The organism is Paenibacillus sp. FSL P4-0338, from assembly GCF_038002365.1.
Taxonomy (GTDB): Bacteria; Bacillota; Bacilli; order Paenibacillales; family Paenibacillaceae; genus Paenibacillus_AQ.
The window spans coordinates 3986028-4043698 of sequence record NZ_JBBOCG010000001.1 but is presented as its reverse complement, the minus strand read 5'-3'; the positions used below and the strand labels follow the sequence as shown (position 1 = coordinate 4043698).

At 53.0% G+C, this 57671-nt stretch carries 48 protein-coding genes (2 of these 48 cut by a window edge); 29 read left to right on the top strand and 19 right to left on the bottom strand.

Annotated elements, in window-relative coordinates; all coding sequences use genetic code 11:
- The 7 genes from MKZ07_RS17770 to MKZ07_RS17740 form a co-directional block, all read left to right on the top strand.
- On the top strand, nucleotides 1-1685 hold the 3' portion of the coding sequence (locus tag MKZ07_RS17770) for an ABC transporter ATP-binding protein (protein WP_036701809.1). It extends 151 nt beyond the left edge of the window; 1685 of the gene's 1836 nt are visible here — the last part of the coding sequence; its start codon lies off the left edge, out of view; it ends in the stop codon at nucleotides 1683-1685.
- Entirely contained in the window at nucleotides 1657-2907 is a 1251-nt protein-coding gene (locus MKZ07_RS17765; RefSeq protein WP_036701807.1) for an insulinase family protein, read from the top strand. The genes MKZ07_RS17770 and MKZ07_RS17765 overlap by 29 nt, the downstream gene beginning before the upstream one ends.
- A 93-nt stretch (nucleotides 2908-3000) precedes the next feature.
- Nucleotides 3001-3696 carry a VanR-ABDEGLN family response regulator transcription factor gene (gene vanR, locus MKZ07_RS17760; protein ID WP_036701805.1) on the top strand — a complete coding sequence of 232 codons (696 nt, stop codon included), beginning with the start codon at nucleotides 3001-3003 and terminating at the stop codon, nucleotides 3694-3696.
- The gene (locus tag MKZ07_RS17755) at nucleotides 3686-4822 is read left to right on the top strand and encodes a sensor histidine kinase (protein ID WP_076160996.1); all 1137 of its coding nucleotides are present in this window, start codon (nucleotides 3686-3688) and stop codon (nucleotides 4820-4822) included. Before vanR ends, MKZ07_RS17755 begins: the two co-directional genes overlap by 11 nt.
- A gap of 1 nt (nucleotide 4823) precedes the next feature.
- Entirely contained in the window at nucleotides 4824-5378 is a 555-nt protein-coding gene (locus MKZ07_RS17750; RefSeq protein ID WP_051494088.1) for a VanZ family protein, read from the top strand.
- Between the two features lie 136 nt (nucleotides 5379-5514).
- Nucleotides 5515-6402, top strand: coding sequence for an ABC transporter ATP-binding protein (locus tag MKZ07_RS17745; RefSeq protein WP_036701803.1), 888 nt, complete (start codon nucleotides 5515-5517; stop codon nucleotides 6400-6402).
- Nucleotides 6402-7658, top strand: coding sequence for an ABC transporter permease (locus MKZ07_RS17740; protein WP_036701801.1), 1257 nt, complete (start codon nucleotides 6402-6404; stop codon nucleotides 7656-7658). The genes MKZ07_RS17745 and MKZ07_RS17740 overlap by 1 nt, the downstream gene beginning before the upstream one ends.
- A 50-nt stretch (nucleotides 7659-7708) precedes the next feature.
- On the opposite strand, the gene MKZ07_RS17735 is transcribed toward MKZ07_RS17740, so the two are convergent.
- The 3 genes from MKZ07_RS17735 to MKZ07_RS17725 are packed head-to-tail and all read right to left on the bottom strand — an operon-like array spanning nucleotide 7709 to nucleotide 9435.
- A complete protein-coding gene (locus tag MKZ07_RS17735) occupies nucleotides 7709-8347 on the bottom strand; it encodes a hypothetical protein (RefSeq protein WP_036701800.1) in 639 nt (212 codons plus the stop codon).
- Nucleotides 8344-8853: a flavoprotein gene (locus tag MKZ07_RS17730; RefSeq protein ID WP_036701798.1), complete on the bottom strand. Its 510-nt coding sequence runs from the start codon at nucleotides 8851-8853 to the stop codon at nucleotides 8344-8346. The genes MKZ07_RS17735 and MKZ07_RS17730 overlap by 4 nt, the downstream gene beginning before the upstream one ends.
- Nucleotides 8854-8865: 12 nt before the next feature.
- The gene (locus tag MKZ07_RS17725) at nucleotides 8866-9435 is read right to left on the bottom strand and encodes a TetR/AcrR family transcriptional regulator (protein WP_036701796.1); all 570 of its coding nucleotides are present in this window, start codon (nucleotides 9433-9435) and stop codon (nucleotides 8866-8868) included.
- A gap of 204 nt (nucleotides 9436-9639) precedes the next feature.
- Between MKZ07_RS17725 and MKZ07_RS17720 the strand changes: the two genes are divergently transcribed.
- Nucleotides 9640-10650, top strand: a complete 1011-nt coding sequence (locus tag MKZ07_RS17720; RefSeq protein ID WP_036701795.1) for a ketoacyl-ACP synthase III — start codon at nucleotides 9640-9642, stop codon at nucleotides 10648-10650.
- 240 nt (nucleotides 10651-10890) lie between these two features.
- On the opposite strand, the gene MKZ07_RS17715 is transcribed toward MKZ07_RS17720, so the two are convergent.
- Nucleotides 10891-11916 carry a LacI family DNA-binding transcriptional regulator gene (locus MKZ07_RS17715; RefSeq protein WP_036701881.1) on the bottom strand — a complete coding sequence of 342 codons (1026 nt, stop codon included), beginning with the start codon at nucleotides 11914-11916 and terminating at the stop codon, nucleotides 10891-10893.
- 293 nt (nucleotides 11917-12209) lie between these two features.
- On the opposite strand from MKZ07_RS17715, the gene MKZ07_RS17710 reads away from it, so the two are divergent.
- Entirely contained in the window at nucleotides 12210-17381 is a 5172-nt protein-coding gene (locus MKZ07_RS17710) for a carbohydrate binding domain-containing protein (protein ID WP_341026846.1), read from the top strand.
- A gap of 484 nt (nucleotides 17382-17865) precedes the next feature.
- Here MKZ07_RS17710 and MKZ07_RS17705 read toward each other — a convergent pair whose 3' ends face one another.
- A complete protein-coding gene (locus MKZ07_RS17705; protein WP_036701793.1) occupies nucleotides 17866-18420 on the bottom strand; it encodes a GbsR/MarR family transcriptional regulator in 555 nt (184 codons plus the stop codon).
- A gap of 257 nt (nucleotides 18421-18677) precedes the next feature.
- Between MKZ07_RS17705 and MKZ07_RS17700 the strand changes: the two genes are divergently transcribed.
- The 9 genes from MKZ07_RS17700 to MKZ07_RS17660 all read left to right on the top strand — a co-directional run bounded on the left by MKZ07_RS17700 (nucleotide 18678) and on the right by MKZ07_RS17660 (nucleotide 28142).
- Nucleotides 18678-19874: a quaternary amine ABC transporter ATP-binding protein gene (locus tag MKZ07_RS17700; protein WP_036701791.1), complete on the top strand. Its 1197-nt coding sequence runs from the start codon at nucleotides 18678-18680 to the stop codon at nucleotides 19872-19874.
- The gene (locus MKZ07_RS17695) at nucleotides 19874-20710 is read left to right on the top strand and encodes an ABC transporter permease (protein ID WP_036701789.1); all 837 of its coding nucleotides are present in this window, start codon (nucleotides 19874-19876) and stop codon (nucleotides 20708-20710) included. The genes MKZ07_RS17700 and MKZ07_RS17695 overlap by 1 nt, the downstream gene beginning before the upstream one ends.
- Before the next feature lie 15 nt (nucleotides 20711-20725).
- Complete coding sequence (locus tag MKZ07_RS17690) at nucleotides 20726-21610, top strand: glycine betaine ABC transporter substrate-binding protein (protein WP_235218591.1); 885 nt, start codon at nucleotides 20726-20728, stop codon at nucleotides 21608-21610.
- 258 nt (nucleotides 21611-21868) lie between these two features.
- Nucleotides 21869-22483 carry a TVP38/TMEM64 family protein gene (locus MKZ07_RS17685; protein WP_036701786.1) on the top strand — a complete coding sequence of 205 codons (615 nt, stop codon included), beginning with the start codon at nucleotides 21869-21871 and terminating at the stop codon, nucleotides 22481-22483.
- 615 nt (nucleotides 22484-23098) lie between these two features.
- The gene (gene yunB, locus MKZ07_RS17680) at nucleotides 23099-23929 is read left to right on the top strand and encodes a sporulation protein YunB (RefSeq protein WP_156949760.1); all 831 of its coding nucleotides are present in this window, start codon (nucleotides 23099-23101) and stop codon (nucleotides 23927-23929) included.
- An 82-nt stretch (nucleotides 23930-24011) separates the two neighbouring features.
- Entirely contained in the window at nucleotides 24012-25550 is a 1539-nt protein-coding gene (locus MKZ07_RS17675; RefSeq protein WP_341026839.1) for a glycosyltransferase family 2 protein, read from the top strand.
- A complete protein-coding gene (locus MKZ07_RS17670) occupies nucleotides 25547-26989 on the top strand; it encodes a hypothetical protein (protein ID WP_341026838.1) in 1443 nt (480 codons plus the stop codon). Before MKZ07_RS17675 ends, MKZ07_RS17670 begins: the two co-directional genes overlap by 4 nt.
- On the top strand, nucleotides 26982-27716 hold the full coding sequence (locus MKZ07_RS17665) for a glycosyltransferase (RefSeq protein WP_341026837.1): 735 nt from the start codon (nucleotides 26982-26984) through the stop codon (nucleotides 27714-27716). The genes MKZ07_RS17670 and MKZ07_RS17665 overlap by 8 nt, the downstream gene beginning before the upstream one ends.
- Nucleotides 27717-27815: 99 nt before the next feature.
- Nucleotides 27816-28142 (top strand): hypothetical protein, encoded by a 327-nt coding sequence (locus tag MKZ07_RS17660; RefSeq protein WP_076160982.1) that lies wholly within the window; start codon nucleotides 27816-27818, stop codon nucleotides 28140-28142.
- Between the two features lie 68 nt (nucleotides 28143-28210).
- On the opposite strand, the gene MKZ07_RS17655 is transcribed toward MKZ07_RS17660, so the two are convergent.
- From MKZ07_RS17655 to MKZ07_RS17640, 4 genes are all read right to left on the bottom strand, one after another.
- Nucleotides 28211-30298 (bottom strand): glycosyltransferase, encoded by a 2088-nt coding sequence (locus MKZ07_RS17655; RefSeq protein WP_341026836.1) that lies wholly within the window; start codon nucleotides 30296-30298, stop codon nucleotides 28211-28213.
- A gap of 523 nt (nucleotides 30299-30821) precedes the next feature.
- The gene (locus tag MKZ07_RS17650; protein WP_341026835.1) at nucleotides 30822-32543 is read right to left on the bottom strand and encodes a tetratricopeptide repeat-containing glycosyltransferase family 2 protein; all 1722 of its coding nucleotides are present in this window, start codon (nucleotides 32541-32543) and stop codon (nucleotides 30822-30824) included.
- Complete coding sequence (locus MKZ07_RS17645) at nucleotides 32540-34612, bottom strand: glycosyltransferase (RefSeq protein WP_341026834.1); 2073 nt, start codon at nucleotides 34610-34612, stop codon at nucleotides 32540-32542. Before MKZ07_RS17645 ends, MKZ07_RS17650 begins: the two co-directional genes overlap by 4 nt.
- A gap of 159 nt (nucleotides 34613-34771) precedes the next feature.
- Nucleotides 34772-36112 (bottom strand): DUF6385 domain-containing protein, encoded by a 1341-nt coding sequence (locus tag MKZ07_RS17640; protein ID WP_341026832.1) that lies wholly within the window; start codon nucleotides 36110-36112, stop codon nucleotides 34772-34774.
- A gap of 272 nt (nucleotides 36113-36384) precedes the next feature.
- Here MKZ07_RS17640 and MKZ07_RS17635 point away from each other — a divergent pair, with 272 nt between their 5' ends.
- From MKZ07_RS17635 to MKZ07_RS17625, 3 genes are all read left to right on the top strand, one after another.
- Nucleotides 36385-36921, top strand: a complete 537-nt coding sequence (locus MKZ07_RS17635; RefSeq protein WP_341026829.1) for a hypothetical protein — start codon at nucleotides 36385-36387, stop codon at nucleotides 36919-36921.
- A gap of 23 nt (nucleotides 36922-36944) precedes the next feature.
- Nucleotides 36945-37523 carry a hypothetical protein gene (locus MKZ07_RS17630; protein WP_341026827.1) on the top strand — a complete coding sequence of 193 codons (579 nt, stop codon included), beginning with the start codon at nucleotides 36945-36947 and terminating at the stop codon, nucleotides 37521-37523.
- A 175-nt stretch (nucleotides 37524-37698) separates the two neighbouring features.
- The gene (locus MKZ07_RS17625) at nucleotides 37699-38370 is read left to right on the top strand and encodes an alpha/beta hydrolase (protein WP_036701749.1); all 672 of its coding nucleotides are present in this window, start codon (nucleotides 37699-37701) and stop codon (nucleotides 38368-38370) included.
- A gap of 179 nt (nucleotides 38371-38549) precedes the next feature.
- On the opposite strand, the gene MKZ07_RS17620 is transcribed toward MKZ07_RS17625, so the two are convergent.
- Complete coding sequence (locus tag MKZ07_RS17620; protein ID WP_341026825.1) at nucleotides 38550-39578, bottom strand: LacI family DNA-binding transcriptional regulator; 1029 nt, start codon at nucleotides 39576-39578, stop codon at nucleotides 38550-38552.
- 116 nt (nucleotides 39579-39694) lie between these two features.
- Here MKZ07_RS17620 and MKZ07_RS17615 point away from each other — a divergent pair, with 116 nt between their 5' ends.
- The gene (locus tag MKZ07_RS17615; protein ID WP_341026823.1) at nucleotides 39695-41395 is read left to right on the top strand and encodes an alpha amylase N-terminal ig-like domain-containing protein; all 1701 of its coding nucleotides are present in this window, start codon (nucleotides 39695-39697) and stop codon (nucleotides 41393-41395) included.
- Nucleotides 41396-41454: 59 nt separating this feature from the next.
- Here MKZ07_RS17615 and MKZ07_RS17610 read toward each other — a convergent pair whose 3' ends face one another.
- The gene (locus MKZ07_RS17610; RefSeq protein WP_341026820.1) at nucleotides 41455-42564 is read right to left on the bottom strand and encodes a M23 family metallopeptidase; all 1110 of its coding nucleotides are present in this window, start codon (nucleotides 42562-42564) and stop codon (nucleotides 41455-41457) included.
- Between the two features lie 230 nt (nucleotides 42565-42794).
- Between MKZ07_RS17610 and lipA the strand changes: the two genes are divergently transcribed.
- Nucleotides 42795-43700 (top strand): lipoyl synthase, encoded by a 906-nt coding sequence (lipA, locus tag MKZ07_RS17605; protein ID WP_036701741.1) that lies wholly within the window; start codon nucleotides 42795-42797, stop codon nucleotides 43698-43700.
- A gap of 486 nt (nucleotides 43701-44186) precedes the next feature.
- Nucleotides 44187-44924, top strand: a complete 738-nt coding sequence (locus MKZ07_RS17600) for a YutD family protein (protein ID WP_084649106.1) — start codon at nucleotides 44187-44189, stop codon at nucleotides 44922-44924.
- Between the two features lie 235 nt (nucleotides 44925-45159).
- Here MKZ07_RS17600 and MKZ07_RS17595 read toward each other — a convergent pair whose 3' ends face one another.
- The 4 genes from MKZ07_RS17595 to ylbJ form a co-directional block, all read right to left on the bottom strand.
- Nucleotides 45160-46611, bottom strand: coding sequence for a S41 family peptidase (locus MKZ07_RS17595; protein ID WP_036701739.1), 1452 nt, complete (start codon nucleotides 46609-46611; stop codon nucleotides 45160-45162).
- Between the two features lie 34 nt (nucleotides 46612-46645).
- Nucleotides 46646-47824 carry a stalk domain-containing protein gene (locus MKZ07_RS17590; protein ID WP_051494082.1) on the bottom strand — a complete coding sequence of 393 codons (1179 nt, stop codon included), beginning with the start codon at nucleotides 47822-47824 and terminating at the stop codon, nucleotides 46646-46648.
- Between the two features lie 241 nt (nucleotides 47825-48065).
- Entirely contained in the window at nucleotides 48066-48863 is a 798-nt protein-coding gene (locus MKZ07_RS17585) for an NAD kinase (RefSeq protein WP_036701738.1), read from the bottom strand.
- Between the two features lie 132 nt (nucleotides 48864-48995).
- On the bottom strand, nucleotides 48996-50267 hold the full coding sequence (gene ylbJ / locus MKZ07_RS17580) for a sporulation integral membrane protein YlbJ (RefSeq protein WP_036701736.1): 1272 nt from the start codon (nucleotides 50265-50267) through the stop codon (nucleotides 48996-48998).
- Between the two features lie 483 nt (nucleotides 50268-50750).
- On the opposite strand from ylbJ, the gene MKZ07_RS17575 reads away from it, so the two are divergent.
- Both MKZ07_RS17575 and MKZ07_RS17570 read left to right on the top strand, forming a co-directional pair.
- Nucleotides 50751-51134, top strand: coding sequence for a globin domain-containing protein (locus tag MKZ07_RS17575; protein WP_036701735.1), 384 nt, complete (start codon nucleotides 50751-50753; stop codon nucleotides 51132-51134).
- A 29-nt stretch (nucleotides 51135-51163) separates the two neighbouring features.
- Nucleotides 51164-51868 (top strand): DUF2225 domain-containing protein, encoded by a 705-nt coding sequence (locus MKZ07_RS17570; protein ID WP_235218589.1) that lies wholly within the window; start codon nucleotides 51164-51166, stop codon nucleotides 51866-51868.
- Between the two features lie 121 nt (nucleotides 51869-51989).
- Here the strand turns inward: MKZ07_RS17570 and MKZ07_RS17565 are convergent, their stop codons facing one another.
- The gene (locus MKZ07_RS17565; RefSeq protein WP_036701733.1) at nucleotides 51990-52220 is read right to left on the bottom strand and encodes a hypothetical protein; all 231 of its coding nucleotides are present in this window, start codon (nucleotides 52218-52220) and stop codon (nucleotides 51990-51992) included.
- Complete coding sequence (locus MKZ07_RS17560) at nucleotides 52217-52408, bottom strand: YycC family protein (RefSeq protein ID WP_036701732.1); 192 nt, start codon at nucleotides 52406-52408, stop codon at nucleotides 52217-52219. The genes MKZ07_RS17565 and MKZ07_RS17560 overlap by 4 nt, the downstream gene beginning before the upstream one ends.
- A 105-nt stretch (nucleotides 52409-52513) precedes the next feature.
- Here MKZ07_RS17560 and MKZ07_RS17555 point away from each other — a divergent pair, with 105 nt between their 5' ends.
- Both MKZ07_RS17555 and MKZ07_RS17550 read left to right on the top strand, forming a co-directional pair.
- Nucleotides 52514-54313, top strand: coding sequence for a M3 family oligoendopeptidase (locus tag MKZ07_RS17555; RefSeq protein ID WP_036701731.1), 1800 nt, complete (start codon nucleotides 52514-52516; stop codon nucleotides 54311-54313).
- 360 nt (nucleotides 54314-54673) lie between these two features.
- Nucleotides 54674-55081, top strand: coding sequence for an O-methyltransferase (locus MKZ07_RS17550; RefSeq protein ID WP_235218588.1), 408 nt, complete (start codon nucleotides 54674-54676; stop codon nucleotides 55079-55081).
- Between the two features lie 115 nt (nucleotides 55082-55196).
- Here MKZ07_RS17550 and MKZ07_RS17545 read toward each other — a convergent pair whose 3' ends face one another.
- The gene (locus tag MKZ07_RS17545) at nucleotides 55197-55430 is read right to left on the bottom strand and encodes an alpha/beta-type small acid-soluble spore protein (RefSeq protein WP_036701727.1); all 234 of its coding nucleotides are present in this window, start codon (nucleotides 55428-55430) and stop codon (nucleotides 55197-55199) included.
- A gap of 101 nt (nucleotides 55431-55531) precedes the next feature.
- Nucleotides 55532-56503, bottom strand: coding sequence for an aldose 1-epimerase (locus tag MKZ07_RS17540; RefSeq protein ID WP_036701725.1), 972 nt, complete (start codon nucleotides 56501-56503; stop codon nucleotides 55532-55534).
- A gap of 448 nt (nucleotides 56504-56951) precedes the next feature.
- On the opposite strand from MKZ07_RS17540, the gene trpS reads away from it, so the two are divergent.
- Nucleotides 56952-57671 carry the 5' portion of a tryptophan--tRNA ligase gene (gene trpS, locus MKZ07_RS17535; RefSeq protein WP_036701724.1) on the top strand. Its footprint extends 270 nt past the window's final position, so the window shows 720 of its 990 coding nt (coding positions 1-720); the start codon lies at nucleotides 56952-56954; its stop codon lies beyond the right edge, outside the window.

The following is a 57671-nucleotide window of genomic DNA, read 5'->3' as shown; positions in this document are numbered from 1 at the left end:
GGGGGCGGTTTCTGAATACACTAGCTTACATAAACAGTGATTATGGATTAAGCGATGTGATATTGTGGCTTGCTTTAAATTGTGGGATTTGGGTGCTGAATGGCATCCTCCAAAAAATAAGCAAGTTTTATAAGGATATGCAAAGTGATTATCTGAATTTGTACATAACAAATATAATTCTTGATAAAATTAACGGTTTGGAAATCATACATTTTGATGATCCCATTTTGTATGACCAACTTAATAAGGTGAACAGTGAGGCATTAGGCCGATCTATCAGTGTACTTAATAATTTAGTGTCTATTCTTCAAAATGGTGTAGTTCTATTAGGAGTAATCGGAATCATTGTTTTATATAAGCCAGCTATCATTGGACTACTTTTGTTGACCTTCATTCCTGTGCTGGTTATCAATATTAAGATATCCTCAAGATTGCATACCATTTATAACAGCAGACTGGAGAATCTGCGCTTGGTCACGGCGATCAAGTCATTAATGATTAGATACGAAAATATTAAAGAGCTTAAAATTGCCCGTGCGGGGGAAGAGTTGATTCAAAGGGTTTCAACTACGTATAAAAAATATTTAACTGAAGACAGAGGTATCCGAAAACGGAATACAGCTATTCAGGCATTTGGAGATTCCCTCGAATTGCTCACTAAGTTCTGTTTTACCCTGTACATCATTATTGATGGTATAAAACGAAAACTCGGTGTAGGCCTTATTGTAATGTATATCAATTCCATTGAGAATCTTATGCAAGCCATTGGAAATATGATTGTGACCTTTGCTAATACTTACAATGATAACTTATATATGAATACTCTATTCGATTTGTTGGATAAAGAAACCACCTCCTCGTCATTAGGGAGTGAGGTATCGCTCAAGAATTTCCGAAGCATTATCCTGCATCATGTGTATTTTAAGTATCCGAAACTGGATACGTATGTTCTTGAAGATATTAATTTTGAGCTAAGGGCTGGACAATCCTATCTTATTGTGGGTTTGAACGGCTCCGGTAAAACCACCCTTATCAAAATACTAAGCGGATTGTATGAGCCTAGCTGTGGCGATATAACTGTTGATGGCGTTAATATCCGATCCTTCAGCAAAAATTCTTACAGGAACAACTTTTCGGTGGTATTCCAGGATTTCATTCACTATCCAATGAGTGTGGAGGATAATATCAGGTTCGGCAAATTTGAAGATAAAGAGCATACATTGAGAATGTATGATTCCGCACAGCGTACGGGAGCTGCGGAATTTATTAATAAGCTACCCCATAGCTATCAAACTCAATTGCAAAATGAATGGTCCGAAGGAACTGAAATTTCTGTCGGTCAGTGGCAAAAGCTTGCAATTACCCGGGCTTTTTTCGCGGATGCACCAATAACCATTATGGATGAGCCTACGGCATCCCTTGACCCTGTTGCTGAACATGAGTTTTACATGGGAATCAAAGAGATGATCAGAAGCAGAACCTGCATTTTAATTTCACACAGATTTACTACAGCCAAACTGGTGGATCAGATTATCGTGATTGACGATCATCGAATCAGCGAATGCGGTTCATTTGAAGAGCTTATGTGCAAAGACGGCAAATTCAAAGAATTATTCACACTTCAGGCCGAGAAATATAATTTAGGAGACGGTGTCAATGAAGGAAGGCTGTCTGTACTTGGATAATTATTTGAATTTGGATTATGTACACTTCAGGAAAGAAGCTAAGGCCCAAGATGCCATCATTACACTAGCTGTCAAAGTAGGTTCTGTTGATGATAGGGAATGCAAAGGGATAGCGCATTATCTGGAGCATATGCTCATTCTCTCTCTAGCGAATGCTTCGCAGATTGCTCCCGGTCCGTTCAGGATTAAAGGAACAACGGATTTTGATAAAACACTCTATGAAATAACTTGTTCTGATAATACGGATGATATCTGCCAGGCTATTAAACTGTTACTAGAAATTTACTCGGGGCGGTTGTTAAAAAAGAGCGATATGGAGGAGGCTTATAGAGATATCAATGAAGAATATGAGCGGTTAAATGAGAATAATCCACACAACCTTTTCAAGATCCTGATGGATAACTCTGAACTGATTGACTCGTTACCTCTGGGAACCAGAGATTGTCTGGATGATATTACTTATGAGGAAATGCAAGCGTTCCACCAAAGGACATACTGTAGAGCGTTAGCCCATATCTTAGTGGTAAGCTGGAGCAATGACGAGAAGCTGAGACAATGCTGCCGTGATAATATGGAAACTATCAGGACTGTCAAGCGATTTCAGCCATTAAATGAAGAGCGCCAAGCCCCTATGTACAGTGCTGTAGCTAATAAATATGTATTCAGAACAGTAGAAGCTACCAAGTGTAGCTTATTTGTGTACGAAGCACAGACAGGCTCTGAAGATCGTTCTCGTGGAAAAGTCGTTAAGGATATCGGCCTTGTAGTTTTGGATTATTGTCTGCGGATAATCTTTTCAACGGATGCTATCTATGTCGCTAAGCTTCGTTACAATGAATTCTATACATTTCTCTGTATTTATTTTCCCATGTCAATCAATCTTGAGAGTGGGTTATATACCAATCAGATTTTCCGATTTATTTATCGTGAAACGATTAGTTTGTTAGCCGCCAATGACTTGCTGCCGGAGATTATTAAAGCCTACAGAAATCAAATTATGGAAAACGAACTAACGCGAGAGCTGATTATGAAAGAATTAATATCTTCGGCTCTTTATCATGAACCCATATATGCAATGAAAGAATATTGTTCGATTCTTAATGAGGTATCTTGTGAACTGGTTTTAGAGCAAATATCAGCTTGGCTTAACCAGGGAGAAGAGATTGCGGTAGTAGTTGATGAAGCATGGCTGAATGGAAGCATGTACGCTATTTTAGGATAATCTTAAGAATTTAATAAGAAAAATACTACATTCTCTCCTGGGATTTTCTGCTACAATGGCTGTATTCATGCAATGAAGGCAGGTGATAACCAAATGATTGAAAATATTGTAGTGGTGGATGATGAGCAAGCCATCACCGATCTTATTGAAATTTATTTGAAAAATGAAAATTACAATGTTGCAAAATTTGATAATGGGCAAGATGCTCTAGACTATATTGAGCGCGAACAAGTTGATCTCGCTATTCTGGATATTATGCTCCCGGATCTTAACGGGTTTATGGTATGCCAGCGTATTCGGGAGAATCACCATTTTCCTGTCATTATGCTAACGGCCAAGGATGAAGAGACGGACAAAATTACTGGTCTTACTCTGGGAGCGGATGATTATATAACCAAGCCGTTCCGTCCGCTTGAAATGGTTGCACGTGTGAAAGCGCAGTTGCGCAGGTATACAAAGTACCGGTCCATATCTAAGTCGGACGAAGGCATCATATCCTATTCGGGCTTACGTATGAATGTGGACACGCACGAGTGCTGGCTGAACGAAGAGGCCTTGTCTCTTACACCCACTGAATTTTCGATTCTCAGAATGCTGTGTGAGCATAGGGGAAGAGTGGTTAGCTCCGAGCAGTTATTTCATGCGATATGGGGAAATGAATATTACAATAAAAACAACAATACGATCACTGTGCATATCCGGCATCTGCGTGAAAAAATGAAGGATTCCGTAGACCATCCGAAATGGATTCGGACAATCTGGGGAGTTGGATATAAAATTGAAGCGTAAAAAGCCATTGACCCTGAAATACTCAAAGCTGAGAGCGAAAGTATTTATTAGGATGCTTGTATTGATTGCTCTTGCTCTTGTGGCAGTGGATGGGCTGTATCTATTAGTGCGGGGAAGGCTGGGCGAGGAGGGTGTCCGGCTGTTGCAATTCTTTACAGGATATGAGTATGAACAGGCGCTTTCAATTTACAATAGTGCTCTTCGTGAACATTGGGAGATCATTATGCTGACTGTCATATCAGCATTTTTTTTACTGTTTTTTTATTTTTCACTATCTTGGTTTACTAAGTACTTTAATGAGGTCGATACAGGAGTCGATGCTTTAATCCAAGATGATGCGGAGATCAAGCTGTCGCCGGAGATGTCTTCAATGGAGCAGAAGCTGATATTTGTTAAGCAAACTCTGCAAAACCGTGCTCTGGAGGTACAGGTGACTGAGCAGAACAAAAGAGATCTTGTGATGTATCTGGCGCATGATATAAAAACACCGCTCACTTCTGTCCTTGGATATTTAAGCTTATTGAATGAAACTCCCAATTTGCCGTATGAGCAGCAGCAGCATTATATGAAAATAGCGTTGGATAAGGCGTATCACCTGGAGCGTTTAATCAATGATTTTTTTGAAGTTGAACGGTATAATCAGCAGACCTTCCAATTGAATCAGCAGCTTGTCGATATCTCTTATATGCTGGTCCAAATGCCGGATGAATTCTATCCTATACTATCACCCGCTGGGAAGAAGATGATTGTTGAGGTGGAGGATACGATAACGGTTCATGGTGATTCTGATAAATTGGCGCGGGCATTCAATAATATTCTCAAGAATGCCATCGCCTACAGTGATGATAACAGCACGATTGAGGTATCCGCGAAGACTCTTGAGGGTAGGGCAATTATTACCTTCATGAACATCGGAGCGATGATTCCGGATGATAAACAGGATAAAATATTTGAAAAGTTCTACCGTTTGAATGATGCGCGTTCTACGAAGACTGGAGGGTCAGGTCTTGGGCTTGCTATTACCAGAGAAATTATTACCCGGCACGGGGGAGAGATTGACCTGCAGAGCGGCCAAGGGACAACAGTATTCTGTGTCCGGCTGCCGCTTTTCTCACAAGGAGGTTAATATGGCTGATTTAATAGGCTATTTCATCATCGGAGGAATATTGATTGCCGCAGTTGCAGTGCTCTATCTGCCGGTGTTTTTCTTATTGAAGGAGAGAGTGAGTGTAGTCCGGCAACTGAGCATATTATTATTTGCCGGAGCTTGTCTTATTGTGCTGTATGCTACAATTTTCTCCGCATGGGGGGAAGACGCTTTCCATCCGAAGGTCTATCATTTGAATCTTATTCCCTTAAGCTGGCTCAGGGCTTCAGAAGGCATGTCTGAGGAGAAGATGCTTGTGCAGGCTGTTGCCAATATCATTATGTTTATTCCATTCGGCTGCTCTCTACCCTTGTTATTTTCAAGGCTGAGGTCTTTCGGGCGAAGCGCAATGATAGTCTTTACTGTAAGCTTCATGATTGAGTTTGTGCAATATTTTCTGGGGGCGTCTGCAGATATTGATGATATTCTCCTGAACCTGATAGGAGGAATGCTGGGCTATTGCTTGTTTAAGGTTAGCTTCAGCTACCTTCAGCGCTCTAAGCGTACTCCCGGACCAAGTAGAAATAAATCTTAATACTTTCTTAGGATTTTCTAAATAAAATAACGATGCAATATTAAAGTTCAATCTGCTTATCCGAGATAAAATTAATCTTGGGTAAGCAGATTTTTGTATGTATTCGGAATTTACAAGCTTCTGGGGAGGATGGAGTATGGAATTAGTATTGGATAAACTCACAAAGCAATTTGGCCGTAAAACTGCAGTCGATCAAATGTCAATTCAAATGCAGGCTGGAGTATACGGCATGCTGGGAGCGAATGGGGCTGGAAAGACAACTCTGATGCGTATGATCTGTGGTGTACTTAAGCCTACACAGGGCTCTGTTTATTTGGATGGAAGAACGCTTGAGGATTTAGGTGAGAATTACCGTAGCGCCCTTGGATATCTTCCGCAGGATTTCGGTTATTATCCGGATTTCACCGCCAAGGATTTCATGCTCTATGTTGCCGCACTGAAGGGAATATCCCCGCAGGATGCCAGAATCCGTAGTTCGGAATTACTGGCGATGGTTGGGCTAACTGAAGTTTCCGCTAAGAAAATACGTACATTCTCGGGTGGTATGAAGCAGCGGTTGGGAATTGCTCAAGCCGTTCTTAACGACCCGCGCATATTGGTGTTGGACGAACCTACTGCCGGACTTGATCCGAAAGAGCGGGTACATTTCCGAAATTTAATTGCAAACTTCGCCAAAGATAAAATCGTTATATTGTCTACGCATATTGTATCCGATCTCGAATACATCTCCGATACCATTTTAATGATTAAGGATGGCAAGCTGCTTATTAATCGTCCGGCTGACCGCATCGCACATGAAATGGATGGCAAGGTATGGAGGTGCGTATTGCAGAAGAAGGAGGCGGAAGCGGCCAGTCGTTCATTCTGTGTAGCCAACCTGCATCATGGAGAGGATGACAGGGTTGTCCTCCGTGTACTCAGTGATACGATTCCTATGGAGGGAGCCTTGAATGAGGCACCTACACTTGAGGATCTGTATTTGTACCATTTTCATAACAATATGAAGGAATACAGGGGGCTCTAATGAATAGCTTATTCAAATACGAATTCATGAAAATTGCCAAGAAGCGAATGAATTTAGTCGTAGTTCTGGTCAGCTTATCACTAACCTTGCTCTTATTTATTCTACCCGTCAAAAGCTATATTTCACTGGAGCGGGACGGTCACCAGGTCACTGGCATTGCCGCTATCCAGCTTGAGAAGGAGTATGCCCGAGAGCTTGCAGGCATGTTAACCGAAGAGCGGGTGGCAAAGGATATTGCCTCCTACCAGGCATTATTCTCTAAATCTGAGAATGTGGTCAAAGATGGAAGTCAGTTGAAATTGAAGGAAGATATGTTTACCCGTTACGTATTGCCATATTACTCCTACTACAAGATGATTGATGATGCTTTTTTGGAGCCTCAGGTTACAGATAACGGTCTTACAGTCCTCCGGGACCTGAAGTCCGAAGAAGCTGGTGAATTCTATAAGGCCCGCGAAGATAAGGTGACCAGTTATTTGAATATGGATTTTTCCGACTGGACATATTCAACTCAAGAGAAGGCCTTCTGGAATGCCAAGAACAGCCAGGTAGACGCTCCTTACGTATATGGTTACCATGCCGGCTGGAAAAGCCTATTTCAGTGCTTCGAACTGCTGATTGTATCTATTATAGCCATTTGCATTTGTGTTGCTCCTGTATTTGCAGGAGAGTATCAAACAGGCGCAGACAGCGTCATTCTATCTACCCGATATGGAAAATCCATGCTGATAAAAGCAAAGATTGCGGCAGCTTTCCTCTATGGCTTACTGATTTTTAGCATTCATCTGGGATTGGCTGCCGGTATTCAGCTTGTGGCGTTTGGAATGGATGGCTGGGACTTGCCATTGCAAATTCTGAATGTTACTATTCCCTACTCGTTCACCATGCTTGAAGCAGCATTGATATGGACGGGTATACTTTATTCGGTACTGTTCGGAATGATTTCAGTAACCCTCTTGTTGTCCGCCAAGATGAAAACAGCATTTGTAGTCCTTGTCATTGATGTGTTAATTGTTTTGCTGCCTGTCTTCTTAGGACTTAGCGGATCGAACGGCGTATTGAATCATATGCTTATGCTGCTTCCCTACATGGCAGTGCAACCAGTATTCCCAGCAGAGTATTCTTCATATTTTTCGTACCCTTTACCAGGTCTAACAATAAGTGTAATCACCATGAGGGTTGGGTTATATGTGATGGTCACTATAATATGTCTTCCATTTATCGGACGCGCTTTTAAGCGTCATCAAGTTCAGTAGCTTCGTCCGGGAATGGAGATTCCCACCTGCCACCGGAAATCATCGCCGGCCTACATCCGCCGCCGCAGGTCCTTCGGCTTCAGCCCGTTCTTCCGGGCCGTCCCGTGCCAGAAGAAGTGCGTGGCATTGAATTTCCAGGCGAAGCGCGGGAAGTTGGGGTTGATCAACAGAGATTCCCCGGAATTCCGGGACTGGATGTTCCCGGCCAGGCTGTGCATGGCGCGGCCCAGATTCTTCAGCGGGCCCCGGCCGAGCGGTACCTTCCCCAGAGAGCCCAGCATTTCGCCGGCGCCGTGGCCGATGCCTTGCCCGAAGTGAACCCCGGCGCGCTCGCACCAGTGTCTGAGGATATCAAGCGCAATCTGGTTTTGCTCACCTTCATAGAAGCCGTTGTTAATTAGTGCATAGACGTATATCTCCCGTTCGCGCTCTGTCTTTAGGTATCCTTCGAGGGTAACCAGGAGCTGGAACAGATGCGAGGGGATACCGTCATTATAGAGCGGGAAAGCCAGGACCAGCACATCCATGCGGCATAGCTCGCTGTACTCTTCTGGAGTGAGCGGTCTTTTATTCGGCGTATAGGCGTGCAGCTCGTTCCCGTCTGCAATCAGCGGCTCCAGCATCCCCAGCAGAAGGCCTGAGTTACTGCCGGTAGGCTTGGGGCTGCCGTTAATCATGGCAATGTTCATTGCAGGACCTCCCTAATGCTCTGCGGACTGGTATGGAAAAATACGTTATTGCCTGCCGAATACAGATTCATGCTATTAGCTGCAACGAGCCTTCTCGCTGTATCCTGCTCAGCCTCCGTAATGTCGTCGCCGTAGAAATGCACCGAGAGTGTGAACTGGTGATCATAGCGGCTGCGGTGACGGGTCGCTCCATCTTTGGTTACAAAATAGGGAAGGACGTAGGAGATACTCCGGTTCAGCACATTCACCACAAAGGGGCTATAGCTGCCGTACATACATTTACTGATGATCGTGAGTTCATCGCTGCGCGAGAACAGCTCGCCCAGATTGTCGTAGCCATCTCTCTTAATAACGCATGTCCCGGGAGTCCGGGTCCAGCAGCCGAAGCAGCCCATGCATGAATGAATTGCACCGCTATCCGAGATGACCGTTACTTCCTCTTGTGCCATATCCCCCAGCCAGCCCTTGAATTCTTGCTCCTGCAGATCGTGTATGATCGTTCTCAAGACTTCATCTCCTTAAAAGATAGATTTAAGCTCCAGCAGATCGCGCCAGTTGCCCGAATACTTAACCCCGTTATTGGTAAGCAATGCCGTAATTCCATGCACCATGGACCAGAGTGTGATTAGCTGAGGGGTGAACTCGGTCTCTGGCAGACCGTTGCTGCGGAACACTTCAAAGGCTGTAGTCCTGAACAGGACGAATGGCGGATAACTGTCAGCATCATAATTGTCCAGATTAATGATTATGCCGGAATGGTAGAACAGAAACTGGAAATACTGTGGATGCTCTACGAAAAAATCAATATAGGCCTGCCCAAGCCGGGAGATCGCTTCAAACTTACCTTCCTGGCCTTGAACGGAGACACGCAGCGAATCCATAAATTGCCCGGTGACATGCTCTCCCATGGCGGCTATTAGTTCATCTATATTTTTGAAATGGCTGTAGGGCGCGGTGTGGCTGACTTCACATTCGGCTGCGACCTTGCGCAGGGAGAAGCTGCTAATGCCGTCGGTGTTAATAAGCTTGATGCCTGCTTCAATGAGCTGGTTGCGTAAATTTCCGTGGTGGTAGGGTTTATCCTTCAAGAGTTGTGTTCTTCCTTTCCTTCTTGCCTATTATCTTAACATTGTAAAGATTGTAGCATGTGTTTTCGATCTTTACAATGCTAAGATATGATTGCTGCTGGGCGCTTCCGGGTATACATTTTGCAAAATAGTCAGGAGCAGGTTATAATTAGTACCAAGTGCTAATATCAGATACTATAAACTAAAAAGGTGAGGTGGGATCACATGACAGGTGCAAAAATTACAGCGATCGGATCTTACGTGCCAGCCCGCAGACTTACGAATCAGGACCTGGAGCAGATGGTGGATACCAATGATGAGTGGATTGTGCAGCGGACGGGTATCCGGGAGCGCAGAATCAGCCGCGAGGATGAATATACCAGTGATCTGTGTGCAGCCGCCGTCCGGGACATGATGAAGCGTTATGGCAAAAGCGTACAGGATGTCGATATGGTGCTTGTGGCGACCAGCACGCCTGACTTTTCTTTCCCATCTGTGGCCTCGATTGTGCAGAATACCCTTGGCATTCCGCTGACGGCGGGAGCGATAGATCTGAGCGCCGCCTGTGCCGGATTCGTGTATGCTCTGCATACGGCTCATGCGCTGGTATCCTCGGGACTGCATCATAAGGTGCTGGTCATTGGTGCTGATACGCTGTCCAGAATAACGGATTATACGGACCGTAGTACCTGTATTCTGTTCGGGGATGGAGCAGGGGCTGTGCTGGTGGAGAGCGGCGGGGCGAAGGATGACTTCATGGGATACCATCTCGGCAGTGACGGAAGCGGAGCGCAGCATGTCTACCGCACAGGGCTGGCTGAGAAGGTGAACGGAGTGGAACTCTCCGCGACAGGGCTGCTGGTGCAGAATGGCCGGGAAGTGTTCAAGTGGGCGGTCCGTACGGTTCCGCAGGGAGTACAGCAGGTGCTGAAGAACGCCGGAGCAGGTCTTGCGGAAGTAGACTGGTTCATCCCGCACAGCGCCAATCTGCGGATGATTGAACCCATCTGTGAACGGCTGAATTATCCGCTGGAGCAGGCACTATACAGTCTTGAAGCCTTCGGTAATACCTCGGCTGCCAGTATTCCGCTTGCGCTTGATCTGGGTATCCGCGAAGGGAAGGTGCGCAGCGGCCAGCAGGTGTTGCTGTACGGATTCGGTGCGGGTCTTAGTCATGCAGGTCAACTGGTTAGGCTGTCGCTGGACCCTCAGGTAGCTGAGCCTACCTCGCTGTGATGGATTGAGACTAATGAAGCAAGGACAGGCCGATGTGGGGGCCAAGCCGAAAAATGGTCCCCAAAATCAGAAAAACGGTGCCTTGAAGCAGCCCGTTAAATGAGCGATTATAGTATCGGAAGCGTTTTCGGGTGGGTGCATAGTGCATCCAAGCGAAGTTCTGAGCTGGAGGGGAGGGATCGCAGGGCAGGTCCGGAGAGGCAGAAGTTCAGCGTTACGGCGATCCGGTGGTTCAGGCGTTCAGCGGTTCAAATGTTTCAGCCCGCTGCCGCAGGATTCACGGACGATCAGCGCCGGTTCAACGACAAACGAGCCGCCTTCAGACTGGTTATTGATGAGATCGAACAACATATGGGCGGCGAGCACACCGAGGCGTTCTTTGTTCTGGCGGATGGTAGTCAGCGTAGGACTGGTATACTGGCAGGCCTCGATATCGTCACAGCCGATGATGGCCACATCCTCGGGAACACGCAGCCCCTTCTCCTTCAAGGCGCGGACTGCACCGAGGGCGAGGAGATCGGAGGCGGCGAAGACCGCTTGCGGCAAATTTCCCGATGCAATTAACGAATTCATTGCCGCATAACCGCTGGGCTCGAAGAAATCATCACCATGTACGAACCACCCCGGATTCATGGCCAGGCCGAAGCCGGCAATGGCTCTGACATACCCTGCTTCGCGCCGGTTGGAGATATCCGAATCCGCTGTACTGCCTATGAAGCCAAGCTCCCGGTGCCCGAGCAGATAGAAGTGCTCCACTACCTTGGAAGCAATCTGGTAATTGTCTGACATGACATAGCCGGATTTCTTGCCGGTCAGCTCCAGGTCAACGCCGATGCAGGGAATATGGCTCCGGTCCAGCTCCTGTATGGCTGGCTCCATCTTTTCTCCAGAGATAATAACACAGCCATCCACATGGAAATGCAGGCAACGTGAGTAGTAATCGCCGCTGTTAATGAACTTCTCATTCGAGAAGAAAATCAGGTCATACCCCAGCACCCCCATCTGCTTTTTGAACGAATTCAGCACCTCAACAAAAAAAGGATGGGTAAATTCCACATTCAGCTCACCGGCAAAAATAACCCCGATCAGATTCGACTTCTTGGTAGCCAGCGTTTTAGCGGAGCTTGAGGGGGTATATCCGGTTTGTTCGATGATTTCGAGCACTCTTCGTTTCGTTTTTTCGGAAACATCGCTGTAATTGTTCATGATTTTGGACACAGTCGATACAGAGACCCCGGCCATTTCGGCAATTTTTTTGATATTCATTTGCATGGCTATGCTCACCCCCGCTTCATAGTTATAACAGGGCCAAAAGACGGGTATGCCAGGGTTTCTCAAGGCTACTGACCGTTCACTTGGACACTCTCTGCTGTCAAACAGCAGTCCTTTCTAGAGTCTATTCAACTTGCCGAAACAAGTCAAAGGTTAATTGCATTCAGAGGAATGGCATGGAGATAATCGAAACCGATTTCGGTCCGGGGCTTTAAGATACCTGAAGAGTAACGGGACGATGTCATTGCGCTAAGTTGAGACTCTAATTCAGAGGAGGCATACACTGAATGAAAAAGAATATACCTTCGTTGTTAGCAGCCGCTGTAATCATTACCGGACTTCTATCGCCGCTGGGCAGCGGCGGGGCTATGGCGAAGTCTGCTCAGAGCAGGCTGACAGCGCCTGCGGAGACAACGGCCGCCTTGCAGAATAGAAGCTTGGTTGCTAATGAATTGAAAGCGTTTACCGATGTGAAAGAGGGCAATTGGGCGGCTCATGCTGTGATGCGCTGGAGCCGCAGCGGGGTGATCTCCGGCTACGGGGACGGCAGCTTCCGGCCGGAGCAGCAGGTGACCCGGGCAGAATTCTCGGCAATCGTCAACCGTATTTTCGGCTATAAGGACTTGGCGGCTGTGCTTCCGGCAGATGTCCCGGCGGCGGCCTGGTATAAGGATGATATCGCCAAAGCTGTAGCAGCGGGGTATCTGATTGCAGACGCAGATCAGCGTATCGGACCTGCGGCTCCGCTGAAGCGCGGGGAGGCGGTCCTTGCGCTTCAGCGGATACTGAGGCTGGAGACAGAGCGTCAAGCGAAGGGCATGTATAGCGACCTGGCGGGAGCCGACAGTGCAGTAAGCGCTGCGGCAGATGCTTTTACGGCAGCCGGTTATATGCAGGGTTATCCCGGAGGCTTCTTCAAGCCGGACGGGAGGATCACCCGTGCCGAGCTGGCAAAGCTGGCGGATACACTGGTGGCGGAGCTGCGCTCCGCAGCCGGGGAAGTGAAGCTGGGCAAGGTGAAGGGCAATGTGGTGCTGAGCCATGAGGATATCACAATGAAGGACAGTATCATTGAAGGAAATCTCTATCTTACTGAGGGAATCGGGGAAGGAGATCTCCGGCTGGAGGGAGTGCAGGTGAAGGGCACCACCTATATCCGCGGCGGCGGTGAGCATAGCGTGAGCCTGGTGAACAGTACTCTTGGGCCTGTTCAGGTGGCGAAGCCGAAGGGCAGCGTCCGCATCGTTGCCAGCGGGACGACAACCGTCGGAACAGTACACCTTGATTCCGGTGCTATCCTTGAAGAAGCTGCGCTTACGGGCGAGGGGTTCGCTAGTGTTGTACTCCCGCCAGGGGAGCAGACGGTCACTCTTATTGGCAATTATGGGGTGGTATCCACCGCTGATGCGGCCGGAGGCAACCTCACGCTGAGCTTGTCAGGCAAGCTATCCAAGCTAATCTGGAGCACTCCCGGCAAGCTGGTGCTGATGAATCAAGCGCAGGTGGCTGAGCTGCTACTTACAGCCGGTGCCCGGGGCACTACGATTATGGGCAGTGGCAGCTTCGGCACCGTGCTGAATCAGGCCGAGGCTGTGACGGCCGGGGGCATCGTTCTCAAGCCGGGCAGCCGCAGCAATCTGAATCTGGCCTCGCCGCAGGCCAGCCCGCCGCCTGTTGCTGCGGGGGGCGGAGAGATTGCGACGGCTACACCGGAGCCGACGGCAACGCCAACACCAGTGGTTACGCCGGAGCCGACAGCGACGCCAACAACGGTGGTTACACCGGAGCCGACAGCGACGCCAACACCAGTGGTTACACCGGAGTCAACGGCAACGCCAACACCAGTAGTTACGCCGGAGCCGACAGCAACGCCAACACCAGTGGTTACACCGGAGTCAACGCCAACGCCAACACCGGTGGTTACGCCGGAGCCAACGCCGACCCCAGCGCCGACCAGTGATCCGTGGAGTCTGGTGTGGAATGATGAATTCGATGACAATATCATTGATCCTGCGAAGTGGACCTATGATCTCGGCGATGGCACCGTTGTCGGGAATCCGGGCTGGGGCAATAATGAGCTGGAGTATTACACCAATGATCCGAGGAATGTGAAGGAACAGGACGGCAAGCTCATCATTACCGCTCGCAAGGAGGCAATGGGCGGCAAGCCTTACACTTCCAGCAGAATTAAGACCAATGGCTTGTACAGCAAAATGTACGGCAAATTCGAGATCCGGGCGAAAGCACCGGCAGGTAAGGGGCTGTGGCCGGCGATCTGGATGCTGCCGGAGAATTATGTGTACGGCAATTGGGCGGCCTCCGGGGAGCTGGATATTATGGAAGGCTGGGGCAGCCGTCCGAATGTGGTCGCCGGAACCATCCACTATGGTTCCCAGTGGCCGGATAATGTCTATTCTGGCAAGGAATATGTGCTGCCGGGCGATTCCACCATTGAAGAGTTCCATACCTACTCCATAGAATGGGAGCCGGGAGAGATCCGCTGGTATGTGGACGGGGTGCTGTACTCCACCAAAAATGACTGGTACAGCAAGAGCAGCGGACAGCCCGCGATGAATGCTTATCCGGCACCTTTCAACCAGAAGTTCCACCTGCTGATGAATCTGGCGGTCGGCGGCAACTTCGACGGCAACCCTACAGAGGAGACCGTATTCCCGAGTTCCATGGAGATTGACTATGTCAGAATCTATGAGCTGACCGGACGCGAATACCGGCAGCCGGTACCGGTGGAGCTGGTGAAGGAGCCTTATCTGGAAAGAGCGAAGCCGCCCCTGGCAGATGGGAACTTCATTTATAACAGCGGATTCACGCAGCAGGTGGAGGGAGATCCCGGGATGGGCATCCCGAATACAGCCCACTGGGTACTCTACAAAGATGAAGGCGCGGATGCAGCGCTGTCCCTGGAGCAGACAGGCGGCGTGAATCTGCTCAAGGTAAACATCTTGAAGCCAGGCAGCAACGCCTATTCGATTCAGCCGCAAGCCTTTGTTTCGCTGGCAAAGGGCAGATATTACAAGCTAAGCTTCGACGCCAGAACGGATACGGCGAGGGAGTTCACAGCCCGGCTGACCGGTGGCGCACCGCTGGGCTTTCCGTCCTATTCCCCGGCATTCAAGGCGGTGCTGACCCCGCAGCTTCAGCATTACGAGACGATGTTCCAGATGAAGGAGAGCTCGGACAATGCCGCGCGGATTGAGTTCAATCTGGGGACCAATGCTTCCCCGGTCTGGCTTGGCAATGCACGGCTTGAAGAAATCGATAGCATTCCCTTTGATCATGACAGCGCCAAGGCGCCGCTCGGCAGCGGCAACCACCTCTACAACGGCAGCTTCGATCTGGGCGAACCGGACCGGATGAGCTATTGGCATATCGATGCTTCAGTAGGTGCGGAGGTTACTCCGCGGGTTGATGCTGACGGCCGCCTGAAGCTGGACATTACAGGCGCGGACACTGACGGCAGCGGGGTTACGCTGCAACAGAAGGGGATCTTCCTGGTGCAGGGCCAGGATTACAAGCTGGCCTTCGAGGCGGATAGCTCCTCTGCAAGGACGGCCACCATTGAACTACTAGGTCATGACGGAACCTTACATGCTTCGCAACCGGTCGAGCTTAAGGCAGGCCATCAGCAGGCAGAGGCGGTCTTCAAGAACTTCCCTGGAGCCAGCGACCGCCTTGGACAATTCGTCCTAAGCCTCAGCGGTGGTACCGGAACGGTGCTGCTGGACCAGTTCGTACTGGTACGCACCAGCTCCTATTATGACCCTGATCTGACCTATTACCCGCTCATGAACGGGGATTTCAGCTTCGGGCTTACGAGCTGGGAGCGGCTGCTGACAGAAGACGGCGGCCAGAGCACTGCGGCAGCGGTGGACGGGGCAGCGAAATTCAGCATTACGAACACCGGCAACCAGGCGTATTCGGTGATGCTTTTCCAGAATAACCTCAAGGCTGCGGCGGGCTTGGATTATGTGGTTGAATTCGATGCCAGCGCCAGCGTGGCGCGGCAGATCAATGTGAAGGCAGAGAATGCGAGTTATTCCCCTTCCATTGATAAGCCGGTGGAGCTGACACCAGAGATGAAGCATTACCGGTTCGAATTCCGGCAGGGTACGAATGATACGCTGTCATTAAAATTCCTGCTTGGCAAGGTAGGCGGTGTGAGCGTTCCACAGAGTCATGATATTGTGATCGATAATGTGAAATTTGAGATCAAGGACGCCCCGGCGAAGCCGCAGGAGCTGCTCGCAGATTCCACGGCCAACCGGGTATCACAGCCGATTGAGCTGACCTTCATCCAGAAAGCAGAGTGGTCCGGCAGCATTAAGTCCGTTAAAGTGAACGGCGTCACGATTCCAGCAGAGCTGTATCATGTACAACCGGGAGCAATCATAATTCAGTCTGCTGCTTTCCCGGCAGAGGGAAGCTATATCATTACCGTGGAAGCCGAAGGGTATGTCAACGCTAGTGTGGTTCAGACGATACTGGCGAATGATAACAATCTGGTTGTCAACGGATCATTCACCAGCGGCAGCTCAGGCTGGTCCACGTGGTCCGGTGAGGGCGGAGCTTCGTCCTTTCAGGTGGCAGACGGGATAGCCGAGGTGCAGATTACAGCGGCCGGGTCACAAGCCTGGCATACCCAGCTCTATCAGGAGAAGATTCCGCTTGAGGCAGGCAAGACTTATGAGCTGAGCTTCAAGGCGAAATCTACGGTTCCGCGGCAGATTGTCGTAGAGTACAGCGGAACCTCTGCCCAGGCGGCTCAGGCGAAGTTCGACATTACAGCCACATGGGCGACTTACAGCACACAGTTCAGTGTGACGAACGACAATCCGCTGAAGCTGAATTATCTGATCGGCGCGACGCAGGGTGAGGATAAGACGGCGAACCATACGGCGCATACGATTTCTTTTGATGATATCGTGCTTAGGAAGGTAACGGGCGGACCGGACACAGAGCCTGCCAGCGGCACACTGGATAACGGCACATTCGATGCGCAGCCGGCTCTTAAGGGCTGGACCCAGTACTTCGAAGGTGCCGGAAATACCGCAGTCCAGAATGGGGAGCTTGAGGTGTCACTGGCCTTCACTGGATCTGCTAACTACGCCGCCCAGGTAGACTACAGGGATCTGAAGCTTACTCAGGGTAAAAGTTATACCTTGAACTTCAGCGCACGTTCGGATATCAACCGGCAGATTGAAGTAGCAGTCGAGCATTTCGGAGGGGATTACACGAAATATTTGCAGATAACCGCTGCCGCCTTGACTGGCGAAATACAGCGCTTCAGCTACACCTTTACCATGAACGGCGGAACGGATGCAGGTGTTCATCTGGTCTTTTTGCTGGGGCTGAATCCCGGCAACAGTGCAGAGACGAATGCCGCTATCGAGGCAGGCAATCATATCTATATTGATGATGTGAGTCTGGTGGAGAACCCGTAAGGTAACGAGATATGGCGTGACTTAGCGGTGGTATAAGAGCCGGTGACAGCACGTCAGCATGCGTAAACGGCCGTAATCCTTGAATTCAAGGATCGCGGCCGTTTTGATACTTGTATGGAAAATATAGTTTCCTAGTAGAGCATCATATGGGCCCAATGTATGTGAAAAACAGTATACATTGGGCTGGCACGAAGGTGATGGCCCGAATGTATACGGAAAACAGCATACATTGTGCTCAAACGTAGGCGATGGCCCCAATGTATGTGGAAAACAGCATACATTGGCAGCGTACAGGTGTCCAGAATAGGTAGGTTCCATTTCCCGCTTAAACAGCGATCGGAACAACGGTCCGTTCACGCAGCGTCCACCCAAGTGTCCACGTTGATCCCGCACCAAATAAAAAGCTGTCCCAAGCGCCACTTCATGGCTTTTGGTGACAGCCTTTTCAGCTTGAGCAGAATAGTTTGAACGCCTATAGCTGATATTATTCTTTAGGGATTAATTCAAAGATCTTGCCGGTTTCAAGCGACTCGATCAGCTTCAGCAGCCAGCGGTAATATTTAATGGCTTCCTCAATCTTGATCTCGTCGGTGTGGAGCAGGCGAGAGAGGTCCGGCTCGTCCGCATAATCGGTTTGCATCTGCCGGATTTCGGCGAGCGATTTGTTCAGGGCGGTCATATTCCCTTCCACTGCTTTTCTCCATTTAATAGAGAAGTAATCGCTGAAGTTCTGATGCCAGTCGGGAACCACCTCGAACAGATCCTTGCGGGTACCTTTGCCCCAGACTTTATCGATCATCTTCAAATCAAGCAGTGTACGGACTCCAGTACTCATGGAGGTCTTGCTCATGCCCATGGTGCGGCTTAGCTCATCCAGTGTAACCGGGCCCTCATTAAAGTACATATAACCGTATAAATGCCCGATGGACAAGGTGATGCCGTATAAATCCATATTTTTACCGATAGAATCGATTACCCGTTCACGGGCCTTGCTGATTTTCTCTATTTGCTCGGGCAGAAGCCCCTCTAAATCGTTCATGATGTCCCTCCTGAGGATTAGGCTGACAGGCTACATGCCTCTCCTACTGTATTGTAATCAAATCCCCATCCAGAAGTAAAGAATTCATGCGGAACGGAATTTGGCGTTAAACAGAGTATTCTATACGTAAAGTACGTAAAGTTAAAACTGTACACTAAATTTTTAGCGAATATGAGCTTTGCTTCTCTTTTCGTAAGTCCGTTACACTAGGTCAGTAGCAGCAGGCGCGATAAACAGAGATAGAGAAGGAGGTCAACATGGCAATTATAGAGGTGAAACAGTTAACCAAAGTATTCGGTCATGATGCAGCACGGGCGCTTCCATTATTAGAACAAGGCTGGTCCAAAGAAAGAATCGCCAAGGAAGCCAAGCTGACAGTCGGTGTGAATAAAGCCGAATTCAGCATTGAAGAGGGAGAAATATTCGTCATTATGGGATTGTCGGGCAGTGGGAAGTCCACGCTCGTCCGTCTATTGAACCGGCTGATTGAGCCGACCGGAGGACAGGTGCTGTTCAAGGGTAAGGATGTTGTCAAGATGAATCCGGAGCAGCTTCGGGAATTCCGGCGGAAGAATATCGGCATGGTCTTTCAAAAGTTCGCGCTGTTCCCGCACCGCAGTGTGCTGGCTAACGCAGAATACGGACTGGAAGTCCAGGGTGTGGAGAAAAGCAAACGAACACGGCTGGCCATGGAGGCTCTTGAGCTTGTAGGGCTGAAGGGCTGGGAGAATCACCGTCCGGATCAGCTCAGCGGAGGCATGCAGCAGCGTGTCGGCCTGGCGCGCGGTCTGGCCAATGATCCTGACATTCTGCTGATGGATGAAGCCTTCAGTGCGCTTGATCCGCTGATCCGCAAGGATATGCAGCAGGAACTACTGGAGCTGCAATCCAGAGTGAAGAAGACGATTGTCTTCATCACGCATGATCTGGATGAAGCGCTGCGGATCGGGGACCGTATTGCCCTGATGAAGGACGGGGTCATTGTCCAGATCGGATCGCCGGAAGAAATTCTGATTCAGCCTGCGAACAAATATGTGGAGCGCTTCGTCGAGGATGTGGATCTGTCCAAGGTGCTGACAGCTTCCCACGTGATGCGTCAGCCGGAGATGATCCGCCCGGAACGCGGACCCCGGGTCGCTCTGCAGCTCATGCGGGACAGCGGCGTATCAAGCCTCTATGTGGCGGATAACGAGATGCGGCTGCAAGGTCTGCTGACTGCGGATAATGCCTCACAGGCCTTGAAGGAGAACCGCAGCATACTCGATGTGATGCTGCGTGATATTCCCCGTGTTCAGCCAGATACCCTGCTGAATGATCTGTTCGAGCTGATGTCGGAGACGCATCTGCCCGTTGCTGTAGTAGGGGAAGGCGAGAAACTGAAAGGCATTGTAATCAAAGGGGCTGTGTTGTCTGCCCTGGCCGGTAACGCGGTTCCGGAAGGAGGATTAGTCTGATGAATTTACCCAAAATACCGCTCGGAAAGGGCGTAGAATGGATCGAAGATTGGCTCACCACCTACTTCGGACCGATATTTGACTTCATTCATGCTGTGATCGGCGGAATGGTGAGCGGGATTGATGCGGCGCTGAATTTCCTGCCCGCAATCGTACTGACCCTTCTGATTGCCGCTCTGGCCTACTGGATCGGCAAATGGCGGATGGCGCTGTTCGCAGTGGTCGGACTCTTGCTGATCGATAATCTTGGATTATGGGGTCCCTCGATGCAGTCGCTGGCCCTTGTGCTGACCGCTTCCATCTTGGCTGTAGTTATCGGGGTTCCACTGGGGGTATTCTGTGCGCAGAGCAAGACCTTCCAGAACATTGCTACTCCTATTCTCGACTTCATGCAGACGATGCCGGCGTTCGTGTACTTGCTTCCGGCCGTGTCATTCTTCTCGCTGGGGGTCGTTCCCGGTGTCATTGCTTCTATTATATTCGCGATTCCGCCAACCATCCGGCTCACTAACCTGGGTATCCGTCAGGTCTCGCCCGAGCTAGTGGAGGCGGCGGATGCCTTCGGTTCTACGGCAGGGCAGAAGCTGTTCAAGCTTCAGCTGCCGATCGCCATGCCGACCATTATGGCCGGTATTAACCAGACGATTATGCTGTCGCTGTCCATGGTGGTCATCTCGTCCATGATCGGCGCCCAGGGGGTCGGGGCTTATGTATACCGTGCGGTATCACAGGCCAAGACTGGTGCGGGCTTCGAGGCGGGGATTGCCATTGTCATTATCGCGATACTGCTGGATCGTCTGACCCAGAAGCTGTTCAAACCCAAACAACAAGGATAGGAGTGTATAATTAATATGAAGAGAACTCATTCGATGAAACGCAGACCGTTAATGATGATCATGCTGCTGATGGCAGTAATTCTGGTAGCTGGTTGTTCGTCTAATAATAACAGTACGGTGAAGCTGGCCTATGTGGCCTGGGATTCCGAGATCGCCAGTACAAACGTAGTCAAGGAAGTGCTGGAGACGAAGCTCGGCATGAAGGTGGAGATGCTGCAGGTCGATGCCGGACCGATGTGGGCAGGGATTGCTGACGGAAGCGCAGACGCCATGGTAGCCGCCTGGCTGCCAAGCACGCATGCCTCTTATCTGGAGAAATACGGCAAGGACATTGAGGATGCCGGTGTGAATCTGGATGGAACGAAGACCGGGCTTGCCGTTCCCGCCTATATGGAGATCAACTCTATTGAGGATCTGAACAATGCGGAAATAGCGGCAACGCTGGATAAGCGGATTATCGGGATTGAGCCGGGAGCCGGAATTATGACGGCTACGGAAAAAGCGCTCGAAGCCTACGGCTTGAGCGATTATACGCTGCTGGAGAGCTCATCGGCGGCGATGGCGCAGGAGCTGCAGAAGGCTTTTGACAAGAATGAACCGATTGTAGTCACCGGCTGGACTCCGCACTGGATGTTCGCCAACATGGACCTCAAGTACCTGGACGATCCGAAGAATGTCTACGGCGGAGCCGAGCAGATTCACACTATGGTCCGTAAAGGCCTGAATGAGGATATGCCGGATGTGCACAAGTTCCTGAGCCAATTCAAGTGGACCGCAGAGGATATGGAGCAGGTTATGGTCAAGATTCAAGGCGGACAGTCGCCTGAAGAAGCAGCCAAGGAATGGGTAGAGAGCAATGAAGCCAAGGTGAATGAGTGGACGGCTGGCATCTCTGCATAGGTGAAAACTGGAGGGTTCAGTGATCTGGCGGCGATGACCGATGTGTGCTATGATGAGAGAAAATAAGCAACAATTCTGTAACTTGTACCGCTAACCTTTGTCCTTTTACTAGTCCTGATTTAGCGGCTCATCAAGTAGAATATATCAATTTATGGTCAATAAACACCCCGCAAGGGGTGTTTTTCTTCAACAATTAATCTTTCATTAATGAGCGGTTCCTTTACATGCTGCAAGGAGTCAGGAAAGGAAGAGCGCTCCATGACCGAGATGATCAATGCCTGGATTGACTGGCTGCTGCAGAGTCTTGGACTTAGCGGCCCGTATATTGTATTCGCTACCTTTCCGCTCGCCGTGCTGCAAAGCTTGTTCGGATTTTTCCCCCTGGCGATTCTGATTGTGCTCCATGTCTCTGTATTCGAAGTGATCGGCGGGATGGCTGTCAGCTGGCTGGCCTGCAACCTGGGCGCGGTATTCGTCTATTTTCTCTTCCGGCGGTATCTCTTCGACTGGTTCGACCGCAAATGGGGCTACAAGCTCAAGAAGTATGAGAAATGGCAGACCTATCTGGACCGTTACGGCATCTGGACCCTGGTGCTGCTGCGTACGATTCCGATTGTGCCCAGTAATATCATCAACCTGATGTCGGCCGTGTCGCCGATGAAGCCGGCAGCTTTTGTCTGGGGGACGGTGCTCGGCAATCTGTCTTTCATCTGGCTGTTCGGTACGCTCAGCTCCTCGTTAATTGTCCCGCGTGAGGACTGGAACGGTTTTCTGTTGTGGTACGGCGTGTTTATGCTGATTCTGCTCGCTATCTTTGTCCGGCTGCATTGGGGGCATCTCCAGGAGGATAAGCGCAAGCGGACGGGGCATTAGGTTCAGGAAGATGCTCGATATGCTGGATAAAAGACACTCCACTTCAAGGCTAACCCCACATTGTGGGGTTATTTTGCGTGTGTGCTGAATAGCCTATTAGTACAGGGAGCGGCTTGACCGCAGGAATGTCGGGAGGGACTGCAGGGCATGGGCAGAATCAGAAAATGGGGGAAACGGAGCGCAGGCGTACCGCTCTTCGGGCGTCTGCGGCTGCCGGACTTCAACGGAAGCGGACTGAGGGGGACGGTCGGGCGCCGCCAGGCCTTCAAGGCCAAACCGTCCAGAGCGGGAATCCAGCCGCCGCACTCGGGTTCGGGAGCAAGGTTCGAAGCGAAGCCGTCAAGACCCGGCGCGGGTCTGCCTGGCCGGAGCTGGGGACGGAGCGGGGGCTTCGTGGCGAAGCCCTCCAGATCCGGCGTCCGGCTGGACGGGAGCGAAGCAGGCTACGGGTCAGCCAAGCCTTCCGGGGGAGCAGCAGGCGCTCCGGACCAGCGGGTCTGGCGCAAAGCCGGGCGCGGCGGCTTCCGTCTGTTCCGCAGGAGGGAAGGGAAGTGGCAGGAAGCTGCCGGGGGCAAGGGGCAGAAGCCGCGCAGACAGGGCAGATTCTGGATCGTTCTGAGCCTGCTGCTGCTTCTGGCAGTGCTGCAGGGGCTGCGTTATGTGGAGCAGCATCTGAAGCCGCCGATTCTCCATCTGGCCCAGATCCGGGTGAAGCAGATCGCCACGGAATCGATTAACAAGGCGATTACGTCCCAGGTAGCAGACGGGGGGAATGCCGAGGCGCTGATTGACTGGAAGACCGACAAGAACGGCAAAATCTCCGGCTTCATGCTCAACTACAAGGAGCATATGCGGATTACCTCGCAGGCCGCTGAAGTCATCCAGTCCACACTACAGGAGCTGCATAACCGTACGGAATATATTCCGCTCGGGCAGGCGCTCGGCAGCCCGCTGATTGCCTCCTATGGTCCGGATATTCCGATTAAGGTAGAGCCTCAGGGGGCAGTGAAGGTGGAGCTGAACACACGGCAGCAGAATGCCGGAATCAATATGATTCTCGTTGAAGTCTTTATTCATATTGTTACCGAGGTAGCCGTCGTCATTCCATTTGATATGGAGCCGCAGGTGGTGGATACAGAGATCCCCGTCTCCTACCTGATGGTAGTCGGTGACGTTCCGATGTACTACTATGATAATCAGGGCAAGCCTGTCGGCGAGAACGGCAGCAGCGCCCCGGGCATCGCTATTCCGGCCCCTTCGCTGAGTACCGGGAAGAGCAGCGCCGGCGAGGACAGCACACCAGCAGGCAGCGATAACAGCAGCTCAGGCTCCAGCGGATCAGGCGGACATGCGGGCAGCGGAGAGACTGAGGCGCCCGCCGGAAGCGGCAGCTCTGTGCCCGGTGTGAATGCCGGGGGTGGGAATGAGGGCGGTGGCAGCGAATAGCAATGGTAATTATAGGGATATATACCCCGACACACTCATACATTATAGACAGCATAGTTTGACTAATGGAGCGTGATGTTGGGTGTCTTATGGAGCGATGGAGGATAGGAGTGCGGGGAAGGGTTGGGATGCTGCAAAAGCGGACCGTACGGAGCGGCTGGCTGCAAGGTACAGCTATCTGGAACGGGAGGGCCTGCTGCCCCTGCCGGTGCAGGGAGGGATTACGCTGGTGGTGGAACTGCGTCATGCGCCGTGGTCAGCGGAGTGTCTGAGGCTGCTGCTTCAGCATTCCGGGCCAGCGGTGCGGGTGACTGCGGTTGCCATGACCACTGATTTTCCGCTGCAAGCGTTGTCGGAGCAGTTCTCCGGGGAAGCAGGAATGCGGTTCCTTCCTTATAGCGAGGGTGAGTATAGGGTGAATGAGGCCTTGGCTTATGCCGAGACCTCTTTTGCCGTGCTGCTGGAGGACTGTGTCATGGTGGCTCCGGGCTGGCTCGGGAATCTGCTATGGCCGCCGATTGATGATCCTGCGGTGTTAGTTGTCGCTCCTTGCTCCTCCACGGAGTGGGGAGACGGGCAGCGGCAGCTGCATTTTGCCGGATATGCTGAGCTGGCTGCGTACACCGCCCATACGCTGGAGAAACAGCAAGGGGAATGGAATTATACGGAGGTACTAACCGGTTCCTGCCTGCTCATAGCCACAGAATTGCTGCTGAGGGTAGGCGGGTTCGATGCTTCTCTGGGCGAACGCCGCCTGATCATCGCGGACTGGTGTCTGCGGGCCCGGATGCTGGGAGCGGAGCTTGCGCGCAGTGACTCGGGCTATGTTCATGTGCTGCATAGGCTGGAAGCGGAGAGTGTGAAGGCGGGCGGCATTGAAGTCCGGGGGAAGGGCGAACAGGCTTATCTGCAAAAATGGAATCTGAACAGCACCCTCTCCCCTGCGGGTACGCTCCAGATTCCCCGTGATCTCACAGCCTGCCCTCCGCAGCCGGTCATTCCGCTTAGCCGGGATACGGTTGCCGCTCTGCTGGTTACAACGGTCGTGTATTTCGAAGAGAACTGGACGGCGGCGGATTCCCGCGAACGGCAGCAGATGCTTCAGGAGAGCCAGAGCTACGGGAATATCCGCTGGGTGTGGGTGAGGGACAGCTGGAGCCAGTCTTTTCCGGAATTTCCGGTGCATGAGCGGGACGCTGTGATTACCGTTCACGGCGAGAAGGCATGGCTCCATGCGCTGGAGAATATCTCGGCACTCTACGGCAGTGAGATCATAGTCTACTTGTCGGCTTGTGCGTCGTATGATAACCGCTATGTGGAGAGAATGGTCCGGGTTCTCCGGTATAGCCGGGCGGATCTGATTGTCAGTTCAGACGATCATGCCGCAGAATCCGGGCTACCACGCACAAGCGAAGGGATTCCGCAGGTTCTTCCGCTTGAACGCATTGCACACCGAAGCGGAAGAACACCGGGGAGGATTGTGAAGCGGGAGGGCCATCTCCGCAGTCTGGAGCTTGTGCCGGACCCGGAGTTGTCTATAGATTATGCAGGAGAGACAGCAACAACGGGTGCGGGACCGGGCAGCCTTGATGAAGCCTTGCCGGGGGAGGGCCGCTTATGAACTATATTGTGCTCAGCCGCACGGCTTGGGAGGATTATGAGTATAAAAGAATGCTGGAGCTCCTTCCGCAGCGCGGGGAGGTCTGCTTCGCCGGAGCGATGACCCCGGTCCAGCAGCGGAGCAGCCAGGTCAGGTCTGTAACTCTGCCGGAAGTGTACAAACTGGATACCGGAGAGTATACGCTGCTGGTCTCATCGCCCTACTGGCTGCCAGATGTGCTGGCTCTACAGCCTGCTTATACTGTGGCTCTGCTGGAGCCTTGCCCGGATGGGGAAGATGCTGTGCTGTGGGATAAATACAGTTCGTCTCTTGGAGCGCTCTCTGATCTTGCCGGAACCTCCTCGGAACGGATCTATCTGGAGCAGAATCTGCGCCGGGGCCAAGTGGTCTATCTGAATGGAGATGAGCCGGTGTCCTACGGACTTCTCCGCCGGGGGGAGCGGCTGTATTTTCTTACGGATGCTGAGGCGGTCTGGAACAGGGCATTGACGGAACTATGGCATCCGCCTGATGCGGTGAACAGCGGGGAGACGTATCTGGATATCCAGCGCAGGCTCCGTACCCGTTTCTATCTCTCGATGTGCGCCAAGTTGCCCGGTGAGCCTTCGGTGCATTATTTAGCGGCTTCTTACTTATATCTGCAAGGAGATGAGACAGCTGCGCAGCTTCTGGCCCAATCCTTTGAGCTGATGCTGCTGCATAATTATACGGATTGTCTGCATTCACATTACCGGTTCTTCTCAGCGATTGAAGCGAAGCAAGGGAATCTTGCGCTTGCAGTCCGGCAGTATGAGATTACGGCGTTTACAGACGAGGAGCGGGCAAGGGGTATGCAGATGAAGCAATGGCTGCACGGGGGTGAGGCCCAGCAGGGGCTGCTCTGTGCAGAGCTTATGACGGTGAATGAAGACTACGCGGCAGCCATTGAATTGCTGGGCCAGTTGCCTGAGCCGGAGGCCCAGCAGCGGCTACTGCACAATTATATCGCGACCTTCCAGTGGGAGAAGGCGCTGCAGCTTCATCAGGAGCTGGCGGCCGAAGGAACGGTGGCGGAAGCGGGAAGTGCGGGACTGCTGGGGCTGGCGGGGAGCCTGCAGGATGCGGGGAAGGTAGGGAATGCGGGAAGCAGCAGCGCGGAAAGTACGGAAGGGAAGACGGGGAGTATCCAGGGGGCAGGCACGGATGGGGATGAGGGAAGCAGGCAGGGAGCAAGCCCGGTAAAAGAGATTTCTCCTGCGGATGAGCTGGCAGAACGGAATGCCGGGCAACTGTCTGTGATTGAAGGGACCCTGCATCTCTTGTACGGCAGGCGCCATGAGGCTATCCGCAGCTTCCTGCGCTGCGCGGGTGCGGATCAGGGGGCGCGGCAGCTTTTTGCTGAAATGGCAGATCTGGAAGAAGCGGTGCAGAAGTTAAGAGGAGGGGCTACGGGTGGGTGACCACAGGAATGAACCGCTGCGCAAGGCTTCCGGCAACCGCCTGACGGCGATGATGCAGGTGCGCAATGAAAGCGGCCGGTATCTGGAGCAGGTTCTGCGGGAGCTGAGCGAATTCGTCGATGAGATCGTCATTGTGGATGACGGCAGCACGGATGATACGGTGCGTGTGTGCCGCTCTTTTGCCAAGGTGAGCAAGGTGGTGACGCTGGAGCACTCCCTCTTCAGGCGGGAATGGGAGCTGCGCCAGACGCTCTGGGATCTGGCCGTATCCACGCGGCCGGACTGGCTTGTGTCGGTAGATGCTGATGAGTTCTACGAAGAGCAGGCCAAGCAGGAAATGCGGCATCTGATCAACCAGGATGTCTACGATTGGGTGGCCTTTCGGATGTATGACTTCTGGGGCGGCACGACCCATTACCGGGAAGATGAGCTCTGGAATCTCCATACGAGGCATACGCGCACACTGGTGCGTTATCTGCCCGGCTTCTATTATTTCACCCCGCAGATGGATCATCACGTTCCCCGGCTGCCGCTATCGTATGCGGTGCTGCCAGGCTTCCTGGCCGAGCTGCGGGTGAAGCACTACGGCTGGGCCTTGGAGCCTGACGCGCTGCGCCGCAAGTACGACCGCTATATGGAGCTCGACCCCGAGGGCAAATGGGGAAGTCTGGAGCACTACCGCTCCATTCTGGATGAGCACCCCCGGTTGGTGGAGTGGGGGGATTGACGTAGATAATAGCCTTATTTTCATGTATATTCATACTTGGGATTGGAGCAGCGGCTCCCCAAAATGAGCATAATATGGATTGTATGGAGGCTGGATTCGGTGCAAAGTATTCATGATAATGAAATTGTCTCCTATAACATTGATTTACAAAATGCCAAAATTACATTGCACACACTGGGCGGCAAAGGAAATCTGGTTCCTGTCACTATTGAGTTTGTTAATGTTCTGATGCATAGGTTTGAAACGCAGTTGCGGGGGAGCATTATCCTTGATATTAGCACATTTGAAATCAGTCGGTTTGTCAAAAGTAATAAGGAATTGTTAGAAGAACAAAAGGATTCCGCCTGGCCGATGTATTATGAAAAGATAGAGGACTTGCTTGACCTTGAGGGAGCTATCCCTCAGGGTCTTTCGTTTTCCATATGAGTGTTTCAAGAGGATTTGTAAAGCTAATATTTCAAAGATTGAGTGAGGGGGGAAAGCCAAGCGTAACCTTAGATATTGTTATCTCTGTCATCCCCGCTCTGAAGCGCAGACTTCACAAGCAGCAGCCACGGAATGCTGCCTGTAGCGGAGATGTTGCCCTGTGGGCGAACCTCCGCCGCAAGAAGCAGCATGTGGTAGCTGAGGCCAGTGATTGCGGCAGTGCTGCCGGATTGGCGAAGCGTCTGTTCATCGGCGGGCATAAGCTGCGGGACCTGCCCGCATGACTGGGCAATGGCTGCATAGAGCAGCCATTCCGCAGCATCACCAGGAAGGCTATAGTGTTGTGATTGCCGGGTGTAATCTGCACACCATTGCATTTTAAATGAAACAGGTGCATCCAGTAGTCCTCGCAGCAGCGGCAGGGGAAGTCTGCTCCAGAGAAAGCGTGCAGCGCTAGTGGGCCTGCCCAGCAGGAGTAATGTATCCCAAGCGCCTGCCTGAAGGAGCAGTTGTGCTGCGTAAGAATAATCTGCGAAGGTTAGCGGTGTGTCGGTATGGTGCTCCGAACGGGCAGCGCTGTCCGTGTCAGGAGCCGGGAAGGTACCTTCTGCCGGAAACGAAATTATTGAATGCTCATCGGCCCCATGCTCCGCCGGGCCTGCCTGCAGCCCCGCGAGCCGGCGATGCGCGGCTGCAAGTCCGGGCGGCAGCTCCGCCAGCCGCCTCAGGCCTTGTTCTGCCGCGGCGATTCCGCCGCTGCGGCAGGACAAGGCCCACAGATAGCCGGATATCCACGGGTTATCCGGCGCATCCTCCGGCATCCGCGCAAGCCCGGCGGATGCGGCCCCGGGCTGTTCCGGGTCCCGGAACAGCGTCCCTAGCAGCACCTGAAGCACCTGCCGGATATCCTCCGGCAGATGCGGTGCTGCGAGAAGCGCCGCCAGCCATGGGGCGGCGCGGGCATTGAGTGCGGCAGGCACCAGCCTGCTCAGCACTCGCCGGGGCAGGGCAGGGAGCAGCTGACGGGTGAACACCGCCAGCTGCTCCGCTTGCCCGGACAGCAGGCACAGCGTGGCCAGCTGCTCCCAAGCGGCAAGATCGTCAGGCGAGTAGATTATCGCCTGCCTGTAATGCTCCATGGCTTCCTCGTAGAGGAACAGCCGCTCGCAGACCCGTCCGGCGAATAGGCGGGTGCGGCAGGTTCCGCTGCCGGAGGAGGAAGGGTATTTATGTGCGGTATCCCCGCTGTCCAGTGCCCGCTGAAGCAGAGGGTACGCCCGCCATACCTGCCCTTGCTCCAGCAGCAGCCCGGCATAGCTCTCCAGCAGATCGGTGAAATCTGCATACAGCCCAATCCCGGCCTGATAGACAGACTCCGCATCCGCAGGCCGCCCGCCCCCTTGGAGGGCAAAGGCTGTCTTGAGATACAGGTCAGCGGTATACCCGGAGTCTGGTGGAGCTTCCTCTAGCAGAGGCAAGAGAAGATCTGCCGCCGCCTGATATTGTCCCTGCTGGTAATATTCCGTGCCCAGTGCGTACCGCAGAGGAACGCTGTCTGGTTCAAGCCGCAGAGCAGCGAGAATCAGCTGCAGATTGCGGCTGGCTTTGTTTTTTCGCTGAAGCTCATCATCCAGATATCCGTAGTGATGGACAGGCAGACGGGCATAAGCGATATGTCCTCCGGGGAGGCTCCAGATGCTGGAGGCCACCTCCTCATGAATGCTCCCGCGAAAACAGATACGTGAATCATTACGAAACAGCCGGCACACATTGTCTGTCACGTATTCCCGCCCTGAGGCCTCACCCACATAATGAATAAAAGGCAGGAAATACCCGTCCGCACACTCCGATTCTAGCAGATACTCTAACTCCTCCCGCTTCCAGTCCGCAAGGGCTTCATCTGCATCCAGCACCAGAATCCAGCCATAGGAGGCCAGCTGTAGGGTATGATTACGGGCTTTGGAGAAATCATGCTCCCAGGGCAGCCGGATCACCCGGGCACCGAACCTGCGGGCGATAGCCATACTGTTATCCTCTGATCCGGTATCTGCGATGATGATCTCCGAGACCATACCCTGAACAGACAGCAGGCATTGCTCCAGATGCTGTGCCTCATTCCTGACGATCATGCAGAGCGAGATCCCGGGAGTATCCATGGTCTGTAAGCTCCTTTCTGACAGTATCTGATTGAAAAAGCAGGAGTGCGAAGCAAGCGGAGCGGAGATATTCCTGACGGACTGGAGCGCCGTTATTTCCCCCAAAACAGCACTTTTTACCGAGTGGCGGACGGAGAGGACCCTATTGTCTCTCTAACCGATGATTTTGGGCAGCATATCCGCCTTTAAGCGCATTGGAGTCCGTAACTCTTCCCAATCATGCGTTTTCTTCAAAATAAACGATCCTCAGTCCGCGGGCGCTCAGTCACACCGGTACTCTCCGGATAAAAAGCCGGCTATACAGGATAGCTGCAGAACGTACACCTAAAACCAGCGATAAAGCACACTTTCATTGGATAGCTGTAGTCTGTACAACTAAATCTGCCCAAAAAGGGGAGAAGGAAGAATCGGCGGATGTTTAAATGTACGAAGTACAACTAAATGGGATATTGGCGAGCAATCTGGAGTTTTAATTGTACCAAATACAATTAGGCCTATCGCAGCTACGGTCTCTGATGACATACTAATCAGATGATCTGGGAAGCGGAAGAGTGAGACGGGCTGCCGCAGCCGCCGGTGAATACATGGCCGAAGTTACGAGCGCAGCCAGAACCTTGTCAGCCAAAAGAATCCAGGGCTGCACAGCCGCAGCAATAGCAGGTATGGGGAGTGAGGTGTTCCGGTCTGCCGGGACAACTGCAGGATGACTAAGCAGCTCAGTAATATCATCGTAGCTCAGCTCCGCTGCGGAAGCTGCTTCCGCCCGCTGCAACAGCTCTAACAAATCAGCAGTAGGCGGCACCACCGCTTCCATCACTCCCGCACTCTGCGCCATACCGTCCATCTCACCCGCATCCCGCACCGCCGCTTCCATCACTCCCGCACTCTGCGCCGTACCGCCCATCTCACCCGCATCCTGCACCGCCGCACCCATCACTCCCGCACTCTGTGCCGTACCGCCCATCTTACCCGCCGCCACACCAGCCCCTGCACCGTCCCCAAGCATATCAACCGCCGCTGTGTAACAACCATCCCGTACCAGCAGGCGCAGTAGCTTCTGGCGCTGCTCCGCCAGGATGCCGGGCAGCTGCCCGGCCAGCCAGCCGTGAAGCTCGGGCTCGCGGCCCGTGCATTTGAACAGGCGCGTGAGCCGGGGGATCAGCGGCCAGGGGTCCGGCTGGAGCTGGGCTGCCCTGGTGAAGCAGGCTGCCGCCTCTTGCGCTTCGCCGATCTGCTGGCAGACCTGCCCCAGTAGTGTGTGGGTGAGAAATGTGCCTAACCCTGATTCGGTATGGTAGAGGGGAGGGGAGGCTCCAATCTCCAGTGCCCGGCACAGTGCGGTCTTAGCTTCGGCTAAGGCTGATACCTGTAACAATAGCGCACCCTTGAGATGGTGAAGATCGGGATAGTCCGGGAAGAGCAAGCTTCCTTGCCCGCAGGCCTCCAATGCACCCGGGTAATCACCGGTTACTGCCAGGCAGCGGACCTTGTATTTATAGAGCAGGTGAATATAGCTGGTACCCGGCTCGGCCAGGTTCAGCGAGGTGCCGATATGTTTCAGCGCCTGCCTGTAATCGCCAAGCCGCATATATTCAACCGCCAGATTGAAATGCTGAAAAGCATCTCCGGGACTCTCCTCCAGCTGCTGCTTCAGCAATCCGAGATTACGGCTGATTTTGTCTTTCCGCTCCACGACCCCGGCGGCATAGCCGTAGTGATGGACAACGACGGTGCTCATATGCATCGCGGCAGCCGGGGTCTCCTGCACAATGACAGCCGCAATCTGCTCATGAATAATGCCGCTGAAGCGATAGCCAGGACGGTTCCTGAACATCCGGAGGATCGGGTTGACCGTAAGCGTCTGCGAAGCACGCTCCGTCCCCTGATGATTATGAATCCGCACAAAAAAAGCCTCATACTCCGTATGCTTCGCGCACACCAGCAGCTCCTCCCGGCTCCCCTGCTCCAGCTCCTCGTCTGCATCCAGCACCAGAATCCAGGTGCCGCGCGCCAGGGCCAGACCGGCATTGCGTGCGGCGGCAAAATCCCCGTTCCACGGTAACCCGATAATCCGGGCACCGAAGCTGCGGGCAATGGAGCGGGTTGCGTCGGTGGAGCCGGTGTCCACAATGATGATTTCATCCACAGTCCCGCGCACACTCCGGAGACAGCGGGCCAGGTTGTCGGCTTCATTTTTGACGATCATGCACAAGGAAATCAGCGGTTGTTGTGGTTTCGTGGTCATAAGCCCAGATCCGCTCCTCTCTGCCGCTGGGTGTAATTCCACTTCGTATGCCAGGGGGTGCAGCGCAGCACCGCGATGGATTGGGCAACCGCTGCTCTATCCTCCTGAAGCGGACCCTGAGCCGGCTGTCCCACCCCCTGAAGACGTTCAACAGCTTCTGCGAGCCGCTGCTCCGCCAGATACAGATAACAGAGCGCCAGTCCGGTGCTGACCGCATCGTCTGCAGGCGATTCCCCCAGGGCAAGGCGGTACCAGCCGGCAGCCTCCGCATAATGCCCTTTATCTATGAGCAGTTCTCCGAGATACCGCAGGGTTGCGCCTGAAGCGTCCTTACTGTCTGCAAGGCTGATGAATAGTTCCCCTGCCTCTGCCCGCCAGCCTTCCTCATACAGCGCCTCTGCCAAAGTGCTTGTATATGCCGGGAACCGTTCAACCAGCCGCTTGCCCAGCGTGATGAACTGGTGCTTCACAGCGAGCCTTATCACCTCGGCAAGCAGCGGGGAGTCCCCGGAGGGAGCGGATTTTGCCTGCGGCTCAGCGGAATCAAGAGACAATTCCGTGTCGATCTCAAGCATCGCGGAACGCAATTCCGCAGGTGATTGCAGCCACAGCTCCTCCTGCAGCTTCCCTCTCAGCTCCCAGGTTAAGACAGCCTCAAGCAGGCATAGCTGCCGTACAGTTTCCGCATTTAGGCCTTCGGGTGACAGCTGGGTGGGGTTAGCCCGCAGCTTGGCGGCAGTTTTTCTGAACGCATGATATTTTCCGGTAATGATCCAGGAAGACAGCACGAACAGCAAGGTGTCCTCTTCCAGCGGACAGACGGCGGGCGGCAGCTCTGCAATCGCCGTATAAGCATCCAGCCGGTACAATGTTCCGATAATTGCGGTTCTAGCAGCACGATGCGCTGTACCGGTTAGCTGTATCAAGAGTGCGGCAATCTCTCCATCCGTCACCTCCAGCTCCTGAAAAGCAGACGCGATCCCCTCCAGCGCGGGAAGATACAGGGAGTGCTGCTGTAGCGCACGATGGTACAGCTGCGCGGCTTCCTTCTGCTTCCCGAGCTGCTGGAAAATGGCCCCCATCCGGTGCAGCGGGCGGAAGCTGTCTATGCCCTGTTCAGTGACGTATGCTCTGTGCGGAGCCGGGGCAGACGAGGTATCTATGGCATGCTGGTAAGACTGGACGGCGCGTTCATAGAATCCTTGGCTCTCCCAGGACTGGCCCTGCATGTAATGCAGGTCGGGATAATCTCCATAACGTGTCAGCTCGCGGGTTAGCAGGCTGTCGACCGCTTTTACATGACCGTTGTTCAGATCAATTGTACACAGATCGCGAACGATCGAGGGACGGTAAGAGGCCTGAAGCGGAGCAAGGGTAAGACTCTGGCGCAGCAGTTCTCCGGCTTCCTCCAGCCGTCCGTCCTGACAGCAGTTGACCGCCAGATTATAACGGGTGAACACATCGTCAGGCTCTTCCGCAAGCGCAAGACGCAGCAGGTGCCCGTTGCGGATGATTTTATGCTTGGCGCTCATGACCGGGGGCAGGTAGCCGAAGTGAAGAATCTCTATTGGACTGGCCCCGATGGCGGCGGCCCCATGTTTTGTGAGAATAGAGGACTCAACACTTTCATGAATTCTTCCGCTGAAAAGATAGCCCTGCCCACCCCGGAACAGCCGCACCGGATGGTGATACAGACGCTCCTCGGGCCTGCTTCCCAGCAGGTTCTCTATGCGTACCGTATAGGCTTCGGCTGTGCTGCCCCTGAGAATCTCCTTAATTGACGCTATAGAAGTCTGAAGGATTTCATCCGCATCTAGGACCAGTATCCAGCTGCTGGCCGCATGGTAGAGACCGGTATTGCGTGCCTCTGAGAAATGGTGGTTCCACTTGGTTTCAACAACCGTTGCCCCGTACTTGCGGGCGATCTCCACGGACGAGTCGGTTGAGCCGGTATCGACAACGATGATTTCATCGGCGCCCTGCAGGCTGGCTAGACAACGGGGGAGCAGCTCGGCTTCATTGTTGACAATGAGCTGCACTCCGAGTGTAGGTTTGGCAGATAGATTCAAGATCGTTCCTCCTTCGCGGGCCTTAGTTCCTCCGGGTATTCTGCAAAAATAAGCATGTATAAGCGCTGCCGTCTTATGTAGATGCGGAATACCGCACAGGAAAGAGTACATGGGTACCCATGCACTCCTCTCTTCTGCATCGTATGACGGAAACTAGGTTTACGTTCCTTGTGCATCAAAAATAACATTAAGCGTAGAAGCTGCACCCGACGTGGCGGATTGATAAGAGAGGCGGGTGTATTTCAGGAAGCGGGCAGGCACAATTACGTCTACAGAACCTGCTGCCAGCGGGTTGTCTCCGGTCGTATCGACGAAATAGTTGGTTCCGTCTGCACTGATCTCGACCCGAGTATTCACCGGATTGGCTCCGGTATTCACAATGAAGTAGGAATAGGTGCCAAGGATACTGGTGTTGTTATCAGGCAGCGGCGTATAGGTATCCGAAGTGGCAATTGCCGTTGTAGGCAGTTCAACGAAGCTGCGCTGGGAAATGGAGGTTACGCTGCTCAGTGTACCAGCAGTGATCGTCGCGCCAAGCACGCTAGTAATCGTACCGTCTAGCAGGTTAGTCACTGTACCAGCGGATGTTAGTGTACCAGCAGTGATCGTCGCGCCAAGCACGCTAGTAATCGTACCGCCGAGGATGTTAGTCACTGTACCAGCCGAAGTTAATGTACCGGCAGTGATCGTTGCACCAAGCACGCTAGTAATCGTACCGTCTAGCAGGTTAGTCACTGTACCAGCCGAAGTTAATGTACCGGCAGTGATCGTTGCACCAAGCACGCTAGTAATCGTACCGTCTAGCAGGTTAGTCACTGTACCAGCCGAAGTTAATGTACCAGCAGTGATCGTTGCACCAAGCACGCTAGTAATCGTACCGTCTAACAGGTTAGTCACTGTACCAGCGGATGTTAATGTACCGGCAGTGATAGTCGCACCAAGCACGCTAGTAATCGTACCGTCTAACAGGTTAGTCACTGTACCAGCGGATGTTAATGTACCGGCAGTGATAGTCGCGCCAAGTACGCTAGTAATCGTACCGTCTAACAGGTTAGTCACTGTACCAGCGGATGTTAATGTACCGGCAGTGATAGTCGCGCCAAGCACGCTAGTAATCGTACCGCCGAGGATATTAGTCACTGTACCAGCGGATGTTAATGTACCGGCAGTGATAGTCGCGCCAAGCACGCTAGTAATCGTACCGTCTAGCAGGTTGGTCACTGTACCAGCAGATGTTAATGTACCGGCAGTGATAGTCGCGCCAAGCACACTAGTAATCGTACCGCCGAGGATATTAGTCACTGTACCAGCGGATGTTAATGTACCGGCAGTGATCGTTGCGCCAAGCACGCTAGAGATGGTGCCGTTCAAAATGACGGTGGTCAGGTTCCCGCTGGCATCCGTAGTTAACGGCCGGTCAATCAGAGTCGAGGGGTCACGGCCAAAAATAAGTGTGCGCAAATTATCGGGGTTCGCCTGAAATGAACTGAAATTTGGCAAATGGAGTCATCCTTTCTGTGGGCAATTTCTGCCGTCAGCCTGCTCATGAAAAGACCCAAACCGTCGTCTGGGTCCTTAAGCACGTATAGGCTGCCGGGTTAATAGAGGGAAGCATGAGTTGGGCAGGACCATTCGAATGGTGTGATATTAGGATATGGAGCTTTTAAGAGAATGACTGGGTTAACTCTGCAAAAATACGCAGCCGCCAAACAACCTGCCGGACAGCCTCGCATACTATGAAAATATGCTAGACCGACAGAAGGAGTGAGAATATGCCGAATGAGACTGTATTTAACCAGAACAGCCAGCCGCTGTATACCGAGCAGGTTAACACCTATATTGCACCCGGGATTGATACTCTGCCTGAAGCGGGAGCTGCGATGTCAGGTTTATTGCTTGGAATTCCTTTTGCCTCCACGGTGGGTACTTCCACCCCGCTTGTCATGCAGGTAGCTAATCCCGGCGGCAGCGGACGTACCTTGTATATCTCCCGCATTATCGCAAGCACGGGCACAGCGTCGGTCACTTTAACACTACTGCGCAATGCGACGGTGGGGGGCTCTACTGTTACTCCGGTTAACTATAACTTCGGGAGTTCGGTCACTAGCGTCAGTACTGCCCGGACCGCAACGGCTGCGCCTACAGGTTCTCCGGCGACATTAATGTCAATGCTGCTGGTCCTAGGTCCGGTCATCCTTAATATGGACGGCAGGATTATCCTGCCTCCCGGCAACTCGCTCACGATATCAGTAACGATTGCATCAGGGAGTACTGCGGCAACAGGCAACATCAGCTGGTGGGAATTTTAGAGCGAAAGGGGAGAGGATGAACAATGCCCAATAACTACGTAATCAATGACAATGACCAGCCGGTCTATGTGGAAATGACGAACACCTTCCGTGCCTCGGATATCAGCGTCCCGCCGGAGATCAGCGCTTCGCAGGCAGCCGTATTATTCTCGGCGAATGCCTCGAACTCGGCAACGATTGTGCTGTCGCTTCTCTCGGCAGTCATTTCAGTCCGGATCAGTAATCCTGCGGGCAGCGGCCGGACCTTGTATCTGTCCCGGATCAGCGGCAGTATCGGCGGCACCTCGGTGCTGACCTCGATCTCAGGCAGCTTTACCATTGTCAAAGGAGGGACGATTTCTTCGCCGTCCACGGTGACTCCGGTGAATAATAATCAGGCCAGCTCAGCAGCCAGTTCCATGACTGTCCAGTCCTCCACCGCAGCTATTTCCGGGGGCAGCGTGCTAGCGAATGTTCAGATTGCGCCGGGTGTGTTCAGTCCGGCTTTTACCGGCAGCATTATTGTCCCTCCGAACAATGTCATCAGCATCAGCGTAAGCTCCTCAAGCGCGGCAGTCGGGACGATTATATCTGCATTAAGCCTGAACTGGTGTGAGAGATAGCAGACCAGTGCTTCAGCACCTCAATAGATGTTTCACGCTAGACATTATCCTTCTGTCTCTCGCTGAAACGGTACTGTCGCTTATAGGACGCCGGAGCCGTGCACACTTGACTTCAGGGCAGTTAAGGTTTATTTTTCTATAAATGGATGAATTAGAGGATTGGGGAGAAGGAAGCATGGAGAGCTGTCTGTTTATACACGGCTTCACCGGAGGTGAATACGAGATTTCTCCGCTTGCGCAGTTTCTGGAGCGCAGCGGCTATGTGTCCAGAATGTTTACCTTGCATGGACATGGAGGCAGCAGAAGGGAGCTGCTCCATTCAAGCCGGGGGGACTGGCAGCTAAGCGCCGAGGAGGAACTGAAGCAGCTATTCTCAAGCTCCGAAAAAGTACATCTGATCGGCTTCTCTACCGGAGCGCTGATTGCATCGCGGCTGTCTGTTCAGAATTCTTCCAGGATTCAGTCGCTCACCTTGTTGTCTACCCCGGTGTATCCGCTGAGCCCGCCCGAGATTCTGCGTACGCTGGTCCGCCCGGAGATGCTGCGGAATTATCTCAGCAAATGGGGCTCTACACCCATGAAGGCCACGCGGGAGTTCCAGCGGCTGGTTCGTGAGAGCTTCGAGGTCTATCCGCAGCTGGAGGTGCCGACCTTGATTGTACAGGGCAGGCGGGATCATCTGGTGAGATTCAAAAGTGCGGACTATCTCCGGCAGACGATTCCCTCGGAACGCACACAGGTGCTGATTATGGAGCAAAGCGGGCATATGGTCTGCCACAGCGGCGAGAGTCCCGCTATGATGGATGAAGTGCTCCGGTTCATCCGCCGCTCGGGCGAGTCCGGATAAGCCAAGAACCCTTCCAATGCTGGAAAGGGTTCTTCTGTCAGTCGCTGCTTCTATGATTATACGTTGACATTGAGGAGGGGGCATGGTATTTTCAACTCAGGGAAACCGGTTTCCCCTAAAAAGGGATGAGTACCTTCCTCCTGCTATTCTACTATTCCGTTATTTCGTGATTCTGTTAGTTATTCCGCAGCAGCCCCGCCGCTTCGTTTGGAAGATAACCGGGGAATCAACTCCGGCTCCAGCAGTTGTCCGCTCACGGCAGCTTCTTTGTTATCCAGTTTGTCCATCAATAGCCGTCCTGCGGATGCGCCGAGCTGGAAGGTATCCATATCGAGTGAAGTCAGCGGAGGAGTGGTATAGGGAGACAAGGGATATTCATCGAACGTGGCAATGCCCAGCTGTGAAGGAATAGAGATATTCAATTCACGGGCCGCCTGCAGTACACCATAAGCAGAGAAGTTGCTCATGCAGACGATGGAGGCGGGGGGACTTGCACTCTGCAGCAGCTGCATGGCCGCCTGGTAGCCATCCTCCTCAACCGCCCGGCCATTGATGATCCAGCCGCTGTGCACAGCCATTCCCGCCTCACCGAGTGCCCGCTGATAGCCGGCTGCACGGCGCAGGAAGAGCGGCTCATCCTTCTCGCCGCCGATGAAGGCCACAGACGGGTAGCCCTGGTCCAGCAGATGCCGGGTCAGCATGAATCCGCCCAGCTCATTATCGCAATCGACCCAGATTCCCGGAGCGTTGATCTCACCGATGGAGATATAGGGGAACTGAAGCCGGTTCAGCTCCGCACACAGATCAGGAGTCAGCACAGAAGTGTTGGCAATAATGCCGTCCACCCGCTTATTCAGCACCAGCCTCTGCAGGAAGTGTCCCTCCGCTTGGTCATGCTGGATATTGGCAATAGTCAGCTCATATTTCAGAGGACCAATGATGCTCTCCACCCCGCCGATAATGTTATAAAAGAACTGATTGAGAAACTCGCTTTCCTTGGACATATCTATCAGGATAGCTATCGTATTGCTGCTCTGTCTGGCAAGTCCGGTGGCGATGCTGCTCGGGGTATAGTTCATCTGCTTGATGATGTCCCGGACCCGGGCCTTCGTTTCCTCGGATATTTTGGGAGAGTCGTTCATCACCTTGGATACAGTGGATTTAGCGACACCCGCTGCCTGGGCGATATCCTTAATAGTAACTTTCATAGCTTTCCCTCCCGTCCTTACGGTGTGTTACGCCCTAATGGCGAACTTTGTTCTACCTGTCATAATAACACAGTTGCTCAGGCTGCTCTACGCGGCATAAAAGGAGACTATACAGTATGCTTACCCGGTTATTCGTATATCACACAGCGGAGGACCCCTTCGCCTTCCCGGCAGGCCCCCGCCTGCTCAAACTCAGACTATTCGTGCAGAGCGGACAGTCCTTGTCCTGCACGGTTGTCCACGCTGACCGTTATGATTCACCCGGCCATGAGCTTCCGCAGGAGATGGAGCGGGTTGGCTGTGCCGGAGCGTATGACATACATGAAGCCCTGGTCCCGGCCGAGACGGGCAAATGCCGGTATCTGTTCCACATCGGGAATCCCGCAGGCGAATACATGTGGTATGGGGAGCGGGGAAGCTCAGAGAACAGGGAGCAGGCGGGTGCTTTTCAATATGCCTATATTCACCGCCCGCACGCCATCGCGCTGCCTGCCTGGAGTTCAGGTGCAGTAGTCTACCAGATTTATCCCGAGAGCTACCATCAGGGGAAGCTTCAAGGCATTACTGACAAGCTTACATATTTGCAGCAGCTTGGCGTAACTGCTATTTATATGACGCCTATCTTTGATTCGCCTTCCGGGCATAAGTACAATACTTCGGATTACTATAAGGTAGACCCTGGATTCGGGACGCTTGAGGATCTGAGGATGCTGGTCGGGACTGCACACCGGCTGGGGATGAAGGTTCTGCTGGATGCGGTCTTTAACCATTCCGGCGATACCTTCTTTGCCTTCCGGGATGTCCTGGAGCATGGGGAGGCCTCGCGCTACAAGGACTGGTTCTTCATCCATTCCTTCCCGGTCACTACTACGCCGGCTCCCGGCTATGAGACCTTCGCCAAGGCAGAGACGAGTATGCCGAAGCTGAATATGGATCATCCCGAGGTAGCAGATTATATGATGGACGTAGCCAGGTATTGGGTGCGGGAAGCGGGAATTGACGGCTGGAGGCTGGATGTGGCCAACGAGGTGACTCCGGCCTTCTGGACAAGACTGCGGCGGGAGCTGAAGGCGGAGTTCCCGGACCTGCTGCTAATCGGCGAGATTATGCATGCTTCCGGGCCTTGGCTGCGGGGAGACCAGTTCGACGGCGGCATGAATTACCTGCTGCGGGATGCGGTGTTGGAGTTTTTTGCAGCGCAGTCTGCGGGGCCGGCCCGGTTCATGGAACAGCTGCTGCATCAGGAGGCCTTGTACAATGATCAGGCCAACTCGGCGATGTTCCAGCTGCTGGGCAGCCACGATACGCTGCGCTTCCTGACTGCCTGTAAGGAGGGGGGCCGGGGCTGGGACCGGGAGACTACGGCGATGAGCCGGATGCGGCTGGCTGTCTTTTTCCAGATGACTTATATTGGGCTGCCGATGATATATTACGGGGATGAGGTTGGAATGGAAGGTGCTACGGACCCGCATTGCCGGCGGCCGATGCTCTGGGAGGAGCAGGATCAGCACACCGGACTGCTGGAATGGTACAAGCGGCTGATTTCCCTGAGAACAGAGCATGAGGTGCTGCGCCGAGGAGCCTTCCGCCCCTGGTTCACAGATGAGACACGGGGTATCCTTGGCTATGTCCGGCGCAGCGGGCAGGATCGGATGGGGCTGATTATCAATAATTCCCCCAACCGCTACCATCTGGAGCTGCCTGCCTACCGTTCGGACACCAAAGTGCTGACAGAGCTGTTAAGCGGACTCACCCTCCGCAGCTCAAGCAAAATTCTAGTCGACATCGAGCCGTTTGGCTGTCTGATGCTGCACTAACCTGTAACCTCTGTCCCGGGCAAAAGCGAAACGGAATCTGGGTGCGCAGCATGCAGGTGTTATTTCTTCTTTTTGTTTTGTCGCAGCAGCCGGAATTCCTTGTTCTCCCATTGCTTGAGCAGCGGGTAAGGATCGAAGGCCCATTCGGTAATGCCGCGGTCACGGTAGATGCCATAATGCAGGTGGGGCGGGAACTTGCCCTGTGTGCCCGGACTGCCGTAGCCGGAGCTGCCGACCCAGCCGATGGTCTGTCCCGGAGTGACAATATCCCCTCGCAGCAGGGACTTCTCATACCCCATCAGGTGGGCATAATAATGGTAGCGGTTCTCGATATCGCGGATACCGATGCGCCATCCGCCGTAGCGGTTCCAGCCCTTGGTCTCAACAATGCCGAAGCAGGTGCTGCGCACCGTCAAGCCATGCGGCGCGAACAGATCCGTGCCTTCGTGGATGCGCGCTCCGCCCCAGCTCCGGCCGGTTCCCCAGGTGCTGCGGTAGGCATAATTGTTCCCTATCGGCAGCGGAAATGCACTGCCGGACAGGTCCAGCCGTCCGAAATGCTCATATAGCTTGGCGAACTGGGAGACGCGCTGAGCGGCCCGCCCGTTGTGATAGTACTCCCAGATCCCTATATTGAAGTCCGTAGCGGAATCTCCGTACTTGAGCAAGTGGCTGGCCATGCTGTAGAGCACATCGGCATCGCTCTCGGGATCGGCGATGCCGTCCCCTGAGCCGTCCAGTCCGAAGCCGCCGAAGAAGCGGATCGAATCCGGCTGCTTATCGTCCTGATCCGGGTTCAGCGGACCGGACCATACGGGCGACGGAATCATAATTCCGGTAAGCCGTGACTTAGCCGCTGCAGAAGGGTTTTCTGCGGCGGTTGTTTTTTTGCTCTTCCTGGCGATGGACCGTTCGTACTGATCGATGGCAGCGAAGCGGTACCAGGGAATGCCGGTTGCCGCGCCCATCTGCTCAAAGAGCTGCTTGCGCTCAGCTGCGGCAGTCTCTTTGCTGTCTGCGGGAGCAGGACTGCCCGAGCTCAGTTCGGGAATTTTATGATAACGGGCAGCTTGAGCACTTTCGGCAGGACTACCGCTCCAGAGCAGGGCGGCGGCAGACATGCACATCAAGGTTCTGCGGGTGTAGGGGCTCTTTAATAAGGCCAGCATGATCTCATCCTCCTGCGTTTGGGCGCATGAATTGCATATATGTTTGCGGAAGCGGCACCCGGGTCAGGTGCTTTTCTATAGATTGAAGCAAAAGGACTTTTTTTATCCATGACCGCTCCAAGGTTCACAAAAACAGGCAAACGCCTACTTCACATGCTATAATATGAGGCAGCAACTTTTGACTGTAAAAATGACATTGACATTCAGATCGAAAGCGGGGTCTCATCACTTTGACTAATCGAACAGCCAAACAGCCCAAGCCAGACTGGATCAAAATCAAGTTAACCACCGGTGAGGAATATCAGGAAATCAAGGGTATGATGCGCTCGAAGACGTTACATACCGTATGCGAGGAAGCACGCTGCCCGAATATTTATGAATGCTGGGCTAACCGCACGGCGACCTTCATGATTCTGGGGGATATCTGTACGCGCGCTTGCCGCTTCTGTGCGGTGAATACAGGCCTGCCGACCGAGCTGGACCTGCTGGAGCCGGAACGTGTGGCAGAGGCTGCCGAAGGCATGCAGCTTAAGCATTGTGTGGTTACAAGCGTCGCCCGCGATGATCTGAAGGATGGGGGGGCGGCGATTTTTGCCGAGACTGTGTCTGCGATCCGTAAGCGCCTTCCTCTATGCAGCATTGAAGTGCTGATTCCTGATTTTCTGGGAGACCGCGAGAGCCTGGAGACCGTGATGAACAGCCGTCCGGATATCCTGAACCACAATATTGAGACTGTGGAACGGATGTCAGACCGTGTCCGGGCACGGGCCAAATACCGCCGTTCCCTGGAGCTGCTGCGCCGGGCCAAGGAGATGAAGCCGGAGATTCCGACCAAATCGAGCATTATGCTTGGCGTCGGTGAAGAGTGGGATGAGATTCTGCAAGCGATGGATGACCTTAGAGCCGTGGATTGTGATATATTGACATTAGGACAATATCTTCAGCCTTCGCCGAAGCATCTGAATGTGGAGAAATACTATCCGCCCGAGGAGTTCGCGGTGCTGAAGGAAGAGGGCCTGAAGCGCGGCTTCAGCCATGTGGAGGCCGGCCCGCTGGTGCGCAGCTCTTACCGTGCCCATGAGCAGGTGAAGTCTGCTGCCGTGGCCCGTGAGGCGCGTGCTGTTTCACAGGCATAGATAACCAACCGCCAGCGTAGCGCCATACTACGCAATTGCCGAAGCCTTGGTTCTTTATTAGAATTTGCTGTGCAAATTCCCCGCATGACGAAGTCACAGGCAGTTTTTTAGGTTTAAAAGGTTTAGGTTTTAAGCTTTATGGTTTTAAGGTTTTAAGCTTTTAAGCTTTAAGGTTTTCGGTTTTAAGAGGTTTTAAGAGGTTTTAAGAGGTTTTAAAAGGGGTTTGAAAGGCTGAAAGAACCAATGCCGCAATAGCGGCGAGGTTCTTGGGTGGCGGTTGCACCCCCTTTCGCGTTGATGGAGTCATGGAGAGGGATTTTGAAATTGTAGGAGCGGCAGCGTCCGCCTTTGTGTTCTGATTTCAACCGCTTAGCGGTTAAATGGAGGAAATCAGAACACAACAGCGGCCGGAAATTCAAAATCCCGCGGAATGACGGCTTATCAACGCGCCCCCCCAGATATTATTGAAAGGCAGGCGACACACGCTTGATCGTTATAGGTGGAAAAGGTTACGAGCTGATGCTCGATCATAAGGACGGCTGGAACCCGGAGGCTTTTCGCGGAAGATACAGCGAAGTGCTGGACCGGTACGATTATATAATCGGAGACTGGGGCTACAGCCAATTGCGCCTCAAAGGCTTTTACCGGGATAATCACCCTAAAGTGAACCGGGACACGGCCATCTCAGGCATGGTGGATTATATTAACGAATACTGTAACTTTGGCTGTGCGTACTTTGTGCTGCATAAGCTGAAGGAGTCCCCGCAAGAGGGAACCTTCAAGGATATTCTGATCAAGGAAGTACCAGAGCCCGGGTTAGATGATGATCTGGAGCAGGAGGATGAACCGGTTGTAAGTATAAAAGAACACCGGGATTCGCAGGCGAAGGGTACAGGCCGGGACAGAGATGCCTCAGGCGGCTCGGGCCGGGAGCATGCAACCAAGGACAGACCGGTGCGTGAGCATCAGAGCCGGAATCACCGCAACAAAGAAGGCCAGGGCAAGAAGAATCATAAAGAGTTCCAGGGCAGAGGCCAGCAAGGCCAGCCGAATAATAGCAAGCAGAACAGAGAACACAAAGACAATCATTCCAACCGGCCTAACAAGCAGGCGAACCAGAATAAGCAGGATAGACCGGAGAAGCAGGACAACCAGAACAGACCTGATAACAACCAGAACAAGCAGGACAGACCAGACAATAACCAGAGCAAGCAGGACAACTAGAACGATAGCCATGGGGGACAGCCTGTACCCCTCGGTTTCTCAATGTAACTCAAAAAGCCTCTTCAGCATTGGCTGAAGGGGCTTTTTCTATTAGGAGCTGACGTGAATAGCGTGTACTCTGAATGTATGCGAAAAACAGCATACATTTGCTGGCGCGCAGGCGTATGGCCCGCATGCAGGAATCCCACCCATCCTAACGGATAAGTGGGATTCCTGCCGCGTAAGCGGGCAAATTCTATTTCACAGCTAATTTCAGCTGTTTCAGTGAAGCATTGTAGCTCCATACGAGCGCAGGGAACTTATTCTTGAAGGCATTCAGTTCGATGAAGGTCTCACCGTCCTGGTACAGCGCCTCTTTGGAAGCCAGTGAGAACCCGGATACGTTACCGGCACCGGTGGTCAGCAGCACCTTTTTGTTCTTGGCATCCCAGGAGACTTCATTCTCCACAAGAGCAGACAATATACGAGAAGCGGCGTACACCTTATCGCCCTGTTTGATCAGACCTACATTTCCGGCAAAAGCGATGCCGTTGATATCAAGAATATGATGGTCTCCAGAGGCGACAATCTCCTTCATCCCGGCGATTTGCAGAGCGGTAATCAACTGGGCGGTTTTGCCCTTGACCTCGATATCAGGCGCAAGTCCGATATGGTTGAAGTCCTCCTTGTTCGGAGTCAGATACTTCATGGTGGTCAGCTTCAGCTCGCCGCCGCCGGACATAGGAATCAGGCTCTGAATCCGTGCCTTTCCGTAAGAGCGTGTGCCTACAACTGTAGCCAGCTTATTGTCACGAAGTGCACCGGTCAAGGCTTCGGAGGCGCTGGCCGTATATTCATTGGTCAATACGACCACAGGCACGCCGATTTTGCTGCCGTTTGTAATTGCGACCGGCTTCAGTGTACCGGTCTGGTCGGAGGTGTACATCATAATGCCGGCATCCATGAACTTGGAGACGATATTCTGAGCGCTGTCCATGTAACCGCCCGTATTATCTCGCAGATCAAGAACCAGTGATTTCATGCCGCCTGAACGCATTTTGTCCAGTGCTGCGGAGAATTCCTCATCGGCCGTCTGGGTGAACCCGTTGATGGAGATATAAGCAATTTTGGAGCTAAGCATCTTGCTGGTCACGGAGCTTGTAGCAATTTCACTGCGGGTTACCGTATAGGATTTGTTAGCCCCGTTTCTCTGAATCAGCAGAGAGACCTTCGTGCCCGCTTTGCCGCTCAGCTCATCGCCATTCGTCTCAGCCACCCGCACCCCATTGATCTTGAGAATGGAGTCGCCGCGCTTTAGTCCCGCGGCCTCAGCCGGGGAACCGCTCATGACCTCTTCAATGTATAGCTCTTTGGACGTATACATCAGCCGGACACCGATGCCGACATATTCCAGATCAACCTGATGACCAAACTCCGCAGCCTCCTCCTTCGTAAAGTATTGGCTGTAAGGATCGTCCAGTGTATTGACCATACCGTCAATCGCACCGCGGATAAGTGTATCCTGGTCCACGCCTTCGACATTGTAATACTCCAGATATTGCATAATTTCATTGATGATCTCCGTCTTCGAGGCTTGGGCCGCTTCCTTAGAGGCAGCAGTGTCTGCCGCTGAAGCAGCAGGGGCCCAGGCGATGGATAGCGCCAGACAGCCGCTTAAGAGTGCGGTAACGATTTTGGCTGATTTCATGAGTTCATGACATCCTTTAGATGAATTTTTGAATTTAGGACTGCGCGTCGAAGCCGATATGGTAAGTGGTGTCGATTGTCCAGCCACCGCTCTCCGGCTTCGAGAGCAGGAGGATCAGAGACTGGGTATAGGTCTCCTTCGATTCACCGTCCGTAATGACCACTTCCGTATAGACTGCGGCTTCATAGTCAGTGTAATAGAAGACATTGGAGGAAGATACCGCATAGCTTAGATCATAGGTTTCGAAATAATCACGCAGCTCCTCTTTGTAAGAGTCATCCTCCTCCTTATCGTACGAGGTCATCACGGCAAGGACTGCATCTGCATTGCGGGCATTCATACTCTGGTAATATTTGCTGAGCGTATCCTTAATCCCGGTCTGATCGCCCTGAGGCAGCACAGCGGGCTTCATGCCTTGTTCGCGCGTCAGCAGCACGGAGGATTCCTGCAGATCCATAGCAGAGATCCTCCAGGCGCCGTTTTGACGGACCAGCGTATATAAGTATTCGTACTGCTCATCCGGTGTATAATACCCGCCGGTCCGTACTGCTTTTTCGACAGAATGGACTGTAGCTTCGTTGCCCGTTAGACTGAGCACTTTAAGACTCTCGATCGTGTTCTTGATGTCATATAGCTCGAACTGGGAATTCATATCGCTTAGAGCTTCCGTTTGGTCTGCCCCTGCATCGACAAGCGAATAGAAGCTGCTGGCCTTCTCTTCATTATAATATTGGTTAGCTAATTGAATAATTGCCTTGATCTCCTGCTCACTGGAGGCGGAAGACGGCGATACGGTGATCTTCACGCTGCGGCTGGCCGAATCCCAGATTGCTGTGCCCCCGGTGGCTTCGGCAATGAAGCGTAAGGGTATGTAAGTGGTCCCGGCGTTAGAGACAGGAGCAACTGTAAGCTGCTTGACGGTTCCGTTGACGCTGGCCCGCTTGCTGCCTACCTTAAGGCTGATAGTAAGGCCTGTTCCCGTGCCGGTTACCGTGCCCGTCTTGGAGTCCCACAGCACCTTCAGACCGAGCTTCTCAAATACAACCCGGAAAGGCACAAGCACCGTATTATTCTTAAGATAAGGAGTCCCTGCTGTGAAGGCAAGGTTACTGCCGTTAATATACACCTTAATGGGTTTGTCTGCGGCAAAAGCGGGAACCGCGAGCACAAGGGCCAGCAGGCTGATGCCTAGCAGGGATACTAATTTCTTCAATAGATTCGCTCCTTCAAATAGAAAACTTTGTAAAATAGAACCATTATACCATTTGGAAATTCCGTCTGTCTATTTATTCTGCGGGATGCTGCTAGGCTCAATAGAGTTCCTGTCAGCCGGCATGATAAAACCGGAGATCGGGGGCATCTCCGGCTTTATATAAGGGTATCCAGTGGGATGCGTACTGTCCCCGGAAGGGCGCAATGCCATCCTCGCTTGTCCATGAGAATCAGGGATCAGATTAGACTAAGAAGGCTTCCCTGACTCGGTTCCAGAAGGGGAAGGGGCGGTAACGGGCGAAGCTGATTTTGTGGTCCGCGACCTGAGCACGTACCGAAATCAGATCATCCACCGGAATATTATTATGGTCAATGGTCAGCAGCAGGCGCTGATCCTTGCGCGAGAAGATATCGCAGTGATGATGCTTAGGCAGCAGCAGCGGCGATCCCATGGTCCGGAATACCCGGTTATTAATGGAGGCAATTTCAGCAATCTGCAGCGCCTCGATCGAGGGGTGCACCATAGCGCCTCCCAGACTTTTGTTATAAGCAGTACTGCCGGAAGGTGTGGATACACACAGGCCGTCCCCGCGGAACATCTCAAAGGTCACATCATTAATATCCACCTGGATCACAACCGTCCCGTCCACCCCCTTAAGGGTGAATTCATTCAGGGCAATGTGCTTGCTGGAGCCGGATTTCTTATGTATTTCCAGTTCGAGCAGCGGGTACTGTACGATACGGGGTTTATGCGGCCCAACCTCTCCGCACATATAATCAATCAGGGACGGCAGCTCTTCGGCCTGCCAGTCCGCATAGAAGCCCAAATGGCCGGTATGCACGCCAACAAAAGCGAGGTTCGGGATCTGATCGATAAACGTATGAAAAGCGTGCAGCATCGTGCCGTCACCGCCAATAGAGATCACGATTTCGGGTGACTTGGCATCCAGCTCCAGATTCCGGCCTTGCGCCAGCTTGTGAAATTGCTCCGCTAGTTGGATGGATAATTCATCTCCGCGGTCCAGAACATAATATCTCAAGATGTACAGGCTCCTTTGTCTAATTCAGTCATACACCGATCATAATCAATCTTGAACCGGAACACAATATTAGCACTGTGAAAAGCCGGAATCCGCTGCAGTGCTGCAGCGGCAGAGCCATGACATATTGAACTATCTGCGGCGTGCATAGGGTTGCCGCCACAGCTTCCCCAACAGGAAGACCACCAGCGACAGGGCCAGCATGACTGTGAGCAGAAGACAGAGTAGGCTGATGCTGCTGAGCAGGGCTACCTCTGGAGCGGCCAACCCGGAGGCGGCGGGTAGAGCGGACCACTGACCAGCCAGGCCCGAGCTGACTACCGGCTTCCAGAGCAGGAGAAGCAGAACTGCAGAGAGTAGGGCATGCACCAGGCGGGCGGCCATGAACGGGAGATAGCGCAGTCCGGTACCGTTCAGGATACTGGCGACCTGCGCATGAACCGACAAGCCGCCCCAGGAGAGAATGAACGCTGCCGCAGCAGCCTTGAACTGCAGCGGAACGCCTCCGGCAGCTTCACCCGCCGACCTGGCACCAAGCGTCACTTCGAATAAGCCGCTGACCAGGGCGGCGGAGAGCTCAGGCGGGAAGCCGGCCAGCGACAGCAGCCGTCCGGTCATGCTGAACAGGGCGGACATTACACCGGAGCGGGCGAGCAGCTCCATCAGCACATTGAAGAAGACAACCAGGCCGCCGACAACGATGATGAGCTGGAGCGAGGAGGTGATGGCACTTTTCAGTAACTCGCCGAGACTTCTGCCGTCTGCCCGGCGCGCATGTGCCATCGCGTTCAGTGCAGCCCGCAACCTTCCGGGGCCTTGTCCTTCCGGAGACGCAGAAGAACTGCCTGAATGAGGGAGGGGGAGGGTCGTAGCTGCTTCTTCCGGCCTGCCCCGGCCATGGAAGGACATCAGCAGACCTACGATGAGTCCTCCCCCGTAATGGGCAAGGGCAAGCACAAGCCCCAGAGAAGCGTCATGAAAGAAGCCCACAGAGACCGCGCCCAGCAGAAAAATCGGGTCCGAGGAGGTCGTGAAGGCGACGAGCCGCTCGCCCTCAATTCTGCTAATCATTCCCTGCTCGCGCAGCTTGGCGGTTAATTTCGCGCCGACAGGGTATCCTGATACATATCCCATCGCTAGGGCGAAGCCGCCGCTGCCGGGTATATTGAAGAGCGGGCGCATCAGCGGATCAAGCAGTGCGCCGAACAGATGGACAATGCCGAAGCCCAGCATAATTTCAGAGATGACGAAGAACGGAAACAGTGAGGGAAACAGCACATCCCACCAGACAGCGAGCCCGCGCAGCGCCGCATCCAGAGAACTTGCGGGATGCACCAGCATCAGCAGCATACAGCCCGCCAGCACGATCCCGAGCAGCGGGCTTGCGATTTTGTTCAGAGTCATCGGTTTCTCGCCTCCAGTTCTATGCTTAGTTGTATGCCGAAAGTTGGACAAACAGCACAAAAAAACGAAGAAAACGGTTACATTTACCGGTGCTTTTTCACTGAAATTATGGTATTATAAACTTAATTAATGCACATCTTGTTGAGTTAGATTTTCAGGGATGGAGTGATGGTGATGAGTGTAGTTGCCGGAGTGCTCGTTTGTGCTTTTGTATATGTGATCCGGGTCTCCCTTGTCCCGCCTGGCGATGAAGATTTTAGAACATACTGATTAGCTTACGAGCGCTGAACTCCGGTTTGGCGCCTTTTTTTGTCTGAATTTTGAAATAATCTGGGCTTTCTGTTGCACACGGGCAGCTTACTGGTCTTCTTGTCCTGGAATAAGGGGATGTCTTAAGGCAGGGATAACCGTGCAGCGCGTTTTTTGGTATAATGATAAGCAACTGCTTATCAGATTAATATGGAAGAAGGCGAAACCTCCAAAATGAATCCGAAAGAGAGCCTGTATGACAGCCTGGGAGGCGCTGAGGGGATACACCGTCTGGTGACTGTGTTCTATGCCAAGGTGCAGCTTCACCCGCAGCTCAGCCCGTTATTCCCTGAAGATATTACTCCGGTGCTGGAGAAGCAATATCAGTTCTTGAGCCAATTCTTTGGAGGCCCTGCCCTGTTTTCCGAGCAGCACGGCCATCCCATGATGAGAGCCAGACATATGCATGTCCCCATCACTCCTGCTTTGGCGGAGGATTGGCTCGCTTGCATGAAGGCGGCGCTCGAGGAGACCGGTGTGGAGGAGTCCCTGCGTACGTTTGTCCTGAACCGGCTGGCGGGTCCCGCCCATCATTTTGTCAATATGCCCCATGAATAAAGTGTAGTTGTGAAAGGATGAGGGCCCCCGTGCCGGAATTAATACCGCTTTACTCGATTAAGGTTACCTGCTGTAACTGTGAACATGAATTTTCAACCTCAAGAGTACGTCCCAGCCTCAAAAAAGCCATCCGCCGCGATGCGGACTTCTGCTCCTATTATAAAGCGGAGAATCCCGATTATTATGTGGTTCGGGTCTGTCCGAAGTGCGGCTTTGCCTCCACGGAGAATTCAGCAGACAAGCTGGGGGACTGGCAGCGCAAGTCCTTCGATGCCCAGGTAGGAAGACGGTGGCAGGCCCGCAGCTTCGGAGAGAAGCGTAACTGGGAGGAGGCTCTGGAGACTTACAAGCTGGCACTGATCTGCGCGCAGAGCATTAAGGACAAGGAACGTATTATAGCAAGCCTGCTTCACCATATTGCCTGGCTGTACCGGTATCAAGGGGATACGGTGCAGGAGCAGCGCTTCCTGACCTATTCGCTGGATGAGTATGTGAAGGTGTTCGAGAATGATTCATCCGGTGGTAATGATGCGCGGCTGATGTATCTGATTGGCGAGCTGAACCGCCGGATCGGCAATTTCGCTGCTGCTGTGCGGTGGTTCTCAAGGGTCATTAATGACCAGCGGATTACGGACGCGGCCATGATCCGGGCTTCACGCGAGCAATGGGCCATTCTGCGTGAGCAGATGCGCGGGCTGGACGTTGATCCGGACGGGCTTCCGGCAGGTACATAGAGGGCTTAGTGAAGGTGTTAAAGCGTCTATCCGTTATACCGGAACGCAAAAAAGGCGTAGAAGGGATGCCTCTTCTACGCCTCTGCCCGCTTAAGCGGGGCGAACTTCCGGGTACCCGCGCTTAGCGGACCGCCCGGTCAAACAACAGGTAGTCATTGTCATTATCAATGACGGTGGGACTTGCACTGCAGCAGGGAAAGACCAGTAGCTTTTTTTTGCCGTCACGCACGTGCTGCAGCTCCTTAGGCTTCATCGGCAGAAGAACATTCTCCCGGTCGCAGAAGGGGCAATATTGCACGTACATGTCGCCAAGAATAATGTCATAAGGCCAGGTATGGCTGAAGGGGATCATTGCTTGTCCTGCTCGTCAGAGGGAGCAGGCGCGCTGCCTTCGGGGGTATCGCTAGCGGCCTTCTTGGATAGTTCAGCGATCTTTTGGAGCAGGATATGTTGGGGCATATGCATCAGGTGTTCCAGCGGAACGCCAAGTTGTTTCGATAAGGTGATGGCCGTCTCCGGCGATATTTGCAGTGGCTTCATTAGGAGGCCCTCCTTACAATTAGTGGAGTATCATGATTCACTTTACCATGGCTATACCGTAATTACAAAGAAAACTACTCTATAACGAAGGAATGGTGAGTATATATGAAACAACCGTTATCACTGACATGGGAACTGGAATCGATTTTTCCGGGAGGCTCTGCTTCTCCGCAGTTCGAGAGCTTTCTGAGCGTGCTCGAATCCGATATTGAACGCCTGCGCACACAGGTGGCTGCTGCTTCTGCACCGGCTGATGCGGCTTCAACGAAGGGGCTTGACCCGGTTATTGAGCTGCTGCAGAGCTGTGCCGGACGCCTTACACAGGCCTCAGAATTCGCCGGTTGTCTGGGTGCGCAGAATCAGCTCGACAAAGGGGCGGTGAGACTGTCCTCCAAGGTAACGGGGCTGCGTGCCGGATATGAGGGCATCAGCTCTGCCTTCGATAACGTGCTGCGTCAGACCTCTGACCCGGTATGGGCCGAGTGGATGGCCCGGCCGGAGATTGCCCCGCTGAATTTCGTGCTCAGTGAGAGCCGGAATCTGGCCCGTGAGAAGATGAGCCCGGAGCTGGAGAGCCTGGCACTTGAGCTTGCAGTTGACGGCTATCATGGCTGGAGCGAGCATTATGAGACGATTGTCGGACAGATCCAGATTCCTTGTGAAGAAGACGGGGAACAGAAGCTGCTCTCTGCCGGGCAAGCCTTCAACAAGCTGGCGGATGAGAATCCTGAGGTCCGCCGTACGATGTTCCGCAAATGGGAAGAGGCCTGGGGCGGCGCGGCCGACTATTGTGCAGATACCTTGAACCATCTGGCAGGCTTCCGCCTGAAGCTGTATAAGGGCCGCGGCTGGGAGGATGTGCTGAAGGAGCCGCTGGGCATCAACCGTATGTCCCGTGAGACCTTGGATGTCATGTGGGACGTCATCACGAAGAGCAAGCCTGCCCTGGTATCCTATCTGAAGCGCAAAGCAGAAATTCTGGGTCTGGAGTCACTCGCCTGGGTCGATGTGGATGCGCCAGTCGGCAAGTCCTCCGGCAAAATTCCCTATGAACAAGCAGCCGCCGACATTGTGACCCAGTTCCGAAAATTCAGTCCGAAGCTGGCGGATTTCGCCGAGCGCGCCTTCGACAAGGATTGGATCGAGGTCGAAGACCGGGCCGCGAAGCGTCCGGGTGGCTTCTGCGTCTCCTTCCCGGAGAGTAAGGAATCCCGCATATTCATGACCTACAGCGGTACGCCGTCCAATGTATCCACACTTGCGCATGAGCTGGGTCATGCTTATCATTCCTTCCTGCTGGAGGACCAGCCGTTATTCAACCAGAACTATGCGATGAACGTGGCGGAGACAGCTTCTACCTTTGCGGAAGTCATTGTGTCGGATGCGCAGGTGAAATCTGCGACGGACAGTGAAGAGAAGCTGGCGCTGCTTGAAGCGAAGATCCAGAACAGTGTGGCGTTCTTCATGAATATCCATGCCCGTTTCCTGTTCGAGACCCGCTTCTATGAGAAGCGCAAGGCAGGCCTTGTAAGCAGTGAGGAATTGTCCGCGCTGATGGAGGAAGCCCAGAAGGAAGCCTTCTGCGGGGTCCTTTCCGAATATCATCCGCATTTCTGGGCGTCCAAGCTTCATTTCTATATCACAGATGTGCCGTTCTACAACTTCCCGTATACGGTAGGGTATATGTTCAGTACCGGTCTATACCGGCTTGCGCTGCAAGAGGGGGCTTCCTTTGCTGGCAAATATGACAGCCTGCTGCAGGATACCGGAGTGATGACGCTGGAGGAGCTGGTGTCGAAGCATCTGGGCGTTGATCTGTCCAAGCCGGATTTCTGGCAGGGGGCTGCGGATTTAATCGTTGCCGATATTAGTGAATTCCTGGAAATGACAGAACAATGCGGCTAAGAATTTGTCGATAATGAGACGAATTGGTTTTTTGCAGTAAAATGATGGCGGCTAAATATGGTGTGAATGCGCAAAGACCCCGTTTTAGGGGTCTTTTTATGTTGTTTATTTGTCGATAAATGGCGACAAAAGTTTGTATTTTGCTATAAAAACTAAATAATTTGCGCATTTATAGGGATTATAACCCAATTATGTTGAATAATGTTGTATGTGTCAAATTAGTACCCTATAATGAGCCTAAAGCCTTATTATAAGCGCTGCTAGATCCACGAAATTCAGACAACTGCTTACGAAGCAAGTGTTGTGTGAGGCAGAGCCATGAGGCTGCATCACCCACAAGACTTTTAGGAGGAAATGCATGTGAGGACGGAACAATTATCGCTTGCAAGACAGATTGATCTGGTATTTCATGAGCTGCAGGAGGAATTGTCAGGACTGAATTCAGGGACCGTATTTGTACAGATCAGGAATAATGTCATCGGCAAGTTCGGGGTTCGCCACAATCCGCTCGCCGGACGCAGCGGAAGCTTCGCATCCGAGCAGGAAGGGCTGACTTCCGGACAACAATCCTCATTCCGTGTCATGGCGCTGGAGAGCCTGAAGTATAAGAAACGGTGGACGCATGGAGAGATCAGCTACGAATTTGCTGTACGGCAGGGAATGGTGGTCGTGGACGCCACACTGGAGTCCAACTACAATATGGCGAACCTGATGATCCGCTATCCGCGCAGCAGTCATGGTGATACCTCGGATCAATCCTTCGGTTAAGTCTATATAAATATAGAAAAGCCCCCCTGCGCTTCGACGAGAAGCGCGGGAGGGCTGTGAAGCTGCTTTGGTCTATGCCTCACGGCTTAGACAGTTTGTAAAGATGAGGTAGCGATTACGAACGACCGGACAGTTGTTGCTCTGCCAGTTGCACCAGACGTTTGGTGATATATCCTCCCAAAGAACCAGTTTCGCGGGAAGTATAGTTCCCATAATAACCGTCAGCCGGGATAGTTACTCCAAGCTCTTGTGCTGCTTCATATTTCAACTGCTGCAGCGCTGCATTCGCTTGAGGAACGACCAGGTTGTTAGAACGGCTACCACGACTTTGTTGACCTGCTTGACCCATGTGTGCTCACCTCCTTCGCCCGTTGTGAAGATAGTATGAGCGCGGGAGGGAGAATTCATGCACAGATTTTGAAGGTTTATAGGATGGTAATTATATGAAATTTATCGCTCCGGATAGATCATCTGCAGCGTGCCCCCCAGAACCAGCGTCTGTCCGGGTTCAAGCGTGATCAGCCCGGTAGCGGAGGCGTCCTGCTGGAGATTAGGTGCATCCGGGAGCCAGGTTAGCGGTTCAATGCACAGGAACTGGTCGGCTTCGCCTTTGGTATAGAGAATCCAGTGGCGGAAGAAGTCAGGATCGGCCGAGTAACGCAGCCCGTATCCATCATCCCGCATCAATACGGCCTCGGCAGGCTGGCCCTCTGCTATACGCAGGATGGTATCCAGATCCGCACCTTGAAGATTCAGCCGGGTGTGCAGGCTAGTAAGCTTCCCGAGCGGCAACAGCTGTCCGGTAGGCAGGAGATCCTCACTCAGCTCGCAGACGGCCCCGGCAGGAAGGGTAACATTCCAGCGGGAGGGCGTTCCGTCCAGCATGAACCAGGTATGATAGCCTGCGCCAAAAGGAACGGGGCTAGTGCCGAGATGAGTGACCCTGAGCGTCTGCTGGAGCCGGTCATCCTGAAGCCGGAAGGTCATTTCAAGCTTCAGCGGCTCGGGGAATTGTCTGATCCAATCCGGGTCATCCGTGGTAAGGAATTCAGTAGTGACCGCGCACCCGTCCTCGTCCTCTTCGATGTCACTGACACACCAGGCTTGGGTACGGTGCAGTCCGTGAATATGATGTTCTCCCGCATTCCGGTCAAACTGGTAGCGTGTGCCATCGAATTGGAAGCTTCCTCTGCGTATCCGTCCGGGCGGCACCAGGAGGGGCAGGCCGAAGTGATAAGGTTTCTGCATATATGATGCCAAGTCGCGTTCCTCAGGCTGACGAAGGATCTGCCGCTCCATGGTGCGGTCCCATAATGAAATTACGTTATTACCCAGCCGGGGCAGAAGCGTGACTTCCAGTTCACGGCTATGCAAAATATACGTATCATAACCGTTCCACTGCCCTTTGGTCACCTGTTTCATAAGAGATATGCTCCTTTGATAAGCTGTAATCAGATTACATACACACGAATATCTTTATCATACCAGATTTATCCGGCGGAGGTTAGGGATTTGACAACTTCTCCGGGCCGATCTATGATGGAGGCATCAATGAAACACAGGTAACGCGATGACAGGGACAAGTAAGCATGGACTGTACCTCCAGAAAGCCGGTGGCTGATGTGAACCGGTGGTGCACCTCTGACTGAATGGACCCTTGAGTGCCGCGCTCGAACAGGCTGCAGAAGCCTTAAGTAGACCGGCCGCCTCTTCCCCGTTAACGGAAGCCAAGGCTGTTTGCATATATCCCTCCGGGGACTCCAGGCAGCGAATAAGGGTGGTACCACGGTCTCACGTCCCTTGCGGATGTGGGGCCTTTTTGCGTTCTATGCGCCAGCGGACATTAATTATGATGATGGAGGATAAGAGGATGGCTAAAAAAGTATTGTCGGGCATACAGCCCAGCGGTTCACTCACACTCGGTAATTATATCGGGGCAATCAAGAATTTCGTCAAGCTTCAAAAGGAATACGAATGTTACTTCATGGTGGTCGATCTTCATGCCATTACGGTAGCCCAGGACCCCGCAGCTCTGCGCGAGAATTCAGAATCGGTAGCTGCGCTATATCTGGCTGCAGGCATTGATCCTTCCATTGCGCATGTCTACATGCAGTCCCATGTGCCGCAGCATGCCGAGCTGGGCTGGATTCTGACTACGCTCACTGCCATGGGTGAGCTGGAACGGATGACACAGTTCAAGGATAAGTCCGCCGGCAAAGAATCGGTGGGAGCAGGTCTGTTCGTCTATCCGTCGCTGATGGCCGCCGATATTCTGGTCTACAATGCCGATCTGGTACCGGTAGGCGAAGACCAGAAGCAGCATCTGGAGCTGACACGTGACCTTGCGGGGCGCTTCAATCACCGGTTCGGTGACTTCTTCACCGTCCCTGAGCCTTACATTCCGGAGGTCGGAGCGCGGATCATGTCTCTGGATGACGGCACCAAGAAGATGAGCAAAAGCGATCCCAACCCCGGCAGCAGAATCGGACTCCTGGATCCGCCTGATGTGATCCGTAAAAAGATCAGCCGGGCCACAACGGATTCCGGCCGTGAGGTTATCTTCGACCCGGCGGCTAAGCCGGAGATCAGC

Bases quoted from the DNA above. Each gene is read 5' to 3' on its own strand.
- MKZ07_RS17765 (WP_036701807.1), top strand. From the start codon at position 1,657: ATGAAGGAAGGCTGTCTGTACTTGGATAATTATTTGAATTTGGATTAT.
- vanR (WP_036701805.1), top strand. From the start codon at position 3,001: ATGATTGAAAATATTGTAGTGGTGGATGATGAGCAAGCCATCACCGAT.
- MKZ07_RS17750 (WP_051494088.1), top strand. From the start codon at position 4,824: ATGGCTGATTTAATAGGCTATTTCATCATCGGAGGAATATTGATTGCC.
- MKZ07_RS17745 (WP_036701803.1), top strand. From the start codon at position 5,515: ATGGAATTAGTATTGGATAAACTCACAAAGCAATTTGGCCGTAAAACT.
- MKZ07_RS17740 (WP_036701801.1), top strand. From the start codon at position 6,402: ATGAATAGCTTATTCAAATACGAATTCATGAAAATTGCCAAGAAGCGA.
- MKZ07_RS17735 (WP_036701800.1), bottom strand. From the start codon at position 8,347: ATGAACATTGCCATGATTAACGGCAGCCCCAAGCCTACCGGCAGTAAC.
- MKZ07_RS17720 (WP_036701795.1), top strand. From the start codon at position 9,640: ATGACAGGTGCAAAAATTACAGCGATCGGATCTTACGTGCCAGCCCGC.
- MKZ07_RS17715 (WP_036701881.1), bottom strand. From the start codon at position 11,916: ATGAATATCAAAAAAATTGCCGAAATGGCCGGGGTCTCTGTATCGACT.
- MKZ07_RS17710 (WP_341026846.1), top strand. From the start codon at position 12,210: ATGAAAAAGAATATACCTTCGTTGTTAGCAGCCGCTGTAATCATTACC.
- MKZ07_RS17705 (WP_036701793.1), bottom strand. From the start codon at position 18,420: ATGAACGATTTAGAGGGGCTTCTGCCCGAGCAAATAGAGAAAATCAGC.
- MKZ07_RS17700 (WP_036701791.1), top strand. From the start codon at position 18,678: ATGGCAATTATAGAGGTGAAACAGTTAACCAAAGTATTCGGTCATGAT.
- MKZ07_RS17695 (WP_036701789.1), top strand. From the start codon at position 19,874: ATGAATTTACCCAAAATACCGCTCGGAAAGGGCGTAGAATGGATCGAA.
- MKZ07_RS17690 (WP_235218591.1), top strand. From the start codon at position 20,726: ATGAAGAGAACTCATTCGATGAAACGCAGACCGTTAATGATGATCATG.
- MKZ07_RS17685 (WP_036701786.1), top strand. From the start codon at position 21,869: ATGACCGAGATGATCAATGCCTGGATTGACTGGCTGCTGCAGAGTCTT.
- MKZ07_RS17670 (WP_341026838.1), top strand. From the start codon at position 25,547: ATGAACTATATTGTGCTCAGCCGCACGGCTTGGGAGGATTATGAGTAT.
- MKZ07_RS17655 (WP_341026836.1), bottom strand. From the start codon at position 30,298: ATGGATACTCCCGGGATCTCGCTCTGCATGATCGTCAGGAATGAGGCA.
- MKZ07_RS17650 (WP_341026835.1), bottom strand. From the start codon at position 32,543: ATGACCACGAAACCACAACAACCGCTGATTTCCTTGTGCATGATCGTC.
- MKZ07_RS17635 (WP_341026829.1), top strand. From the start codon at position 36,385: ATGCCGAATGAGACTGTATTTAACCAGAACAGCCAGCCGCTGTATACC.
- MKZ07_RS17630 (WP_341026827.1), top strand. From the start codon at position 36,945: ATGCCCAATAACTACGTAATCAATGACAATGACCAGCCGGTCTATGTG.
- MKZ07_RS17625 (WP_036701749.1), top strand. From the start codon at position 37,699: ATGGAGAGCTGTCTGTTTATACACGGCTTCACCGGAGGTGAATACGAG.
- MKZ07_RS17620 (WP_341026825.1), bottom strand. From the start codon at position 39,578: ATGAAAGTTACTATTAAGGATATCGCCCAGGCAGCGGGTGTCGCTAAA.
- MKZ07_RS17615 (WP_341026823.1), top strand. From the start codon at position 39,695: ATGCTTACCCGGTTATTCGTATATCACACAGCGGAGGACCCCTTCGCC.
- MKZ07_RS17610 (WP_341026820.1), bottom strand. From the start codon at position 42,564: ATGCTGGCCTTATTAAAGAGCCCCTACACCCGCAGAACCTTGATGTGC.
- MKZ07_RS17595 (WP_036701739.1), bottom strand. From the start codon at position 46,611: ATGAAATCAGCCAAAATCGTTACCGCACTCTTAAGCGGCTGTCTGGCG.
- ylbJ (WP_036701736.1), bottom strand. From the start codon at position 50,267: ATGACTCTGAACAAAATCGCAAGCCCGCTGCTCGGGATCGTGCTGGCG.
- MKZ07_RS17575 (WP_036701735.1), top strand. From the start codon at position 50,751: ATGAATCCGAAAGAGAGCCTGTATGACAGCCTGGGAGGCGCTGAGGGG.
- MKZ07_RS17565 (WP_036701733.1), bottom strand. From the start codon at position 52,220: ATGATCCCCTTCAGCCATACCTGGCCTTATGACATTATTCTTGGCGAC.
- MKZ07_RS17560 (WP_036701732.1), bottom strand. From the start codon at position 52,408: ATGAAGCCACTGCAAATATCGCCGGAGACGGCCATCACCTTATCGAAA.
- MKZ07_RS17555 (WP_036701731.1), top strand. From the start codon at position 52,514: ATGAAACAACCGTTATCACTGACATGGGAACTGGAATCGATTTTTCCG.
- MKZ07_RS17545 (WP_036701727.1), bottom strand. From the start codon at position 55,430: ATGGGTCAAGCAGGTCAACAAAGTCGTGGTAGCCGTTCTAACAACCTG.
- MKZ07_RS17540 (WP_036701725.1), bottom strand. From the start codon at position 56,503: ATGAAACAGGTGACCAAAGGGCAGTGGAACGGTTATGATACGTATATT.